This is a genomic window from Acidovorax sp. AC410 (genome assembly GCF_979253235.1).
The window spans coordinates 2,611,748-2,666,327 of the sequence record NZ_CEEDCG010000001.1 but is presented as its reverse complement, the minus strand read 5'-3'; the positions used below and the strand labels follow the sequence as shown (position 1 = coordinate 2,666,327).

Genomic DNA, 54,580 nt, shown 5'->3' with positions numbered 1-54,580 from the left:
GCTCGGGCGCCGGCAGGGCTGCCCAGCTGCCTTCGGCGAGCTTCTCGATATGGTCCAGGAACTCGGCGCCGTGCGCCAACAGCGCAGCCCCGGGGCGGTAGGCGTCGTACAACGCCCATTTGAGCCGGGTGTTGCCGACGTCGATGGCCAGAAAAGTCATGCGGCGGATTATCCCGAGTTTTGGCCAGGTACACCGGGAGCACCCGGCAAAGGCCGCCGCGGCGCCCGTCGCAGCGGAGACAGCCTGCCAATGTGAAAAATCGTGTCGCGCGCCCGTCTTACACCAGGGTGTCGCACTTTCCCGCTACAGTGGCCCTTCCTGTTTCTGCAACCTTAGGAGATACGACATGGGTCTTTTCAGTTTCATCAAGGAAGCCGGCGAAAAGCTGTTCGGTGGCAAGGAAGCACAGGCCGCAACGGCCGCCGCTCCATCGCCGGAAGAACTCAACGCCAAGGCCGCCAAGGCCATCGAGACCTACATCGGTACGCAGAACCTGGGCGCGACCAACGTGCAGGTGGCGTTCGACGGCAGCCAGGGCAAGGTCACCGTCAAGGGCGATGCCCCCACGCAGGCGGCTAAGGAAAAAGTCACCCTGTGCTGCGGCAACGTGGCCAGCGTCACCAGTGTCGAGAACCTGATGAACGTGACCAACCCCGAGCCCGAGGCGCAATACCACGACGTGGTGCGCGGCGACACGCTCTCGGCCATCGCCAAGAAGTTCTACGGCGACGCCAACAAGTACCCCCAGATCTTCGAGGCCAACAAGCCCATGCTCACGCACCCCGACAAGATCTACCCCGGCCAGAAGCTGCGCATTCCGCCACTCTGAGCGCACAGCGCTCCCCAACGAACAGCGGGCCATATGGCCCGCTTTTTTCATGGCGCCTTGTCTTCAGCCCTGGCGCCATGGCAGGCCGCGGTAGCGCCAGCCGCCCTTGCGCCCGCGATGGGCCTGGCCGTCGGCGTCGCCCTCAAAGCCTTCGAGGATGTTGTAAGCCGTGATGCCCAACTCGGTCGCACGCTTCGCGGCCGCCACGGAGCGCACGCCGCTGCGGCACAGCAGCACCACGCGCCCGCCTTCGGGCACGGCCAGGCGGATCTGGGCATCGAAGTCGGCATTCATGGCCATGCCGGGCCACTGCTTCCATGCCACGGGCACGGCGCCGGGCACCTGGCCCACCCATTCGCGCTCGGCATCGCTGCGCACGTCGACCAGCACGGCCTGGCCGTCCTGCACCCACTGCCAGGCCAGCGCTGGTGACACGTCGCCGGCATAGCCCTCGGCGACGCGCGGGGCCTGCAGCGCGGCGCCATCGGCGTCCTGGCGCTGGCCCGAGTGCTGGTTGGCGGGCACGGCCTCGTCCATGCGGCGCGGACGCGGCAGGTTGAGCGAGTCCATCAGCGCGACGAATTCGGCCTCGCTGCGGCCGGCCACGCGCGCATTGCCGGCCTTCTCGACAGCGATGCTGCTGTGGCTGCGGCCCTGGTAGTCATGGCCGGGCCAGACGGTGGTGTCGCCCGGCAATGCGAACAGCACGCCGGTGATGCTGCGGTAGAGCTCGGCCGCGTCGCCCGACTGGAAGTCCGTGCGGCCGCAGCCGTTGATGAGCAGCGCATCACCCGTGAACACATGGTTGCGCCAGCGGTAGGACATGCTGCCCGACGTATGGCCGGGCGTGTGCAGGGCCTCCAGCGTCTCGCCGCCGAAGGCCAGGGTGTCGCCATGCTGGAGCTGCACAACCGCCGTGCCGATGTCGCAGCCTGCCGGCACCGCCGTCTGCGCGCCCGTGTGCTCGGCCAGGCGTGCGGCACTCGTGATGTGGTCGGCGTGGGTGTGCGTCTCCAGCGTCCAGCGCAGCGTGAGGCCCAGGGACTGCAGCGCGGCCAGGTCGCGGTCGAGGTGCTCATCCACCGGGTCGATGATGACGGCCTGGCGCGTGGCGGGGTCGTGCAGCACGTAGGTGTAGGTGCTGGAAGCGGGGTCGAAGAGCTGCAGAGGGATCATGGTGGACGCGCGAGCATTGTTTCCGCCATTTTGCCGCGCCCGGCTTACCCCGGTACTGGGCGCGCTCAATCCCAGAGAGGGGCGGGCTCGTCGCGCAGGTGGTTGCGCAGGGCTGCATAGTCCGGGACGACGGTGGCCACGGTGTCCCAGAAGCGCGGGCTGTGGTCCATCACGCGCAGGTGGGCCAGCTCGTGCGCCACCACATAGTCAATGACGGCAGGACGGTAGTGCAGCAGGCGCCAGTTCAGGCGGATGGAGCCGTCGGCCTTGGCGCTGCCCCAACGGGTCTGCGCGCTCGACAGGCGCAGGCTGGTCCAGCGCACGCCCAGCAGCGGCGCAAAGTGTTCCAGCCGCTCGGTGAAATGGCGCTTGGCATCGCGCATCAGCCAGGCCTGCACGGCATCGCGGATCTGCGCGGGCCCGGCGCTGTGCGGCAGCCCGATGTGCAGGCGCGAGGCCAGCGGTGCATCCGGGCCCTCGGCCGGGGCGATGGCTTTGAGCTGCCCACCACGGCCGCTGAAGCCGTGTGCCGGGTCCAGCACCACGGTGATTGGCCGCCCCAGGTAGGGCAGCACGGCGCCGTCGGCCCAGACGATGCGCCCGCCCTCCATGCGCTGCTGGCGCTCGCGCGCCTCGCCGAGCTTGCGCACGATCCAGTCGGACTTTTCGCGCAGCGCCGCATCGATGGCAGCCAGGGTGACCCAGCTGGGCGCGCGCACGGACAGGCCGTCCGGCCCCACGCTGAAGCCGATGGTGCGCCGGCGCGCGCGCTGCAGCGCATACGCCACCACGGCCTCACCCAGCAGCAACTCGCGTTTGGCCTCGGGGTGGCGGAACTCGGCGGGCGACAGCAGCGAAGGCAGCGGGACCGCAGGCGGACCCACGGGCCGGGGCGGTGCGGCCACGGGAACCTGGGCCGCCGGCGGTGGCTCGACCGCCTTGGGCGCCGGTGCGGGGCTGGCAGGCGGGGTGTCGAAAAAGTCCAACGCCAGTTGCACGAGCCGCTGCATCATGGCCGGTGCTCAGCGGGCTGCAGGGTAGGCCTCGGGGTCAAGGCGGCGCATCTCGGCCTCGATCCAGTCCTCGACCTCGCGCATCAGCTCTTCGGGCTCGCGCCCGACGCTGGGGATGGGCTTGCCGATGGACACGTCCACCACGCCGGGCCGCTTGACGAAGGCCTTGCGGCCCCACACCTTGGCGGACGTCACGGCAATCGGCACCACCGGTGCGCCGGTGTCGATGGCCAGGCGGGTGCCGCCGGTCTTGTAGGTGCCCTTCTGGCCGCGCTCGATGCGCGTGCCTTCGGGGAACATGATGATCCAGATGCCCTTGGCCAGCAGGTCCTTGCCCTGCTGCACCACCTTGTTGAAGGCCTGGGCGCGCTGGCTGCGGTCGATGTGGATCATGTCCAGCCGGCCGATGGCCCAGCCGAAGAAGGGCACGTACAGCAGCTCCTTCTTGAACACGTAGGCCAGCGGGTGCGGCATGATCGTGGGCATCAGGAAGGTCTCGTAGGTCGACTGGTGCTTGACCAGCAGGATCGCCCCCTCGTGCTCGCCCTGCGGCAGGTTCTCCATGCCCGTCACCTCGGCGCGTATCCCCAGCAGCACGCGCGCGCCGCTGATGCACAGCGACAGCCATGCGGCCGCGATGCGGTACAGCGGCAGGCCACGCACGCCAAAGAGCGTGCCCAGCATGATGGCCAGCGCATAGGGCATGACGGTGGTCGCCATCCAGATCAGGTGGATGATGGAACGGATCAGGGCCATGGTGTGAGGGTCTTGCGGTGCCCACCGCAGCGCGGCCGCCCGGTGGACACAAGGGTTGTGCGAAGGATCAGACCGCCATCAGGGGCGCCGCCGGCAGCAGTTGCTCGACGAAGGCCGCCAGGCTCGCATGCACCTGCGTGCCGGGGGGATAGCCGGGCGGCAGCGCCTGGCCCGGCACCACGCCGGCGGAACTGCCCGTGCACACCAGGTGCAGTTGCGCACCGAGCGCCGCCCCTGCCTGCAGGTGCGCCTGGCAACTGCCCACCACCTGCACGTCGTTGCGCTCCACGCCGTAGCGGTCGCTGATCTGTTCGAGCAGACCCGGGCCGGGCTTGCGGCAGGCGCAGTCTTCGTCGGGCGCATGGGGGCAATAGAACACGGCGTCGATGCGCCCACCCACGGCGGACAGCTGCTTGTGCATCTTGGCGTGGATGGCGTTGAGCGCCACCACGTCGAACAGCCCGCGCCCCAGACCCGGCTGGTTGGTGGCCAGCGCCACATGCCAGCCGGCGTGGTTCAGACGTGCAATGGCTTCCAACGCGCCGGGCATGGCCGTCCACTCCTCGGGCGAGGTGATGAAATCCTCACCCAGCGGGTTCAGGGTGCCGTCGCGGTCCAGGATGGCGAGTTTCATGGGAATACCCCTTGTGACAGACGCCAGCCTAGCAGGTCAGGCCGCCAGGCGGGAGAGGTCGGCTACCCGGTTCATCGCGTCGTGCAGGCTCTTGAGCAGGCCCTGGCGGTTCAGACGCAGATCCATCTGCTCGGCGTTGACCATCACGTCGTCGAAGAAGGCGTCCACCGGGGCGCGCAACACGGCCAGGGTCTGCAGCGATGCCGTGTAGTCACCCGCGTCGAACTGCGCGTTGGCTTCGGGCACGAAGCGCTGCAGCGCGGCATACAAATCCTGCTCGGCCTTCTCCTGCAGCAGCTCGGGGTTGACGTGCGCATCCACCTCGCCGGCCTTCTTGAGGATGTTGGCCACGCGCTTGTTGGCGGCGGCCAGGGCCGGGCTTTCGGGCAGCGCCGCAAAGGCACGCACGGCGGCCAGCTGCTTTTCGACCAGTGCCAGGCGCTGCGGGCGCAGGGCCAGCACGGCGTCGACTTCCTGGGCGCTGTAGCCCTGCTCGCGCAGGCTGCCGGCCAGGCGGTCGTAGATGAAGTCGGCCAGCGCGGCCGAGGCATCGGTGATCTTGTCGCCGAAGGCCGGAACGGCGCCGGCCAGCAGGGCGTTCAGGTCCAGCGGCAGATTCTTTTCGACCAGCATGCGGATCACACCCAGCGCGTGGCGGCGCAGCGCGAACGGGTCGCGGTCGCCCGTGGGCAGGTTGCCGATGCCGAACATGCCTACCAGGGTTTCAAGCTTGTCGGCCAGGGCCACCACCACGCCAGCGGTATTGCGCGGCAGCGTGTCGCCGGCAAAGCGCGGCTTGTAGTGGTCTTCGATGGCGTCGGCCACCACCTCGCCCAGACCGTCGTTGAGCGCGTAGTAGCGGCCCATGGTGCCCTGCAACTCAGGGAACTCGCCGACCATGTCGGTCACCAGGTCGGTCTTGGCCAGCATCGCGGCCTGGTCGGCCTGCGCCACCAGCGTGGCATCGCCCAGTTGCCCGGCAATGGCCTTGGCGATGGCGCGCACGCGCTCCACGCGCTCGCCCTGTGTTCCGAGCTTGTTGTGGTAGACCACCTTGGACAGGCCGTCCACACGCGAGGCCAGGGTCTTCTTGCGGTCCTGGTCGAAGAAAAACTTGGCATCGGCCAGGCGCGGGCGCACCACGCGCTCGTTGCCACCGATCACGAAGCTCGCATCCTCGGGGCTGATATTGCTCACCACCAGGAACTGGTGCGTCAGCTTGCCGGCCGCGTCGAGCAGCGGGAAGTACTTCTGGTTGGCCTTCATCGTGAGGATCAGGCACTCCTGCGGCACGTCGAGGAATTCCTGCTCGAACGCGCAGGTCAGCACGTTCGGGCGCTCGACCAGGGCCGTCACCTCGTCGAGCAGGGCGTCGTCTTCGATCGGGCGGGCGCCATTGCCCACCTTGGCGGCGGCAGCAGCGAGCTGGCGCGCGATCTCGGCCTTGCGCTCGGCGAACGAAGCGATCACCGCGCCGTCCTTGTGCAGCGTGGCAGCGTAGCTGTCGGCGTCCTGGAACACCACGGGCGACACGGCCGCCTCGAAGCGGTGGCCCAGGGTGCTGTTGCCGGCTTTCAGGCCCAGCGCCTTCACGGGCACCACGGTGCTGCCATGCAGCGCCACCAGGCCATGCGCGGGGCGCACGAAGTTCACGCTGGTCCAGCCGGGCAGTTCGCAGTCGGACTCGAGCTGGTAGCTCATGACCTTGGGGATGGGCAGCTTGGCAATGGATTCCTGCAGCGCCTTCTGCAACCCCTCTTCCAGCGTGGCACCGGGCACCACGCTGTCATAGAACAGCGCCTCGGCCTTGCCGTCGGGAGCGCGCTTCAAGGCGGCCACGGCCGCTGCCGGGTCGGACAGGTCCGCACCCAGGGCTTGCAGCTTCTTGAGCAGCGCGGGCGTGGCATTGCCGCTGGCATCCAGGCCCACCGTCACGGGCATGAGCTTTTGCTGCACGGCCTTGTCGGCGGCCTTGCCGGCCACGGCCGTCACATGGGCGGCCAGGCGGCGGGGCGAGGCGAAGGCCGTCACGGCGGAGGCCGGCGTGGCCAGGCCCAGGGCCTTGAGCTGCTCGGCCAGCACGCCGGCAAAGGCGTCGCCCAGCTTCTTGAGCACCTTGGGAGGCAGCTCTTCCACAAACAGTTCGACCAGAAGATTTTGCGTTGTCATTTTTCAGGGGCTCCGGCGGTGGCTCAGGCGGCTTTCTTGGGCATTTGTTCCACCCATTCGCGGGGTGCCATGGGAAAGCCCAGGCGCTCGCGGCTCTCGTAGTAGCTTTGCGCCACGGCGCGCGCCAGGTTGCGGATGCGGCCGATGTAGGCCGCGCGTTCGGTCACGCTGATGGCACCACGCGCATCCAGCAGGTTGAAGCTGTGCGCGGCCTTGAGCACCTGCTCATAGGCCGGCAGGGCAAGCTGCTGCTCCATGAGGTGCTTGGCCTGCTTTTCATGCGCGTTGAAGGCGGTGAACAGAAAGTCGGCGTCGCTGTGCTCGAAGTTGTAGGTGGACTGCTCCACCTCGTTTTGCTTGTAGACGTCGCCATAGCTCAATTTCGAGCCGTCCGCTCCCTCGGTCCAGGTCAGGTTGTAGACGTTGTCCACGCCCTGCAGGTACATGGCCAGGCGCTCCAGGCCGTAGGTGATCTCACCGGTGGCAGGCTTGCAGTCGATGCCGCCCACCTGCTGGAAGTAGGTGAACTGCGTCACTTCCATGCCGTTGAGCCAGACTTCCCAGCCCAGTCCCCAGGCGCCCAGGGTGGGGTTCTCCCAGTCGTCTTCGACGAAGCGGATGTCGTTCTTCTTGAGATCGAAGCCCAGCGCTTCGAGCGAGCCCAGGTAGAGCTCCAGGATGTTGGCCGGTGCCGGCTTCAGAACCACCTGGAACTGGTAGTAGTGCTGCAGGCGGTTGGGGTTCTCGCCGTAGCGGCCATCCTTGGGGCGGCGGCTGGGCTGCACGTAGGCGGCTTTCCAGGGCTCGGGGCCAATGGCGCGCAGGAAGGTGGCGGTGTGCGAGGTGCCAGCGCCCACTTCCATGTCGTAGGGCTGCAAAAGGGCGCAACCCTGCGCGTCCCAGTAGGACTGCAGCTTCAGAATGATTTGCTGGAATGTCAACATGGCGTCTGTGGCGCTGGCGGACCAGGGCCGGGCAAAGGGGGGATGAAAAAGCCGAAGGCGCGCAGCAGACAGGCCCGGGGGGCTTTGCAGCGTGCGCGCAAAACCGGTGATTTTACGGCGCTGCAGCGGGCCTTCGCTCGCAAGGCCCTGGCAGGCCGCGCCAGAGCGCGAAAACAAAGCACCAAGTACAAAGGCCGGGGCCCTTTTGGAGCCCCGGCCTTTCCAACCAGTTGCGCGGGCAGTCTGCCGGTGCGCACCGGTGGCCGCCCCTTGGGGCGACCGGTCGGCGCACGCGTGGTGCGCCAAGTCAAAAATCAGTATTCCCAGAAGATGCGCTGGAGTTCTTTGCTGTCATTCGTCTTGGTCAGGGCCACCATGGCCAGGATGCGCGCCTTCTGCGGGCGCAGGTCGTGGGCCACCACCCAGTCGTACTTGTCGTCGGGCTGCTCGGCATTGCGCAGCACGAAGCCGTCGGGCACGCGGGCCGAGCGCACGATCTGCACGCCCTGGGCACGCAGCGCCTGCAACGAGGCCACGGCCTGGGCCGCCACCGAGCCGTTGCCGGTGCCGGCGTGGACCAGCGCCTTGACGCCGGCCTTGCCGTAGGCTTCGATGCCGGTGCTGTTCATGTTGCCGTAGCCATAGACGATGTCCACTGCGGGCAGGGCCTGGATCTCGTCGATGTTGAACTCGGATGCCGTGGTGTGGCGCTTGACCGGGGCGCGGAACCAGTAGTTCTTGCCTTCCACCACCATGCCCAGCGGGCCCCACTGGCTCTTGAAGGCCTCGGTCTTGATGTTGATGGTCTTGCTGACGTCGCGGCCGCTCTGGATCTCGTCGTTCATGGTGACCAGCACGCCCTTGCCGGCAGCGTCCTTGCTGGCGGCCACGCTCACGGCGTCGTACAGGTTCAGCGCACCGTCGGCGGACAGGGCCGTGCCGGGGCGCATGGAGCCGACCACCACGATGGGCTTGGCGGTGCGCACCACCAGGTTCAGGAAATACGCCGTTTCTTCGAGCGTGTCGGTACCGTGCGTGACGACGATGCCGTCCACGTCGGCCTGCTTGGCCAGGGCCGAGACGCGCTTGCCGAGCTGCAGCAGGTGCGCGTTGGTGAAGCTTTCCGATGCGATCTGGAATACCTGCTCACCCGTGACACGGGCCACGCCCGTCAGTTCGGGCAGGCCGGCCAGCAGCTTGTCCACCGGCACCTTGGCCGCAGCATAGGTCGCACTGTTGGCGGCAGAAGCGCCAGCGCCGGCAATGGTACCGCCGGTGGCCAGCACCACGACATGGGGGCGGGCGGCCTGTGCCATGGCCACGGCCGAGGCAGCGGAGAGCAGCAGGCCGGCAAGCCAGCGGTGCAGGGGGTGGGAAATGCGCATGACGGTAATCTCCAGACAGTTGTTTTTGAAGAGGGTTCTCAGCGGTTGGTGCTGCCGACGCCCTCACCCGCTCGTTGGCGGTGCCGGATCGTATGAGAGACTTGCGCACACCGACAGGGAATAATCAGCCATTCCTTGTGAATTTCACTCATACCCATGAACTTGCGCCAACTCGAGGTGTTCCAGGCCGTGCTGCAAACCGGCAACATGAGCGCGGCGGCGCGCCTGCTGTGCATCACCCCCTCGGCCGTGAGCAAAGCCGTGGCGCACACCGAGCTGCAGCTGGGCTACCGTCTGTTCGTACGCACGCCAGCCGGACTCACGCCCACGCCCGAGGCCCAGGTGCTGGCAGCCGAGTCCAGCGGCATCCACCGCCAGCTCGACGCATTGCGGCGCACGGCGCGCAACCTGGGCACCAGCGACACGGGGGATGTGCGCCTGGCGGCCATTCCGTCCATCACGCACGAATTCCTGCCCCTGGTATTGCAGGAGCACGCGCTGCGCTACCCGCAGGTCGGCGTGGAGGTGCGCACCATCCACCAGGACCAGATGACGCAGGCGCTGCTCACGCGCAGCGTGGACTTCTGCCTGGGCTTCTACAAGCACCCGCATCCGCAGGTGCGCAGCGAGCTGCTGGTCAGCGGCCGCATGTACCTGGCGGTGGCACAGTCGGTGTGGACGCGTGCGCCGCGTGCCGTGACGCCCGCCGCCCGGCTGGCCCAGGTGCCGGTGATCCGGCTCGTGGGCGACGATCCCATGCGCCAGTCCATCGACGAGATCGCCCAGCGCCTGGGCACGCCCGCCGGCCCCGGCCTGCAGGTGCAGACCTCGCGCCTGGCGCTGGACCTGGTGCGCCGCGGCATGGGCTGGACGGTGGTGGACTTTCTCACCGCCACCCAGCTCGACCCGCAGGCCATGGTGGCGGTGGAGCTGCACGAGCTGCCGCCCATGTCGCTGTACAGCTACCACGCCCGCGCCCTGCCCCCGGGCCTGCAGGCCACGCGCATGCTGGCCATGCTGCCGGGGCTGTTGCACCAGGCCTTGTCATCCAAGCCCGCCCGATGATCGCGGCCGGCGGGCATGAAAAAACCCGCCCATCCCTTGCAGGATGGCGGGTTGCCGGAGATCGCGCGGATCAGTTATCCCAACGGCGCAAAACGAGGCTGGCATTGGTGCCGCCAAAGCCGAAGCTGTTGGACAGCGCGGTGCGGATCGGCGCATCGCGCGTCTCACGCACCAGGGGCATGCCCTCGGCAGCGGGCTCCAGCGTCTCGATGTTGGCCGAGCCGGCGATAAAGCCCTGGCGCAGCATCAACAGGCAGTAGATGGCCTCCTGCACGCCGGTGGCGCCCAGCGAGTGGCCGGTGAGCGACTTGGTGGACGAGAACGGGGGAATGGCGTCGCCGAACACTTCGCGGATCGCGCGCAGTTCGGGCACGTCGCCCACGGGGGTGGAGGTGCCGTGGGTGTTGATGTAGTCAATGGGGCCGTCCACCGTGGCAATCGCCTGGCGCATGCAGGCGATGGCGCCGTCACCCGAGGGGGCGACCATGTCTGCACCGTCCGAAGTGGCGCCGAACCCGACGATTTCGCCCAGGATGGTGGCGCCGCGCGCCTGCGCGTGCTCCAGGCTCTCGAGCACCACGGCACCGCCGCCGCCCGACAGCACGAAGCCGTCGCGGTGGGCGTCATAGGCGCGCGAGGCTTTTTCGGGCGTGGCGTTGTAGGCGCTGGACATGGCGCCCATGGCGTCGAACAGCAGGCCCATGCCCCAGCTGACTTCTTCGCCGCCACCGGCGAACATCACGTCCTGCATGCCCCAGGCGATCTGCTGGGCGGCCGCGCCGATGCAATGCGCCGAGGTGCTGCAGGCCGAGGTGATGGAGTAGTTGATGCCCTTGATGCCGAAGTTGGTCGACAGGCAGGCGGACACGGTGGAGCTCATGCAGCGCGTGACCTGGTAGGGCCCCACGCGGCGGATGCCCTTGCTGCGCAGGATGTCTGCGGCCTCGATCTGGTTGGCGGGCGAACCGCCGCCCGAGCCCATGATGAGCCCGGTGCGCGGGTGCGACACCTGCTCGGGCGTGAGGCCCGACTCGGCAATGGCATTGGCCAGCGAAATGTGGGCGTAGGCCGCCGCATCCCCCATGAAGCGCAACTGCTTGCGGTCGATCAGCTCTTCGAGGTTGATCTGGGGCACGCCCGCCACCTGGCTGCGCATGCCCAGCTCGGTGAACTGGGGCATGGCTCGGATGCCCGGTCGGCTCTCGCGCAGCGACTCGGTGACGCTGGCACTGTCATTGCCAATGCACGAGACGATGCCCGTGCCCGTGATGACCACGCGTTTCATGCTGCCTCCCCTGGGGCTGCGCCGGCTTCCTCGCGCTTGAACAGGCCCACACGCAGGTCGCTGGCGACGTAGATTTCCTTGCCGTCAGCATACAGGCGCGCATCGCCGATGGCCATGACCAGTTTGCGCTTGATCACACGCTTGATGTCGATTTCATAGGTGACCAGCTTCACGTCCGGGCCCACTTCGCCGGTGAACTTGACTTCGCCGGCGCCCAGGGCGCGGCCCTTGCCGGGCAGGCGCAGCCAGGTCAGGTAAAAGCCGATCAGCTGCCACATGGCGTCCAGGCCCAGGCAACCGGGCATGACCGGGTCGCCCTGGAAGTGGCAGGCAAAGAACCAGAGGTCGGGACGCACGTCCAGCTCGGCGCGAACCTTTCCCAGCCCGTGCTCGCCACCATCGCTGTCGATGTGCGTGATGCGGTCGAACATCAGCATGGGCGGCAGCGGCAGACGCCCGCTGTCAGCGTCGAACAGCCGGCCCTCGCCCGAGGCGATCAGTTGTTCGTAGGAAAAGGAATCTGCCATTTTCAGTCGTGCTCCAGAACAGCGGCCACACCGCTTCAAATCATCGTTGTTTGCAACACAAGCCCCCGCTTGCGGGCTCTATTATCAAGGCACGGCGGGCCTGTGCCGCGCATTGGCCTGCCAAGGCACTGGGGCACCCCTGCCGCCACTGACCTGGGTCAAGCCCACTCCCCTCAGAAATCACCGGTTCTCGATCGAGCGGCGCGGCCACGCCGACCCGCCTCGAGGGCAGCCACCAGCACGATGGCGGTGGCCAGCACCGCCAGGGGCACCAGGCCCCAACGCGACACCCACCAGGCGTAGGGCGTGATGAACCAGCCCTGCTGGGCATCCATGCCCCGCCCCTGCACCGATCCGAGCAGTACGCCGCGGGTGTGGCGCTCCAACTGGTGCGTAACCACGCCCCGGTGGTCGATGATGGCCGTGGCGCCGGTGTTGGTAGCGCGCACCATGGGGCGCTCGAACTCCAGCGCACGCATGCGGCTGATATGCAGGTGCTGGTCGATGGCCACGGTGTTGCCGAACCAGCCGATGTTGCTGAAATTGACGAACACCGTGGGGGCGCCTGCCGGGTCGGCAAAGCGCACCCCCAGTTCCTCGCCAAACAGATCTTCGTAACAGATGTTGGGGGCGATGCGCTGGCCCGCAAAGACAAACGGCGCCTGGCCCAAGCCACCCCGGTTGAAGTCGCCCAGGGGGATGTTCATCATCTGCGTGAACCACTTGAAGAAGGGCGGGATGAACTCGCCGAACGGCACCAGATGGTGCTTGTCGTAACGGTAGGGCGCGGTCAGGCCCGCCCGCGCGCCCAGCACCGAGTTGGTATAGCCCTCGCGCTCATCCCCCAATGGGATGCCCAGCAGCACAGCCTGCGCGCCGCCGACATAGCGTTTTGCAATGCCTTCGAGGTAGCCCGGCATCAGCTGCTGCGGCAGCAGGGGAATGGCGGTCTCGGGCGCCACGACCAGGGACGCGCTGGCACCATCGAGCTGATCGCGGTACCACTGCAGCGCCAGCGGAACGCCCGAGCCGGGCTGGAATTTCTCGTCCTGCGGGATATTGCCCTGCAGCAGCGCCAGTTGCAGCGGCGCCGGTGCGCGCGCCACAGGCGTGTGGCACAGCTCCACCGCGCAGTGGCGGTCCACAGCGGCCAGGCCCAGCAGGGCCAGCCCCCCCACCACCACGGCCCAGGCGCGCAGGTTGCGCAGGTCGCTGGCACGCAGCTGCACGAGCAACATGGCGATCACCGCCGTGACAAAGCACAGGCCGTAGACACCGACATAGCGCGCCAGCGCCGCCAGTGGGCCGTCCACGTGGGCATAGCCGCCTGCCCCCCAGGGAAAACCGGTCCAGAACCAGCCGCGCGCCATCTCGGCCAGCGTCCAGAGCGCGGCGAACAGCAGCGCAGCGCCGGCACGGTGCATCACCGCCAGCCGGCAGAAGACGCCGAGCGCGAGCGCGTAATAGCTGGCCAGAAAGGCGGCCAGCCCGAGGATGGCGGCGACCGTGAGCGGCGCAGCCAGCCCGCCATAGGTGTGCATGGAGATATACAGCCACCAGAAGGTGCCGCACAGCCAGGCGGTGGCGAAGGCAAAACCCAGCAGCGCGCCACGGCGCGCGGTGGGGGCTCCCGCACGCACCTGCCAAGCCAGCACGGCCAGGGATGCGATCTGCAGCCACCATTGGGGCTGCCCATTCCACGGCAAGGCCAGCGAGGCCGCCTGCACGAGCCCGGCCACCACGGCGATCAGCACGGGCAAGGCAAGTCCGGATCCCTGCGTTCGGTACGCCAACCCCATCAAGCGCCAGCCTGGCTCTCTTCGATCCGCGATACCTTGAACCAGCGCACGGCGCCGCCCTTGGTATGCAGCACCACGAAGTGCAGGCCACCGAGCTCCACCTGTTCGCCACGCTTGGGCACATGGCCCATCTCGTGGGCGATGAGGCCGCCAATGGTGTCGAATTGTTCCTCGGCATCGCTGCCCTGCAGCATCACCTCGAAGGACTCGGCCACGCGTTCGATGGGCGTGTCGCCACTCACGCGGTAGGTGCGGTCGGCCAGGGCGAAGATGTCGCCCGCATCCTCGGGGATGTCGAACTCGTCCTCGATCTCGCCCACGATCTGTTCGAGCACGTCTTCGATGGTGACAAGCCCTGCCACACGGCCGAACTCGTCGATCACGATGGCCAGGTGGTTGCGGTTGCCGCGAAACTCGCGCAGCAGGTCGTTGAGGCCCTTGCTCTCGGGCACGAACACTGCCGGGCGCAGCAGCGCGCGGATGTTCAGCTCGGGCGCCCGCTGCAGCTTGAGCAGGTCCTTGGCCATCAGGATCCCGATGATGTTCTCGCGCTCGCCCTGGTACACCGGAAAGCGCGAATGCGCCGTGTTGATGACCAGGTACAGGAGCTCGTCGAACGGAGCGTCGATGTTGACCAGGTCCATTCGCGGCGCGGCCACCATCACGTCGCCCGCCGTCATGTCGGCCATGCGGATCACACGTTCGAGCATCACGCGCGACTCGGCGCCAATGACGTCGTTGTCTTCGGCCTCGGCCAGCGTTTCGATCAGCTCTTCGGTCGAGTCCGGTCCGGGGTGGATGAACTCGGCGACTTTCTGCAGGAAGGTGCGCTTGTCTTCCTTTTCGGGCAATCGCCCGGGGTGCGGGTCAGACACTGTCTTGGAGTGCAGGACGTGCGGTAGTGGAACAGGCCCCTAGGATAGCGGATTGTGGTGACACAGCTGTCGTCCAGGGCGCACATGCCAAGTACGGGCCCGCCTGCCTGCGCCGCCCGGCCTATTCGGCGGACTGGTGGCGTGCATGCTGCACGCCGCTGCGCACTTCCTGCACGTTGGCCAGAAAGTCCCAGAACTGCTTGGCCTGGCGCTTGAGCTGGTAGTCCACCTCGGCGAACTGCTGCTCGACCAGTTCGGCCATGCGGGTATCCAGGCTGGCCGGTGCGATCTGCAGATAGGCCTCGGACTCCGAGCCATCGCGGCGCACCTGAGCGCCGGCATTGCGGGCGATCTTGAGCATGGCGGTGTTTTCGGACAGCGCATGGATGAAGACCATGTTCACCCCTTCGTTGCGGGCGTGCATCACGGCGCGCTCGAACAGGCGCGCACCGAAGCCGCGGCCGCGGGCCTGCTTGAGCACGGAGACACCGAACTCGGCGCAGTGCTTGTATTCGGGGTGCTCGGAAAAGGCCAGGTGCGCCATGGCGATGAGTTCCAGGCGGCGGTTGTAGATGCCGAAGATCTCGTCGCGGTTGAAGTCGAGCTGGTCCGCATAGCGGCGGATCTGCTCGTCGTTGGCGGCGTAACCAAAGCGCAGGTAGCGGTCAGCGGGTTCCAGGCGCAGCAGATGGGCCGTGATGCGCTCGCGGTAGGAGGGGCCGAGCGAACGGATGGGGACCATCAACGGTGCAGACATGGTGTCCTCGCTCTCATGCGGGCGCCCCGTGACCGGGCGCAGCATTCCCCGGCCTGCGTCCCAGGATGCCTTGAGCCAGTCTTTGGTAGCGATCATGCCTCCAAATATAAGGGTTTTCCCTAGGAATTTCCAGTGGTTTTTGCTGCATTGCAGCAAAATAGTGAGGCACGTCCAATTCCTTCAAAAGCAGGGGAAGTCATTCACCAGTGGCCGCTGACAGCTCTCACTTGAATAGCAACGGGAATGAAACACAGGGCGTGGAACCAGGCCACCGAGGCGTCTGCCCACTTGGCAGCGCAACGTTAAGCCCGCGGCGCGCGCGATGCAGAGCAACACCCCTGGCCGCGCGGGGATTGGCTGCCACCGGCAGGGCCGGCCAAGAACCTGTTCAAGATCCTGACAGGTTCTATGGCCCGGAAGAGCCCTCTGCCGGCGATGGACGGGCCGGCAGCAACTTCACCGGCGTGGACGCGGTGGCGGGCCTGCCGCAGGCAGCCGGCATGCCCAAGGCCTCGCCCCGGGCACTGCCGCGCGTTTTTTCGAGCACGCTGGCACGGTCCACGGACAGCGCCACGGAATCCCCCAGTTGCAGCAGCGCCCGCTCCAGGCCCTGGGTCTCCGACAGATCCAGTTGCCCGGCACGGGCATCCACCCGCAGTGACCGCATGCGGGCAGCGTTCACCTCCAGCGCTGCCGTACCCCGGCGCGTGCGTTCCGCGCACTGGGCCACGTCCTCGGCCAATGCGGGCGCGGTTCCGGCCCCGCAGGGCCGGCACTGCGTGGACCACAGGTCCAGGTGCCCGATGGCGCCGCGCACGGCGATGGCCTGCCCGGCCACCTCCAGGCGCTCCACGGGAGTCCGCGCTTCGATCCGCACGCGTGCGAGCGCCAGGTGCCGGAACTGGGTGGGCAGCACGATCTCGTCCATCCACGCCGTGGCTTTGCCGTGCCGCCTCGGTTGCATCCCGGCGGGTGGCGCAAGCTCGGCCCAGCGCAGGACCAGCGTGTCGGCTTCGCGCGTGGCGGTCAGGGCCGGGAATTGCCCCAACGCCGTGTCCGGATCTTCGCCCTCCCCTCGCCGCGACCGCAGGGTGATACGCACATCGGGTCCCTCGTCCAGCACCACGCGCACCGCCAGCCGCGGGGCATTGCCGCCCTCTTCCTGCAGCCTCAGTCCGGTTACGCCGTCCAGCGCCTGGGCCTCGATGGCATAGGCCACGGCGACGGGTTCGGACTTCTTGAAGCGGTCCATCCCGCTCAAGGCCAGCAGGGTCCAGAACAGCAGCACGGTTGCCAGGAAGAGCCAGCGCCCGCGACGGGGCGGCGCATGCCGCCGTGGATTGGCGCTCACAGCAGTTCCTTCTCTTTCAGGTGCAGATAGACCTGCCACCACAGCAATGTGGGTATGCCAATCCAGAGTGCCGCGTTCAGAGCGTGAACGGCTGCGTCCAGCGGCACCGTCCGGCGGGAAGCCCACCAGGCGACCAGCACATCCCCATGGATGCCCCCTACCGACAGCAACAGCGACGTGAGCACGAACAGCGCAAACCCCAGGGCCAGCGTCTTGAGCAATGCGGCGCGTTGGTAGTAGAGCGATCCCGCCACCGCGAATGCCTGCACTGCCCACACCCCGATCAGGAAGGCCAGTTGCTGTCGCGGGGCGATCTCGCGCGCGCTTGCGGCGGGCGCAAACGGCACGAAGAGCGCAAAGTCCCCGGGCTTGAACGTCTGGGGCTCCAGCGCGGTTCCCGCCGCGATGGCGATCTGCTGGGCCGGCCAGGTGATCAGCAGGTACAGCAGGGTGTAGGCAACAGGGTAGGCCACGGCCACGACCACTGCACAGAGCAGCCACTTCTCCCATACGGAAGCGGGTCGCATCAGGGCCAGCAGCGCCGACTCGCGCTGGGCCATGGCACCGAAGTAGCGGCCCGCGAAGACGAAGCCGGTGATGAACAAACCGCCAAGGTACAGCGCCGCCTGCATGCCGGTGCGAAACACGGACCCCGTGACGCCCAGTATGAACAGCAGCAGCACCCCATAAAGCATGCCGCACACCAGCAGGTGGGCCAGGTACTGCGAACGCTGCTCGGCCCACTGGGCGCGCGCAAGGCGCAGCCAGCGCGCCCACGAGAAGGTGGGCGATTCCGGCCCGCGCACGGGGATGAATTCCCTGCTCATGCGTGCTCCGGGGATGGGCTGTGCTGCCGCCATGGCGCGAGCGCCGCCAGCATGCCATCGCGGTTGAGGCTCAGTGCCTTGTACAGAAGCTCCAGCTGCACGCCAGCGGCTGCCGACGGCGTCTGCGCATCGGATCGTGAATGGCGCGCCACATAGGCAATCTGCTGGCCGATGCTTTCCTGGTAGAGCACATCCTGCGCGGCAGGCAGGTCCTGCGCACCACTGGCCACACCGGTGCGCAACACCTCGGCCAGGTCGGCCATGCGCGCCGACAGGGCCAGCTGGCCCTGGTCGATGAACCAGATGTGGCTCAGGATGCTTTCGAGGTCATGGGCCTGGTGGGTACTGATGAGCACGGCGCGCTCGGCGTGCTCGGGCCGCTGCACCAGGCGGCGGAACTTGCTGCGGCCCACGATGTCCAGCCCATTCGTGGGCTCGTCCATCAGCAGCAGCGGCGTGCCCGTGGCCAGCGCGAAGGCGATCGCGGCCTTTTTCTTCTGCCCCAGGCTCATGGCCTCGAAACGGCTGGCGGTGGGCACTTCGAGTTCGACCAGGTAGTCAGCGAACAGGGCCCTCGAGAAGCGCGGGTAGAACACGCCCTGCGTCTCCGCCAGCTGGCCCGTGGTCAGATTGGGCAGGTGGAATTCCTCGGGAACGATGTAGACGCTGGCCAGGAAGTCCGCCGCCCGCTGGCGGGGCACCTGGCCCATCACCTGCACCTGCCCGCCCCAGGGCGTGAGCAGCCCGCACAGGAGCTTGAGCAAGGTGGACTTGCCACTGCCGTTGCGCCCGAAGATGCCGTAGATGCCAGGCTGGCGCACCTCTGCGGAAAACCCCTGGTAAAGCGCGTTGCGGCCGTAGCCGAAGTGCAGGTCGTCGATGGCGATCATGGGTGGCAGTCCGGCCTTTCATGCGCGCAGGCGCAGGGCCACGGCGCGCGCATTGTCACACGGGCACTGCGGTGGTCGCCTTCACGCGGTCCAGCACGAAGCTGGTCTTGCAGTCCTGCACGCTGGGGTGCTTGAGCAGCGTGTCCATGATGAAGCGGCTGTAGTGCGCCATGTCGGCCACCACCACGCGCAGCAGGTAGTCCATCTCGCCGGTGAGCGAGGCGCATTCGACCACCTCGGGCCAGGTCTGCACGCTGGCGCGGAACACATCCATGGGGTTGCGTTTGTGGCTTTCGGTGTGCTTTTCGAGCCGCACATTGAGGTAGGCCGTGAGCCCCAGGCCCACCGCCTCGGGCGGCACCAGGGCCACGTAGCGCGCGATCACGCCCGCATCTTCGAGCCGTTTGACCCGGCGCAGCACGGCGCTGGGCGAGAGCCCCACCTGCTCGCCGATGACGTCGTAGGTCTCGCGGCCATTTTCCTGCAACCGGCGCAGGATGGCCCGATCCAGCTTGTCAAGTGCGTTGAGAGCAGTCATGGCGCAGGATTTTACGAAATTACCGGGCGCCGCGATGGCCCTTCACCAAACTCGGGTATGTCCCGATAGTGACACAGGGGGCTGCCAAAGAACAATGAATACCGCAAAAACGAACGACCGTTCTTTTTTGTGACAACCAAAAAATATCCATCAACGGAGACAAGCACATGACAGGTTTCTTTGGCCGCCTTCTGCGGCGACTGGCGCTCGCCGCTACCGCTTCGACACTGCTCCTGGGGGCCAGTGCCCATGCACAGGCCGGGTACACGCAGACGCGCTATCCCATCGTGCTGGTGCATGGCCTCTTCGGCTTCGACTCGGCGCTGGGCGTGGACTACTTCTACGGCATTCCCGATGCGCTGCGCCAGGGCGGCGCCAAGGTCTACGTGGCGCAGGTCTCGGCGGCCAACAGCACCGAGGTGCGCGGCGAGCAGTTGCTGGCCCAGGTGAAGAACATCCTGGCCATCACCGGCGCAGCCAAGGTGAATCTGGTAGGCCACTCGCATGGCGGCCCCACCGCCCGCTACGTGGCCGGCGTGGCCCCGGGCAAGATTGCTTCGGTGACCTCGGTGGGCGGCGTGAACCGCGGCTCGCGCGTGGCCGACATCCTGCGCGGCGTGGCGCCTGCGGGTTCTGTGTCCGAAACCGTCGCCAGCGGCGCGGCCTCGGCCCTGGTGGCGCTGATCAACCTGACCTCGGGCGGCTCGGGCCTGCCGCAGATGCCCACAGCGGCGCTCGACTCGCTGACCACGGCGGGCTCGGCCGCGTTCAACCGCCGCTTTCCGCAGGGCGTTCCCACGGCCGGCTGCGGCAATGGCGCCGAGCTGGTCAACGGCGTGCGCTACTACTCCTGGACGGGCACCAAGACCCTGACCAACGTGCTCGACGCCAGCGACGCTTTGCTCGGCGTGCTGGGCCTGGTCTTCGGTGAAGCCAACGACGGCCTGGTCTCGGCCTGCTCCTCGCGGCTGGGCACCCACCTGGGTGACTACCGCCAGAACCACCTCGACGAGGTGAACCAGCTCGTGGGCCTGCGCGACTGGTTCTCGACCGACCCCGTCACCCTGTACCGCCAGCAGGCCAACCGCCTCAAGGCTGCCGGCCTGTAATTTGCGATGATCGGCGCCATGGAACGCCTGCCCCGCCCCGCCGTGACCGCCATTGCCCTGGCACTGCTGGTCGCGGCCGTGCTCGGGTGGCGGGCCTGGCGGGCCGAGGCGAGCCAGGACACGGGGCCCGGCTCCGGCACGGCAGCACCTGTGGCAGGCGCTGCTCTGCCCGCTCGCAGCACGGCATCGGCAGCGCCTGCGTCCGCAGCGCTGGCCGCTGCTTCGGCCGCCATGTCGGCGGCCAGTGGCACCGACCCCTTGCTGGTGCCCGGCCTGCGCCACACGCTGGAGGCCCTCATCGCCGAGGCCGGCGAGGCCAAAGATCCCGAGGCGCTCAAGCAACGCCTGGCGCAGCTGGTGGGCCAGCGTTTCCCTGCCGCACTGGCCACCCGCGCCCTGGCGCTGGCCGAGCGCTATGTGGACTACCGCGTGGCGCTGGGCGCCTTGTCGGCCCCCCGCGACCCCAGCGATCCGCGCGCACTGCGCGAGGCCATCGAGGCGCGCCAGAAGGTCCGACAGCAGCATTTCCAGGAAGAAGAGTACGACGCCCTGTTTGCGCAGGAGGCCGAACTGGACCGCTACACCCTGGCGCGCCTGGAGATCGCGCGCAACACCCAGCTCTCGCCGCAGGAGCGTGCCAGTGCGCTGCGCGCCGCCGAGTCGGAACTCGCTCCCGAGCGCCGTGCCGAGCGCGCTGCTGCCACGGCGCACCTGGATGCAGCCGCACAGACCGCGACCTTCAACGCCCAGGGGGTGGGCGATGTCCAGCGCCACATGGCGCGCAGCGCCCAGTTCGGTGAGCAGGCCGCCCATGCCCTGGCCCAGTTGGACCGCGATGAGCAGCACTGGCAGAGCCGGCTCGACGAACTCAGCCAGGCCCGCACCCGGCAGGGCGATGCGGCTGCGCAGGCCCTGCGCCAGCAGCTGTTCTCGGCCGACGAGCTGCAGCGGGTGGACGCCGCACTGGCCCTGCGCGCCCTGCAGGCCACGGGTTCACTCCCCTGACGTGGCACTCCGAGGGGGCTTTGCCCTTTGTCGCGCCTGCACGCGGCCCCCTGCACCGGAGAACACCCATGCGGTAACAAAGGGTAAACCCTGTACAGATGCCTATACTGCGCATTCCCGGAAATCAAGAGGATCCCGATGTCGCTCCGTAGCACCTTGTTCAGTGTGGCCCTGGCCGCGGCGGCCAGCGCCGCCCTGGCGCAGACCCCGTCCGCCCCGATGACCATCGTGGTGCCCTACCCTGCGGGCGGCCCACTGGACACCTCGGCCCGCATCATCGCGGAAGGCGCCGCTGCGCAACTGGGCGCCATCAAGGTGGAAAACAAGCCCGGGGCCGGTGGCGGAACCGGTGCCGACCTGGTGGCCAAGTCGCCCTCCGGCAGCAACCAGTTGCTGATGGGCGCCGTGGCCACCCATGCCGTGAACCCCTGGCTGTACAAGAACTTCCCGTACAACCCGATCAAGGACTTCAAGCCCATCTCGCTCGTCGCCCGCACGCCCAACGTGCTGGTCGTGAATGCCGAGCAGGCCACCAAGCTGGGCATCAAGACCACGCCGGACCTGGTGCAGTACCTCAAGAAGAACCCCGACCAGGCCAAGTACGGCTCGGGCGGCAACGGCAGCATCGGCCACATCTCGGCCGAGATGTTCAAGTCGCTGACCAATACCAAGATGGGCCACACGCCCTTCCAGGGATCGAACCCGGCACTGGCGGCGCTGCAGTCGGGCCAGGTGCTGCTGGTGTTCGACAACCTCGCCTCGGCCCTGCCGCACATCCGCTCGGGCAAGCTGCACGCGCTGGGCGTGACGACCCTGAGCCGCAGCGATGCGCTGCCGCAGGTGCCCAGCATCAACGATGCCGTGCAGGGCTTCAACGTCTCGACCTGGTTCGGGCTGTTCGCACCGGCATCGCTGCCGCAGGCCGATGCGCAACGCTACGCGGCGGCCTTCACGGCCGCCATGCAGTCGGCGGCCGGCAAGGAGAAGTTCAAGCAGATGGGCATCACCCCCGAGGAGCTTACGCTGGATGGGTTTGCGCAATTCGTGCGCTCGGAAAACAGCAAGTACGAGTTCCTGATCCGGGCTGCGAAGATCAAGATCGAATAAGCGGCTGGGCTGGCGCGCCAGGCGAGGTCAGTCCTTGCCGATCTCGGCCAGGCAGGCGGCCATGACCTCGGGGTGCAGCGCCATCTGCACGTGCGCCAGGCCATCGAGGAAGCGGTTGTCCGCGCCCGCCAGGGTCGCCGTGCTGGCCGGAAAGACGATGTTGTCGCAGTTGGAGTACCAGCACACGAAGCGCTGCGCACGCCCCTGCGGCTCCCCGCTCAGCAGCGTCTTCACCCAGTCGCCCGCCAGGCTCATCTGGCGGCCATTGACGGCGCGGCTGAAACGCCCGAGCCAGGTGCCGCCATGCGGCGTGCCCAGGGTCAGGACACGGTGCACGCGCGCATCGGCTGCGTGCGCACGCAGCCAGGCCCGCACCGCCAGGCCGCCCATGCTGTGGCACAGCAGCACCGGCGCCATGCCGGTGGCAGCCGTCACGCGCAGCACGGCGTCCTCGATGATCGCGGCGTAGTCGTCGATGGAGCCCATCACGGGCTCCAGGTTCACCGCTACATGGGCATGGCCCTGTGCGCGCAGCGGCGCAAGCCAGCGCAACCACAGCCCCCGGTTGCACATGAAGCCATGCACCAGCACCACGCCGCGGCGGCCCGTGGCCTGCGGCGGCAGCCAGTCCCCCACGGCCTGGTGGCGAAACGGCTGGCGCCAGCAGAACACCACCAGCGCCACCCAGACCTCGGCCCACCAGGCCCTGACTACCTGTGAGGCACGGGCGCGAGGCGCACCATCGACCCGGTTGAGGTGCTGCATGAGCACGAACTCGATGGCCATCACCAGCCAGAACAGGGCCAGGGGCAGCAGCGCGCCAGCCAGGGCACGCGCCGGTGATTGCGGCCATTGCCAGGCCAGCCAGCCGGCTTCAATCAATGCCAGGATCAGGAGAAGGATTTTTTGCCAGCGCGCAATCATGGTTTGCAGTGGAGTTGTTTCCGGTCAACGGCAGCTGTTCAAGACCATTTTGAACAGGGTCTAATGGCATGCCCGCATTGTGCGGCCACACGAGAGGGACCTATGGACGCGGCCCAGACCATCCGCGACAGCATTGCCGATGTCAACGCCCTGCGCCTGCACCGCACCGGCGATGCGGCCCTGGGGGCCGCCGTGGCGACCGTCAAGACCCTGCAGGCGCGCCGCTTTGCGGGCACCTATGCCGACCTGATGGCTTCGCCCTCGTTTGGCCCCGCGGCGCGCTTCTTTCTGGAAGAACTCTACAGCGACCGTGACTACACGGCCCGCGACCAGCAGTTCGCCCGCATTGCCGGCACGCTGCAGACCATGTTCCCCCGCCCGGTGGTGGACACGGCCGTGGCCCTGGCCGTGTTGCACGCCCAGACCGAGAACCTGGACCAGGACATGGGCCGCGCCTGGGTGCAGACCGGCACAGCCGAACCCGAGGCCATGCGCTATACCACCGCCTGGCGCGCCGTGGGCCAGCGCGCCGGGCGCCAGCAGCAACTGGCGCGCGTGCTGGCCATGGGCCGCGACCTGGCGCGCCTGACCCGCGCGCCCGGTCTGCGCACCATGCTGCGCATGATGCGTGGGCCCGCCACGGCGGCCGGCATGGGCGCACTGCAGCAGTTTCTCGAAGCCGGGTTCGACACCTTTGGCCAACTGGCGCGCCAGCGCGGTGCGGTCGAGCAGTTCCTGGCGACCATCGAGCAGCGCGAGCAGGCCTTGATGCAATTGCTGTTCGAGGGCGATGCTGTCACCTCGGGGACCGAACTGGCCCGCACCCTAGGACAAGCCCGGTAGCTGACTGCACCCCTGCACTTCCACAATCGGTGCCATCTATCTACTGGTGAGCAAGAGGAAGACAACGCATGGAAAAGATCTGGCTCAAGAGCTACCCACCGGGCGTCCCGCACGACGTGAATCCCGACCAATACCGCTCCGTGGCCCATATGCTGGAAGAGTCCTTCCGCAAGAACGCATCGAACCCTTTCTCGGTCTGCATGGACCAGTGGATGTCCTATGGCGAGCTGGCCAAACTGTCCACCGCCCTGGGCGCCTACCTGCAAAGCCTGGGCCTGGCCCCCGGCGCGCGCGTGGCCATCATGCTGCCCAACGTGCCCCAGTTCGGTGTGACCATGGCCGCCGTGCTGCGCGCCGGCTACACCTGCGTGAACGTGAACCCGCTGTACACGGCGCGCGAACTGCAGCACCAGCTCAAGGATTCGGGCGCCACAGCCATCGTCATCCTGGAAAATTTCGCCCACACGCTGGCCGAAGTGATCGACAACACCGCCGTGCAGCATGTGGTCATGGCCTCCATGGGCGACCTGCTGGGCAGCGTGTACGGCCCGTGGATCACCTTCGCCGTGCGCCACCTGGCCAAGATGGTGCCCGCCTACGACCTGCCGCTGACCAACGGCCGCAAGGTCGTCAGCTTCAAGAAGGCGCTGGCACTGGGGGAGCGCCGCTCGCTTTCGCCCAGCCAGGCCACGCTCGACTCCATCGCCTTCCTGCAGTACACGGGCGGCACCACCGGCCTGTCGAAGGGGGCCGTGCTCACCCACCGCTGCATCGTGGCCGCCACGCTGCAGGCAGAGGCCTGGTTCACGCCCGCCATGTCCAGGGTGGGCGATCTCAGCAAGGCCAACAGCATCGCTGCGCTACCGCTGTACCACATCTTCGCGCTCACGCTGTGCCTGCTCGCCATCCGCCAGGGCTCCAGCCTGACGCTGATCCCGAACCCGCGCGATATCCCCAAGTTCGTCGGTGAACTCAAGAAGCGCCCCTTCCACATGCTGCCCGCCGTGAACACCCTGTTCAACGCCCTGCTGCAGAACCCGCAATTCCGCGCCCTCGACTTCTCGCACCTGTGCGTGTCGCAGGCCGGTGGCATGGCCGCATCGGAAGGCACGGCCAAGCAGTGGCAAAAGCTCACGGGCAGCACCATGATCGAAGGCTGGGGCATGAGCGAGACCTGCGCCATCGGCACCAACAACCCGGTGGACAGCACCGAGTTCAGCGGCACCATCGGCCTGCCGCTGCCCAGCATCGACATTGCCATCAAGGACGATGCAGGCAACAGTGTGGCGCAGGGCGAGTCGGGCGAGATCTGCATCCGCGGCCCGAACGTGATGACCGGCTACTACAACCAGCCCGAGGAAAACGCCAAGGCGTTTACTGCCGACGGCTTCATGCGCACGGGCGACGTGGGCATCATGGACGAGCGCGGCTACACGCGCATCATCGACCGCAAGAAGGACATGATCCTGGTCAGCGGCTTCAACGTCTTCCCCAACGAACTCGAGCAGGTCGTCTCGCTGTGCCCCGGCGTGGTGGAGTGCGCGGCCATCGGCATTCCCGACGAGAAGCAGGGCGAGGCGATCAAGATCTTCGTCATCAAGAGCGACCCGGCACTCAGCGAAGAGGATGTGGCCCGCTTCTGCCAGGAGAACCTCACCGGCTACAAGCGCCCCAAGTACATCGAGTTCCGCGACGAACTGCCCAAGAGCAACGTGGGCAAGATCCTGCGCCGGGAGTTGCGCGCGCCCACCGCCTGAGCGAACAGGGCAGGCCTACAGCGCCTGCCTCGGCGCGGACGAAGGCCAGGAGGCTGCGCGGACACCCTGGTCCAGCCCATGCAGGAGCCGGTCCAACCGGCTACGCCCTTGCCCACGCGCTGGCATCTGCAGCAGGACGTCGCGCACAGCCGGGGTCACCTGCCCGATGGCCCGGCGGACCTCGGCCTCGCTGGCCAGGGCATCGCCGGCGTTGTGCAACTCCAGCGCCAGTGCTGCACAGGCCGCAGGGCCCAGGATGTGTTGGGTCTGCCGGACATCCACCAGCGGATGGGTGTAGGCGCTTGCCGCCGCCAGCCCGGCGGCACGGGCGGCGGCTGCGGCGGCCGGGTCTGCCGATTCGCGCGCAGCCGCCAGCGCCGACACGGCGAGAGAACGCAGCCGGGCGGTCCGCCGCCCTCCGGCAGCAAACACCCGGCTGCCCTCTATCGCCTCGCGGGGCCGGGAATCCGAGCCCGCCTGCCCTTCGTAGATGGGCAGCGCCCTGTCGGCACAGTCTGCCGCCCAGCCGGCGACGGCCCGCAGCGACGCGAGGCTGAGGGAAAAATACGTGGCATCACGCGCCATTCTGTCCCCGTTCGTCTTTGCGCATCCACCTGATGGTATGCCGGTTTCTGCCCCATGCACGGCCATCCTGCGACCGCTTTCACTCACCGTGCAAGCCCGCTGAGTCGGGGTAAATACCGATAAGCAATCGTTTGCGCAAACGATTGCGGAAGATATGATCGCCAGGCGACCCAGCACTAGCTTGGCACGCCACCGGGGCTTTCGCGCTATTTCGCGCGGCTTTTCGGTGGCCGTGCCTCGCCCACCATTCCAACAGGAGACACCATGCAGTTCACCCGCCGTTCCGTTCAGACCGCCGCCGCCATTGCCGTGCTCGGCGGCATGCTTGCCAGCCCTGTCTGGGCGCAGGACAAGCCCAAGATCGCCCTGGTCATGAAATCGCTGGCCAACGAGTTCTTCCGCACCATGGAAGACGGCGCCAAGGCGCACCAGAAGGCCCATGCCAGCGAGTACATGCTGGTGGCCAACGGCATCAAGAACGAGACCGACACGGCAGCCCAGATCAAGATGATCGAGCAGGCCATGGCGCAGAAGGTCAGCGCCATCGTGCTCGCCCCGGCCGACTCCAAGGCGCTGGTGCCGGTGGTCAAGGCCGCTGTGGACAAGGGCATCATCGTGGTCAACATCGACAACCGCCTGGACGGTGATGCCTTGAAGGAAAAAAACCTCACCGTACCCTTCGTCGGCCCGGACAACCGCGCCGGTGCCAAGCTGGTGGGCGAGCACCTGGCCAAATCGCTCAAGTCGGGCGACAAGGTGGGCATCATCGAGGGCGTGTCGACCACCTTCAATGCGCAGCAGCGCACCCTGGGCTACAAGGACGCCATGCAGGCGGCCGGCATCACCGTGGTGGGCGTGCAGTCGGGCCAGTGGGAGATCGAGAAGGGCAATACCGTGGCTGCCGGCATGCTGCGCGAGCACCCCGACCTCACGGCCCTGCTGGCCGGCAACGACAGCATGGCGCTGGGCGTGGTGGCGGCTGTCAAGGCCGCGGGCAAGACCGGCAAGGTGCAGGTGGTGGGCTATGACAACATCGGCGCCATCAAGCCCATGCTGGCCGATGGCCGCGTGCTGGCCACCGCCGACCAGTACGCCGCCAAGCAGGCCGTGTTTGGCATCGAGCTGGCACAAAAGGCGATTGCCGCCAAGACGCCCCAGGCCCAGTTGCCCGCCGAGGTGAAGACCGACGTGGTGCTGATTACCAAGGGCAGCAAGTAAAACCCCACCGCTGGACGACATGGACCGACCGCTCCCCCCGCCGCCTGCGGCACCGCTGCTGTGCATCGACGCAGTGGGCAAGGACTACACCGCCACCGTGCTCGACGGCATCACGCTCGCACTGAACGCGGGCGAGGTGCTGGCGCTCACCGGGGAGAACGGTGCGGGCAAGAGCACCCTGTCCAAGATCGTCTGCGGGCTGGAATCGGCCACGCGCGGCGGCATGCGCCTGGGCGGCGAGACCTACGCCCCGGCCTCGCGTCGCGAGGCCGAGCGCCTGGGCGTGCGCATGGTGATGCAGGAACTGGGCCTGGTGCCCACGCTCACCGTGGCCGAGAACCTGCTCATGGGCCGCCTGCCGCACCGCGCGGGCTGGCTGCGGCGCGATGCGCTGCACACCGCTGCGCGCGCGCAGTTGGCCAAGATCGGCCTGGACAGCATCGACCCTGCCACGCCCGTGTCGCAGCTGGGCATAGGCCAGCAGCAGATGGTGGAGATTGCGCGCAACCTGCAGGACGACACGCGCATCCTGGTGCTCGACGAGCCCACGGCCATGCTCACCCCGCGCGAGACCAGCTACCTGTTCGACCAGATCGCGCGCCTCACGGCCCGCGGTGTGGCCATCGTCTACGTATCGCACCGCCTGGAAGAACTGCGCCGCATTGCCGACCGCGTGGCCGTGCTGCGCGACGGCCGCTTGGTGGACGCGCGCCCCATGGCCGGCATGAGCGAGGACGACCTGGTGCAGCGCATGGTGGGCCGCTCCGTCAGCGACCTGGAACACCGCCCGCGCCGCGTGGCCGGGCCGGTGGTGATGAGCGCCCAGGCCATCGGCCGGGGTACCGCCGTGCAGGACGTGAGCCTGGAACTGCGTGCGGGCGAGGTGTTCGGCATTGCGGGCCTGGTGGGCTCGGGCCGCACCGAACTCCTGCGAGTGCTGTTCGGCGCGGACCGCGCCGACCGGGGCAGCGTGGCGCTGCACCCCGATGAATCCACTGCGGGTGACGCCCCGCGCGTGCTGCCGCGCGGCTTTGCCTCGCCGCTGCAGGCCATTGCCGCCGGCGTCGGCCTGGTCACGGAGGACCGCAAGTCCCAGGGCCTGCTGCTGGGCCAATCGATCCGCGTCAATGCCACGCTGTCCGACCTGTCTGCGATCTCGCGCGCGGGCTGGCTGCAGCGCGCCAAGGAAAACCGCCTGGTGCAGGGATTCGTCCAGACGCTGGGCATCCGCTGCCGCAGCCCCGAGCAGCCCGTGGGCACGCTCTCGGGCGGCAACCAGCAGAAGGTGGTTTTCGCGCGCTGGCTGCACCGCGAGGGCCGGGTGCTGCTGCTCGACGAACCCACGCGCGGCGTGGACGTGGGCGCGCGCGCCGAACTCTATGGCGAACTCGACCGCATGGCCGCCAGCGGGCGCGCCCTGCTCATGGTCTCGTCCGACCTGCGCGAGCTGATGGCCATGGCCGACCGCATCGGCGTGATGAGCGCGGGCCGTCTGGTGGCCGTGTTCGAGCGCGGGCAGTGGTCCGAGCAATCGCTGCTGGCCGCCGCATTCTCCGAGCCCGGTGGCCGCGAAGCCCCGGGCCATTCTTCCTCTTCCACCCCCGCCACCGCATGAACGCCCACGCATCCCCTGCTGCTGCTCCAGCGCCCCGCCCCACGCCCGCCTGGCGCAGCCAGCTGGGCACCTACCTCGGGCTGCTGGCCGTGCTGGCGGGCATGGTGGCGCTGTTCTCCAGCCTCTCCGACTATTTCTGGAGCGTGGAGACCTTCGTCACCATCGCCAATGAGATCCCGGCGCTGGCCGTGATGGCCGTGGGCATGACCTTCGTGCTCATCATCGCGGGCATCGACCTCTCGGTGGGCTCGGTGATGGCGCTGGCTGCCGCCACCTCGGCCGCAGCCATCGTGCAGTGGAAGTGGAGCGTGCCCGCCGCCGCGCTGCTGGCGCTGGCCACGGGCCTCATCTGCGGCACCGTCACCGGGGCCGTGTCGGTGGCCTGGCGCCTGCCGTCCTTCATCGTCTCGCTGGGCATGCTCGAAGCCGTGCGTGGCGGCGCCTATGTGGTCACGGATTCGCGCACGCAGTATGTGGGCGATGCAATCTCGTGGCTGTCCGCGCCGATGCTCGGCGGCGTCTCGGTGGCCTTTCTGATTGCGCTGGCACTGGTGGTGGTGGCGCAACTGGTGCTCACGCGCACGGTGTTCGGCCGCTGCGTGGTGGGCATAGGCACCAACGAGGAGGCCATGCGCCTGGCCGGGGTAGACCCACGGCCCATCCGCGTCATCGTGTTCGCGATCACGGGCCTGCTCGCCGGTCTGGCCGGGCTGATGCAGTCGGCACGCCTGGAAGCGGCCGACCCCAATGCCGGCACGGGCATGGAGCTGCAGGTGATCGCGGCCGTGGTGATCGGCGGCACCAGCCTGATGGGTGGGCGCGGCTCGGTGGTGAACACGGCCTTCGGCGTGCTGATCATCGCGGTGCTGGAGGCCGGTCTGGCGCAGGTGGGAGCCAGCGAGCCCAGCAAGCGCATCATCACGGGGGTGGTGATCGTCGCGGCGGTCATCGTCGACACCTTGCGCCAGCGGCGCGCTGCGGCCTAAGCCCTCCCTACGAATTTCCTGTTTCACCATTTTCTCCATGGCTACTATCAAGGACGTTGCGCGGCATGCCGACGTATCGGTCACCACCGTATCCCACGTGGTCAACGGCACACGCCACGTGAGCCCCGAGGGGCGCGAGCGCGTGGAAAAGGCCATCCGCGCCCTGGGCTACGTGCCCAGCGCCATTGCGCGCAGCCTCAAGAGCAACAACACGCGCACGCTGGGCATGCTGATCCCCAACAGCTCCAATCCCTACTTCGCCGAGATCGTGCATGCGGTGGAAGACCGCTGCTTTGGCGCGGGCTACAACCTCATCCTGTGCAACACCAACGATGAGGCGCACCGCCAGGGCAGCTACCTGCAGGTGCTGGCCGAGCGGCGCATCGACGGGCTGATCGTCGTCTCCACCGGGCACGACGCCACCCTGCCCACGCAGCTGGCGGGCCTGTCCATTCCCACCGTGCTGGTGGACCGCGAGATCGAGCTGGCCGAACAGCAGCCCTGCGACCTGGTCGAAACCGCCCACATGCAGGGCGGCCTGCTGGCCACGCGCCACCTGCTGTCGCTGGGCCACCGGCGCATTGCCTGCATCGGCGGGCCCGAGGGCATTGCGCCCAGCGAGCAGCGCATCGCCGGCTGGCGCGCCGCGCTGGCCGATGCCGGCTGCGGCACGGGCGAAGGCCTGCTGTGGCATGGCAACTTCACCAGCCAGGGCGGCTACGAGGCCATGCATGCCGTGCTGCGCGCACAGCAACCGCCCACCGCCGTGTTCGTCTGCAACGACCTGATGGCCATGGGCGCACTGTGCGCAGCGCATGAGCGCGACCTGCGCGTGCCCGAAGCCCTGTCCATCATGGGCTTCGATGACATCGAGCTCACGGCCTTCACCAGCCCGCCGCTGACCACCGTGGCCCAGCCCAAGCAGCGCATCGGCGCGCTGGCGGTGGACATGCTGCTCGAGCGCATCGACGGCAAGCGCCAGGATGCGCGCAAGGTCATGCTGCAACCCGAGCTGCGCGTGCGTGCCTCCACGGCACAAGTCCAGCCATGACGGGCATGGCGGCGCACGACACGCCCACCATCGCCGTGGTGGGCAGCCTCAACATGGACCTGGTGCTGCAGGTGGCCCAGGCCCCCGGCCCGGGCGAGACCGTGCTGGCCCAGGCGCTGCACCTGGTGCCCGGTGGCAAGGGCGGCAACCAGGCCGTGGCCTGCGCACGCCAGGGCGCTCGGGTGCATCTGTTCGGCCGCGTGGGCGGCGATGCCTACGGGCATACGCTGCGCTCCAGCCTGGCACAGGACGGCATCGACCACAGCGGCGTGCAGACCGACCCCACAGAGACCACAGGTGTGGCGGCCATCACCGTGGAAGCCACCGGGCAGAACCGCATCGTCGTGGTACCCGGCGCCAATGGCCGCTTCGAACTCGATACGCAGGCCCTCGGCGCCGTGCTGGCCCAGGCCCACAGCCTGGTGCTGCAGTTCGAGACCCCCTTGCCCCAGGTGCTGGCCGCCGCGCAGCAGGCGTTTGCAGCCGACTGCCGCGTGTTGCTCAACCCCTCGCCCATCCAGCGCCTGCCCGAGGGCCTGTGGCCGCTGGTGCACACGCTGGCGGTCAACGAGGTGGAGGCCGCCGCCCTGGCGGGCACGGCCGTGGAGTCGGTTGCCGATGCCGCCGTGGCGGCCCAGACGCTGCGCGGCCTGGGGCCGGCGCAGGTGGTGGTCACGCTCGGTGCCGCCGGCGCCGTGGCCGCCGACACCCTGGGCAGCACGCACCACCCGGGTATGGCCGTGAAGGCCGTGGACACCACCGCCGCAGGCGACACCTTCCTTGGCGCACTGGCCGTGGCCCTGGCGCGCGGCGAGCCGCTGAACGCCGCCGTGCGGGATGGCATTCGCGCGGCCGCACTGTGCGTGACACAGGCGGGGGCCCAGCCCTCCATCCCCACCCGGACCGCCGTGGCGGCCAGCCCGCAACCACCCGACTGGATCCCGCTGTGAAACGCACGACCTTGCTGCACGCCGAACTCTCCCACGCCATTGCCTGCCTGGGCCATGGCGACATGCTGGTGATCGGCGACGTGGGCCTGCCCATCCCGCCCGGCCCCCGGCGCATCGACCTGGCGCTGACACCGGGAATCCCCGCCGTGGCCGATGTGCTGCAGGCCGTGCTGGCGGAAATGCAGGTGGAGCGCGCCGTGATCGCCAGTGAGGCCGTGGAGCGTGCCGCAGGGGCACTGCCCGGCTGGTGCACCCTGCCTGTGGCGCCCGAAGCGGTGCCACACGAAGAGTTCAAGCGCCTGTGCCGCGAAGCCCGCGTGATGGTGCGCACGGGGGAGTGCACGCCCTATGCGAACGTGATCCTGTGCGCCGGTGTGACGTTCTGATGCAATCTGCCCGGTAACGCACGGGTTTTGGATAAGCCGGCAGACGCTCGCGCTGGGTTAGGCTGGCAGATCGCAGCAGCGGGCCGCCCGCTGCGCCACGCCATCTGCCAGTCCCCTCCTGATGCCCACGCCAGCCTCTGCCGCGCCCTTTCTGCCCCCTGAAATCGCCGTGCTGGAACGCGGCTGGCTCTCGGCCAACAACATCCTGTTTATCGGCCACTACGACACCGCCGTGGTGGACACCGGCTATTGCAGCCATGCCGAGCAGACCGTGGCGCTGGTGCAGGCAGCCCTGGGCGGCAGGCCGCTGGACCGGGTGCTCAACACCCACCTGCACAGCGACCACTGCGGCGGCAACGCTGCGCTGCAAAAGGCCTGGCCGCGCGCACTCACCTCCATACCGCCCGGGCAGGCCCGGCACGTGCGCCAATGGGACGCCTATGCACTGAGCTACACGCCCACCGGTCAGCAGTGCCCGCCGTTCCGTGCCGACACGCTGCTGGACCCCGGCTCCTGCGTGCTGCTGGGCGACCGCACCTGGCAGGTGCATGCCGCGCCGGGGCACGACACCCATTCCATCGTGCTCTTCGAGCCGCGCGATGCGATCCTGATCTCGGCCGATGCGCTGTGGGAGAACGGCTTCGGAGTGGTCTTCCCCGAACTCGAAGGCGAGGATGCCTTCGCCCAGGTGGGCGCCACGCTGGACCTGATCGAGCGCCTGGCGCCGCGCACGGTGATCCCGGGCCACGGCCCGGTGTTTGCCGACGCGCCGCGCGCCATCGAGGGCGCACGCCGCCGCCTGGACGGCTTCGTGCGCAACCCGCACAAGCATGCGCTCTACGCCGCCAAGGTGCTGCTCAAGTACAAGCTGCTCGAGTGGCAGCAGATCAGCCTCGCAGATCTCACGGCCTGGACACAGGCCACGCCCTACTTCGGCATGCTGCACGAACGCCACTTCGCCGACCAGGACGAAGGCGGCTGGCTGCAGGGCCTGATGGACGAACTCGTGCGCTCGGGCGCTGCCGTGCGCCGGGGCGAAGTGCTGCACAACGCCTGAAGGCACCCCAAGGCCGCAGCAGCCCCACCCCAGGCGGCTGCCTGCCGCGGGCATGTTGCCGCACTGCCACATTGCGGCCCTTTTCAGGGCGAATTCTGCCGTACTGCAGCGAGATGTAACCGCTATCAAATGATAGTAGTTATCATTCAACGTTCTTTGCGGGCTGGCGCCGCCAGCCGCGAGACCCCAGCCAGCCAACGGCAGGACCCCGCGCCATGGCGTGCCGTGTTGTCCCTGTAGCCAGCCAAGTTCCGTTCATTCATTCACACGGATCCTTCCATGGCGCACAACACTACATACATCAAGAGCCGCAAACACCCCGTCGCGGGCGCGCGCATCACGCCCGTCGGCATGGCGGCAGCCGCCGCCCTTGTGGCACTGGGCATGCCGGTACAGGCACAGACCGCCTCCAGCGGCACCCTGCCGGAGGTGAAGGTCGAATCGGCGGGCGATGCGGGTTACAAGGCCGGCACAGTCTCCTCGCCCAAGTTCACCCAGCCGCTGCTGGACACCCCCCAGACCATCTCGGTCGTCAAGGAGCAGGTGCTGCGCGAGCAGGCCGCTTCGACCCTGACCGAAGCGCTGCGCAACACCCCCGGCGCCGGCACCTTCTATCTCGGTGAGAACGGCAACACCAGCACGGGCGACGCGATCTACATGCGCGGCTTCGACAGCTCCAGCAGCATCTTCGTGGACGGCGTGCGCGACCTGGGCTCCGTCTCGCGCGACGTGTTCAACATCCAGCAGGTCGAAGTGGTCAAGGGCCCGGCCGGCACCGACACCGGCCGCACCTCCCCCACCGGCGCCATCAACCTGGTGAGCAAGCAGCCGACGCTGGAAAACAGCTTCGCCGCATCGCTGGGCGCGGGCAGCGCCTCGTACAAACGCGGCACGGTGGACTGGAACAAGGCCCTGGAGGCCTACCCGGGCGCCGCCTTCCGCCTGAACGTGATGACCGAGGACTCCGGCGTTGCCGGGCGCGACCTGGTCAAGAACAAGCGCTGGGGCATCGCGCCGTCGCTGGCCCTGGGCCTGAACTCACCCACCCGCGTGTTCCTGAACTACCTGCACGTCACGCAGGACAACATGCCCGATGGCGGCGTGCCCACCATCGGCCTGCCCGGCTACACCTCGCCGGACGCGCTGGCCCTTGCCAACCGCCGCCCCTTCCTGAACAGCGCAGGGCGCGTGGATTCGAGCAACTTCTACGGCACCACCTCGGACTTCGCGAGCGTGGACATGGACATGGTCACGGCGCGCATCGAGCACGACTTCGCCTCGGGCACGAAGCTGCGCAACACCACGCGCTTCGGCCGCACGCACAACGACTACCGCCTGACCGCCTTCATGGGCGGCGGCTTCCCTGCCACGGGTGCGCTCACGGCGGCCTCGGCCCTGCTGGCCACGCCCAACCCGAACGATCCCTCCACCTGGACCGTGACGCGCAACCTGCCGACCAACGTCAACCAGACCAACAAGATCGCCGTCAACCAGACCAGCCTGACCACCACGGTCCATACCGGTTCGGTGCAGCACGACCTGAGTGCAGGCCTGGAACTGTCGCGCGAAGAGCAGACCAACCTGGGCTACTACGGCCAGGGGTTTGCCAGCGTGAACACCACGTACGCACCCGCCGGCTCGCTGCCTGCAGCCAACCTGTACAACCCCAACCCCAATGTGACGGGCTTCAACCGCATCGCCAACGGCGCCTGGTCCAAGGGCGTGACCAACACCGTGGCAGCCTACCTGTTCGACACCGCCAAGCTGTCGCCTGAATGGCAGATCACGGGCGGCGTTCGCGTGGACCGCTTCAAGACCGCCTTCGATGCCGTGACGCAAGGCGCGCTGCCGGCCGGCGTGCTCACGCCGTCCGCGCTGAGCCTGTCCGACACGCTGATCGGTGCCAAGGTCGGTGTGGTCTACAAGCCTGCAACCAACGGCAGCGTGTACGCGCTGTACGCCACGTCGGCACAGCCCCCGGGTGGCACCAACAACCAGCTGAGCGCTGCCGCCAACAATGCGTCCAACCCCAAGTTCGACCCGCAGAAGGCCAAGACCATCGAGGTCGGCACCAAGTGGGACGTGCTGGGCAACCGCCTGGCCCTGGCCGGCGCGCTGTACCGCACTGATGTCACCAATGACATCGAAGTGGATCCCACCAACGCAGCCAACTTCGTGCAGACCGGCAAGAAGCGCGTGCAGGGCCTGGAGCTGACCGCCATCGGCGCCATCACCAACGACTGGTCGCTGAGCGCGGGCTACACCACCATGGACACCAAGGTGCTCAGCGGTGTGCCCAAGACGGCCGACGGAACCACGGCCCTGGCCTACACGCCCAAGAATGCCTTCACGCTGTGGAGCACCTACCGCCTGCCCTTCGGCGTGACGATCGGCGGCGGTGCACGCTACGCCGGCAAGCTGCTGCGCGGCACCGACGGTGCCGTGGGCACGCCCGCCTATACCGAGGCCTACTGGGTCTTCGATGCCATGGCCTCCTACCGCATCAACAAGAACCTGGACGTCCAGCTCAACGTATACAACCTGGCCGACAAGGACTACGTGGCGGCCATCAACAAGAGCGGCTACCGCTACACGCCAGGCATCCCTCGCTCGGCGCGCCTGACGGCCAACTTCACGTTCTGATCGAGCGCAAAGTGACAGCCTAAGAACCTGTCTACCATCCAAGGGCCCCGGCAACCCCGGGGCCTTCCCGTTTCTGAAAGGCCTTTCGAGATGATGCTGCACATCCCCAACGTCCTCACACCCGAGCAGGTGCGCGCCATGCGCGCCGCCATCGATGCGGCCGAATGGGTGGACGGCCGGGCGACCGTGGGAGCGCAAGGCGCACAGGTCAAGAACAACCGGCAGTTGCCCGAAAACGCCCCTGTGGCGCAGGAGCAGGGGCGCATCGTGCAGCAGGCGCTGGCCGTGCATCCCCTGTACTTCGCTGCAGCGTTGCCGCTGCGCACCGTGCCACCGCTGTTCAACCGCTATGCAGGCGGCGAGACCTACGGCCTGCACGTCGATGGGGCCATGCGCCCCCTGCCCCACGGGACGGCATTGCGCACCGACCTGTCATGCACCCTGTTCCTGTGCGAACCCGAGGACTACGAAGGGGGCGAGTTGGTGGTGGTGGACACCTATGGCGCGCACGAGGTCAAGCTGCCCGCGGGCGACCTGGTCCTCTACCCCTCGACCAGCCTGCACCGCGTGGAGCCGGTCACGCGCGGCGAGCGCGTGTGCTCGTTCTTCTGGGTGCAGAGCATGGTGCGCGACGATGCGCGCCGGGCCATGCTGTTCGAGCTCGACCAGACCATCCAGAAGCTGCGCGCGCGCCTGGGAGAGACCGAGGAGACCGTCTCCCTGACGGGCCAGTACCACAACCTGCTGCGGATGTGGTCTGAGGTTTAGGGCAGGTCCTTGTTCACTTCGGGAGTGGCGGCGTCGCGCGGCCCGATGGTGCCCAGGCGGCCCTTGAGCGACTGGGGCTGACCGGTGAGCATGGCCGCATAGTTGGTGGTATTGGCCAGCACCTTCTTCACGTAGTCACGGGTTTCGCCGAATGGCACGTTCTCGGCCCAGATGGCGGCATCCAGCACCGGGCCGTTGCGCCAGCTGCGCGGCCGGCCGGGGCCGGCGTTGTAGGCGGCGGCAGCCATGGGCATGGAGCCCGCGAAGTCATCAAGCGCCAGCTTGAGGTAGGCGGTGCCGATGGCGATGTTGGTGTCGCGGTCGTTGATCTGGTCGGCCGTGAAGTTGTTCATGCCGATCTTCTTGGCCGTCCAGCGCGCAGTGGCGGGCATCACCTGCATCAGGCCCGAGGCGCCTACGTGCGAGCGCGCGTCCATGATGAAACGGCTTTCCTGGCGGATCAGGCCGTACACATAGGCCGGGTCCAGGCCGATGCCATTGGCGCGCTCGACCACGGCCGCGCGAAACGGCGTGGGAAAGCGCTGGCTGGTCTCGATCACGCTGCGCGTGCGCTCGCTGGTGTTGATGCAGCGGTCCCAGACCTCGCGGGCACAGGCGAAATCGGCGGCGGCCAGCAGTTCGCGGTCGGGCATGCCGCCTGGGATGTGCAGGTTGGTGGCGTAGTTCCACTCGCGCACGCCCTCGGTGCGCAGGCCCAGGAAGATCGCGTACAGCCCCCGGTTGAGCCCGGGGTTGGCGCGCGCAGCCGCTTTTTCCTCGGCTGTGAGCGGCGCAGGTGCTGGCGGCATGGTGATGCGCTGGCCCAGTTCTTCGGTGGCCAGTTGCTCGTAGAAGCCGCGCGTGCTGGCAATGCCTTCGAGCAGTTGGCGGGCTTCGGCGCGCTCGGCCTCGCTCGGTTTGCCGGCCAGCAGGGAGCGGGCCTTCCAGTACACCCAGGTGCTGTCCTGGCGGCCTTCCTCGCTCATGGCGTCGATGGCCTTGCGCACCACCTTCCACTGGCCGGCACGCAGGGCCGCGCGCACCTTCCAGCCGAGCAGGTCGTCGTTGAGATCGGCGTCCCGGGTGATCTTGGCGAAGTGGCCATTCGCGTCGGACGACAATTTTTGGGCCAGTTGCTTGCCGATCACGCCCCAGACCCAGTTGCGCTCCTCGGGCGAGAGGTGCACGCTCCATTTGCTGTCGAGCTGGGCGGCGGCATTGTCCGGGTCACCCCCGGCGAGCTTGACGAGGGCCAGCGTCACCAGCTCCTGGCGCACCTGGCCGCGGGCCGTGGCACGGGCCGTGAGGTACTTGGTGGGCGCATCCATCAGCTCCTTGACCTGGGCCACGGCATCGGGCGCGACGATCTCCACGGCATTGCGTACCACGCGCGGCCGGTTGGCATCCACCGCGAAGCGCGCCTTGCGCCAGACATCCAGGGCACTGATCTTTTTGGTCGCGTAGAACTGGCTGGCTGCATGGGTGCAGCCGTCGTCGTTATCGCGCAAGGCGTACCAGTTGCGTTTGATGTCCTCGGCGGCGCCAGGCTGGGGACTGCCTTTGATGTCATCGATCAGCAGGGCGTAGCAGCGCACCTCGCGGTCGTCGGACATGCGGTAGCTGGGGTGCTGCTCGGCGAACTGGGCCCAGTCGCGCCGCTGGCCCAGCAGCAGCAGCCAGTCGTTGCGCATGCGGTCTTCCTGGTAGCTGCCGGCATAGCGCTGCATGAAGGACTGGATCTCCGAGGGCGGTGCCTCGCCCAGGCGCAGCCTGAGCTCCCAGTAGCCGGCCCAGGGCTCCAGCACGTGGCCGCGCGCGGCGGGCAGCAATTGCTCCAATTTCTTGCGGTCGCCACGCTTGAACGCCTGCTGCATCTCCAGCAGGGTATCGTCGGCCTTGGTTTGCGCCTGGACAAGGGGCGCGGTGGTGGCCAGCACGGCGCTGACCAGCAGCGGTGTCAGAATCTGAGTCAATTGCATGGGGGAATTATCTGATGGACAAAGCAGCCCTGCGGCGCGCATTGATAGAAGAACGCCTGAATCTGCCCGATCGCCTACAGCGGGCCGACCTGTTACAACAGGTAATGCGGATCTGGCTCGTGAACCGGCCCGACACGGTCATCGGCGCCTACTGGCCCATCAAGGGCGAATTCGACCCACTTCCCGCCCTGCACCGCTGGAAGGAAGATGGCGAACTGCTGGACGAGCCCCAGTTGCGCCGCATCGGCCTGCCGGTGGTCAACAAGCAGCACAAGACCCTGACTTTCCACGCCTGGTATCCCGGCTGCCCCATGGAGGAGGACGCCTACGGCATCCCCAAGCCCAAGGACACCGAAGTCATCGTGCCCACCCTGCTGTTCGTGCCCTGCGTGGGCTATGCGCCCGGCGGCTATCGGCTGGGCTATGGCGGGGGCTTCTACGACCGCACCCTGGCCACGCTGCAGCCCAAGCCCTTCACCGTGGGGCTGGGCTTCACCAATGGCTACCTGGACGATTTCGAGCCGGAATCCTGGGATGCGCCGCTGGACGCGATCCTGAACGACAACGGCGTCGTCTGGCCGGTATAGGCTCCCCCTGAGTCGCCTACGGCGCCTTCCCCCTGAGGGGGACGCCACCAGTGGCCTGGCAAAGCCAGTTCCACGGTGGCACTGGCATTGGGTAGCGCCTGTTGCGCAACATAGCGCTACTGTGCAGGCGTGATCAGGCCGAACCAGCCTGCAGTTCCGAGGCGAATGCGTAGCAGTCGCCTCCTTCGGGGCGGCGCTTGCAGGTGTACATGGCGCTGTCGGCGGCGCGCAACAGTTCGGCCAGGGTACTGCCATCCGCGGGGTGGCAGGCGATGCCCAGGCTCATGCCCACCACCAGGGAGCGGCCTTCGAAGGCCAGGGGCTCGGCGGCGCTGGCGGCCATGCGCCGGGCCATGGCGGCGATCACCTCGCGCGGCGGGCTGCCGGCGATCAGCACCGCGAATTCGTCACCGCCCAGGCGCGCCACCAGGTCGCCCGAGCGCAGCTGGGTGCGCAGGCGGCGCACCATGGCCACCAGCACGGCGTCGCCCGCGGCGTGGCCGTAGGTGTCGTTGACGCCCTTGAAACCATCGAGGTCCAGCAGCAGCAGGGCAAAGGGCTGGCCGGCGCGCACCGCGGCCTCGCCATGGCTGGTCAGGCCCGCGCGGTTGGCGGCGCCGGTGAGCGCATCGGTGCCCAGGGCCTCGACCAATTCCTGGGTGCGCACGGTCAGCGCTTCCTCGGACCGGCGCAGCAGGCGCACCCGGGAGGCCATGGCCGCCGCGAAAACAATGGATTCGGCCACCAGCACGGTCTGCGTCATGTCCATCTGCTGGGGTGTCCAGGCCACCCAGCCCCAGCTGGCGACGATGATGGCGCAGATGCCCAGGAGCAGGATGGTGACCCCCAGGCTGTACAACACGGCCGGCCAGTAGCGCCGCCGCATGGCCATCACGGCGCCCACCGTGAGCACCACCGTGGAGGCCACCACCGAAGCCTGCACCAGGCGGAACAGCCACAGCGGATGGGCGCCCCAAAGGCCATAGGCCGCCGCCAGCGCCAGCGCGGCCACCATGGCCAGCACCACCTTGTCCACGCGCGGTGCATAGTCCGCCAGGCGCAACAGGCTGCGGCCGAACATCAGCTTGGAAATGGCCCACAGGGGCGGCGCCATGCTGTAGAAGAAGCCCGCGGCCGCGGGCCAGTGGGCGAACGGGTAGCGCAGCGTGTGCCCATTGAAGCCCGCGAGCGCGAGCAGCGCGCCGATGCACGACACCAGGTACCAGGCATAGATGCTCTCGCGGAACACCAGCAGCATCACCGTGCTGAAGACCGCCAGGCCCATCAGCAGGCCATAGCAGACGCCATCGAACATGCGCTTGTCCTGGGTGTCCTGCAGGTAGTCCGCGAGGTCCCAGACACGGGCTGCGTAGAAGCGGGCAAAGGTCGATTCGACCCGGAAGTACACGGTGTACACCTGGTCGTCGGGCAGCCTGAAGCGCCAGGCCATCTGTTCCGAATCCGCCGGGCGCGTGGCCCAGGGGTGGCGCATGCCGGTCACCACGGGCTCGGCCAGCGCACGTCCCTGGGCGTTGTAAGGGCCGTAAAAGCGCAGTTCGTGCGTGGACACGGTAGGCACCAGCAGCAGAAACTCGCGCAGGGCATCGGCCGGGTCGGCCAGTTGCAGGCGCACACGGAACCAGAGCACGCGGTCCGATTCGGCGCCCTTCAGGGGATTGTCCGGGTAGGCGAAGCGGGCCTCGTGCTCCGGGGTGCGCACCTGTTCGATGTCCAGCGTGCGGCCCTTGTCCTCGAACATGCCCATGAACGGCACGATGGGCATGCCGCCAGCCTTCACGGAGAGGGAGGCCGGCACATCGCGCTCCGCCGCCGCCTGGACAGCAGCGGGCAGCACGGCCACCAGCGTCAGCAGGCACAGGGCCCTGAAGAACAAATACAAAAAAGACGACGACCGCATCAACGACACCGACCCAGAGGGGTCGAAAGAGAGCACTGCCCGAAAAACCATCGATTGTGCCGCACCACCCCGTTTTCAAGCGTTGCAAAAAAGGGGAGAAGTTTGGCTTTGATGCATGAATTGCATCAAAAGCCCTTTCATCGGTCATTGATGCAGGCTCCTGGGGAGCGTTAGCATGGAAGTCTTGCCTCCCTTTGCAATCACCATCCGAGTGCCACCATGCCCAAGCTCTACATCGGTAACAAGAATTACTCCTCGTGGTCCATGCGCCCCTGGGTGCTGCTGCGCCAGGCCGGCATCGACTTTGAAGAAATCCGCGTGCGCTTCGACAGTTTCGAAGCCGATTCGGAGTTCAAGCGGGCCATCAGCCCCGTGAGCCCCACAGGCAAGGTGCCAGTGCTGGTGGACGCGGACCTGGTCGTCTGGGACACCCTGGCCATCGCCGAGTACGTGGCCGAAACCCATCCCGACAAGAAGCTCTGGCCTGCGGACGCCAAGGCGCGCGCCCGCGCCCGCAGCGTGTGTGCCGAAATGCACAGCGGCTTCACGGCCCTGCGCGGCAACTGCCCCATGAACGTCGAGGCCGATCTGGCCGAGACCGGCGCGCTGATCTGGCGCGACAAGGCCGGCGTGCGCGCCGACGTGGAGCGCCTGGTGGCCATGTGGAGTGCCCTGCTCGAAGAGCATGGCGGGCCGCTGCTGTTCGGCGAGTTCACCATTGCCGACGCCTACTTTGCCCCCGTGTGCATGCGCCTGCACAGCTATGCCCTGCCCCTGCCACCGCAGATCGCCGCCTACGTGCAGCGCGTGCGCGCCCTGCCCGGCGTGAAGGCCTGGATCGACGATGCCCTGGCCGAGAAGGACTTCCTCGATTTCGAGGAACCCTACCGCATGTGCCACGCCAGCCAGGATTGATGCCATGGCCGTCACCATTTACCTGCGCTACGTGCTCAACACCAGCAAGCTCAAGGAATTCGAGCACTACGGCAAGCTGTGGATCCCGCTGGTCGAGAAATTCGGCGGCCAGCACCACGGCTACTTCATGCCCAGCGAGGGCGCCAACAACATCGCGCTGGCGCTGTTCACCTTCGAGAGCCTGGCCAGCTACGAGGTCTACCGCCAACGGTCCATAGAGGATGCTGAATGCCAGGCCGCCTTCCGCTATGCGCAAGAGACGGGCTGCATCGTCAGCTACGAGCGCAGCTTTTTCAGGCCGATGTTCGGCTGAGGCAACACGGGGCACTACTTGTGCTATGGCAAGCGGCCCCAGATGTCTTCGATGGCAGCCAACGAGTCCACATGAACGGGATCGTTGATGCCCCATAAGCTCTTTGCTGCAATGGCTCGGGCAACTTCGACAATGAGACGCCCCTGCTCTGCAGTAAAGCCTTGGGTCTCAGGGTCCATCCTCAGGTTGACCAGAAGCATGGCCGCTACTTCGCTATCCGGAGTGATCAAGCCTTCGCGCAGCCATGCGGGAAGAAAGGCACGATAGGCTTCAGCCGACAGCAACGGCAAACTGTCTGGGTTGGCCTGCAGAAATTCCGAGGAAATGGCGTCCCAGGTCCTCCCCTGCAAACCGTTGCGAATGAGAAGACACTCTTCGCAATCGTGCGGCACAGGCACGCCGGATACCTGTCTCGGCGAGAACTCGTCCAGAAGTCTTGCTTCTAACGTTGGCAGGGATGTCATCTTTGGGTCACCGGAATTGCTTGCGCAGCAGCGCCCGGTGGCGCGCGATGTGCGCCAGCTGGGCTTCGGCGATGGTGCCGCCCAGGTCTTCGCCGTCGCCATTGAGCACCGCATTGGCGTGGCGCATGGCGCGCGCCACAACCTCCTCCTCGCTCACGCCCTGCTGCGCCGCCAAGTCCAGCGCGACACGCTTCATGGCGCGCTGAGACAGCATCCACATGGCACCGAAGGAATCCCAGGCCGCGGCGGTTTCCTTGAACTTGTCGCGGTCGGCCAGGATTTCGTTGAGCGGCTTGGCCAGGATCTCCTGCAAGGTCTCCAGCTGGGCCCGCATCGCCTCGAACTGCGCTTCGCGCTGCAGGGCCTCGGCTGCGGCATTGGCGGCGGCGTCGGACGGCGTGGGCACGGGAATGCTGCCGTCGGGATTGGGCTGCGCGATGGTGAGGGACGAGGAGATGGACATGGCGCTTACCGGGGGCTGGTGAGGGGCGCACTATACGGCTTTCCCTGCAGCTACCCTACACTGCCGCCATGCAAATCTACATGGTAGGGGGCGCCGTGCGCGACGCGCTGCTCGGGCGCCCCGTGAATGACCACGACTGGGTGGTGGTGGGCGCCACGCCCGAGCAGATGCTCGCCGATGGCTACCTGCCCGTGGGCCGGGACTTCCCGGTCTTCCTGCACCCCACCACGCGGGAAGAGTATGCGCTGGCGCGCACCGAACGCAAGAGCGGGCGCGGCTACCGCGGCTTCGTGGTGGAGACCTCGCCCGATGTGACGCTGGAGGAGGACCTCTCGCGCCGCGACCTGACCATCAATGCCATGGCGCAGAGCCCCGATGCACCGGACACCCTGGTCGACCCCTACCATGGCCGCAAGGACCTGCATGCGCGCCTGCTGCGCCATGTGACCGATGCCTTCCGCGAGGACCCGGTGCGCATCCTGCGGCTGGCGCGTTTTGCCGCGCGCTTCACCGACTTCAGCGTGGCACCCGAAACCATGGAGCTCATGCGCCAGATGGTGGCCGAGGGCGAGGTCGATCACCTGGTGCCCGAGCGTGTGTGGCAGGAGCTGGCGCGCGGGCTGATGGAAGCGAAACCCTCGCGCATGTTCGAGGTGCTGCGCGAATGCGGGGCCCTCGCGGTGCTGCTGCCCGAGGTGGCGCGCCTGTGGGGCGTGCCCCAGCGCGCCGAGCACCACCCCGAGGTGGACACCGGCATCCACCTGATGATGGTGCTGGACATGGCGGCGCGGCTCGATGCACCGCTCACCGTGCGCTTTGCCTGCCTGGCACACGACCTGGGCAAGGGCACGACGCCGGCCGACATGCTGCCGCGCCACATCGACCACGAGCGGCGCAGCGCCGAGCTGCTGCACGACGTGGCCGAACGCCTGCGCGTGCCCGTGGACTGCCGCGAGATCGCCGACGTGGTGGCGCGCGAGCACGGCAACATCCACCGCAGCGGCGAACTGGCTGCCGCCCCGCTGGTGCGCCTGCTGGAGCGCTGCGACGCGCTGCGCAAGCCGGGCCGGCTGCCCGACATTTTGCTGGCCTGCGAGTGCGATGCGCGCGGCCGGCTGGGCATGGAAGACAACGCCTACCCCCAACGCCCGCGCCTGCTGGCGGTGCTGGCCGCAGCGCAATCGGTGGTCACGCGCGACATTGCAGCGAAAGCCGCGGCGAAGGGCCTGGCCGGCCCGCAGGTCGGCGACCTGATCCACCAGGCCCGGGTGCAGGCCGTAGCGCAGTGGCTTGGAGCCAACCCCGCCTGAGGCCTTACCAGCGCAGCAGGCGGGGGCCGAGCACGGCGCCCAGCGCCGTGGGCAGGGCCATACCGGCCAGGTACCACACGGCGAGGAAGGGGCTGGCCATCTCGGGGCAGTGCAATGCATAGACCAGCGCCCCGAGCGCCCCGGACAGCAGGCCGGCGCCCGCACCGGCCCAGGCCAGGCGCGTGGGCGCCGCCCCTTTCAGGGCCCAGAAGCTGGCGATGAAAGCCGGCACCGACAGCAGTGCGATGTTGAACGGGCAACTGCGCCAGGTGCTGCCCAAGATGAGTGCCATGCGCTCGGCCGGCTCGGCCTGCGACAGGGTGCCCGCCGCCATGGCCCACAGCACCAGTGGCGGCACGGCCACCAGCGCCACGGCACGGCCCACGGCCATGCCCGGCCTCGCCATGCGCCGCAGCAGCGCCATGCCGGCAACCGCCAGCGCAGCCGCAAACACCAGCTTGCCCCAGAACATGGGCAGGCCCATGGTCTGCACCAGGTCGTGGCGCACGCCAAACAATGCCACCATGAGCACGCCCGCGCCTGCGATGCCTGCCACCGAAGCCATGGCAAAGCGGCGCTCGATGGCCTGTGCCTGCACCGGGCCGGCGTCGGTGGCCAGCAACTGGATCAATTCTTCGGTTCTCATGCCATTCCCCTGATCTTGGCGGCCAGGGCCTTGAGCCCCCGGTGTACGCCGATTTTGACTGCCGACTCCGACAGCCCCGTGAGTTGTGCCGTCTCCACCACAGACAGCCCTTCGAGCTTCACATGCACGATGGGCAGGCGCTGGCGGTCGGGCAGTGTCTCCAGCAGTTTCCCCAGATCGCGCCGGGCTTCGGCTGCCCCGCTGTCGCTGGTGGAGAAGAGTTCGCCCGCCTCCTCGTCCAGCGTGTCATTCAACGCTCCCTTCACCCGGTGCGAGCGCAGCCAGTCGATGAGCTTGTAGCGTGCGATCGCATGCGCCCAGGCCGTCACCGGCATGTCGGGCCGGTAGGTGTGGCGCTGGTTGTGCACGGCCAGCAAGGTTTCCTGCACCAGGTCTTCCACCTCGTCGGGCCGCTGCGACAGCCGCCTGCGCAGAAAAGCCCGCAGGTGCGCGCTCAGTTCTTTCAAAAACCGCTGGTAGGCGACCGCGTCGGCATCCAGGCCTAGCAGCAGCAACCCACGCAGCCTCTCTTCGATCTCCATGTTTTCTCCCTCACAGGTATTCGCAGTGCCAGCCCTGCGGGTTACAGCGGGTGCAAAAAAACTTCTTTTTCAATTTCTGATGGAGCTGGTGTAACCCGACCGCCAGACAGCGCGAATTACAACGCAGATCGGTAGCCACGGCGCATCCGCACCCGGCGATCCATCCGGTCTGTTCCACAAACCCTTCAGCTTTACGGAGATTCCGACATGACCTCACGCACCCTCAGCCTCGGCGCCCTGGCCCTTGCCGCACTCGCATCCGGCGCAGCCATTGCACAGACCAAGCCCGCAGAAGCTGCCAAGCCCGCCATGGAAAAGTGCTATGGCGTGTCCATGGCCGGCAAGAACGATTGCGCCGCCGGCGCCGGCACCACCTGTGCAGGCACCTCCAAGGTGGACTACCAGGCCAACGCCTGGAAATTCGTGCCCGCCGGCACCTGCGCGTCGATCAAGACGCCCAAGGGCATGGGCACGCTGACGCCCATGAAGAGCTGATCTCCGTTCACCACCAGACCCGCCGCCATGGCAGCCGCATACCTCACCGCCGGCCTCTCGCTCAAGCCCCAGCACTATGCGCAGGCCGTGCAGTGCATGGACCCGGGGCTGTGGTGGGAGGTGCACCCCGAGAACTACCTGGCCGACGGCGGACCGCGCCTGGCATGGCTCGAAGCCATCCGTGCGCGGCACCCGGTGGCGCTGCATGGGGTATCGCTGTCGCTGGCAGCCGATGCGCCGCCCGACGAGGCGCACCTGGCACGGCTGGCCGCCCTGGCGCGGCGCATCGAGCCGGCCATCGTCTCCGAGCACCTGGCCTGGTCCACGTGGCGCGGGCACTACCTGCCAGACCTGCTGCCGTTTCCGCGCACCCATGCGGCGCTGGCACGCATTGCCGCCAACATCGCCCGCACGCAGGAGGTACTGCAGCGCCCCATCGCCATCGAGAACCCCACGCACTACCTGCACATCGATGGCCATGACTGGGCTGAGACCGACTTTCTGGCCGAACTGGTGCAGCGCACCGGCTGCCAGTTGCTGCTGGACGTGAACAACGTCCATATCAGCGCCCACAACCTGGGCACCCGCGCCGAGGACTACCTGGGCGCCTTTCCCCTGCACGCCGTGGCCGAGATCCACCTGGCCGGCCACCATGCCGACCCCGAGTTGGGCCAGGCCCTGTTGATCGACAGCCACGATGCCCCGGTGGCCGATGCCGTCTGGGCCCTGTACCAGCGCGTGATCGCTGCCACCGGCCCGCTGCCCACACTGATCGAGCGCGACGACCAGTTGCCAGCGTTCGAGGTGCTGCTCGCCGAGCGCGGCCGCGCCCACGCGGCGCTCACCGAGGCCCTGCCATGCAGCTGAGCACCTTCCAGGACGGCCTGGCCGCCGCACTGATGCCCCAGGGCGCCCACCCCGCGGACACCGCCCCCTGGCTGTCCGCCCTGCGGTCCCAGCCCGGTTTCGCCGTGTACCGCAATACCGTGCACAAGGCCTGCATCGATGCGCTGCAGGCCAACTACCCCACCGTCTGTGCGCTGGTGGGCGAAGAGTGGTTCCGCGCGGCCGCAGGCCTGTTCGTTCATGCCCGGCCGCCGACGGATGGCCGGCTCATGGCCTATGGCGAAGGTTTTGAACACTTTCTGCAAGGCTTCGAAGCCGCAGCCGGCCTGCCCTACCTGCCTGCCGTGGCGCGGCTGGACCGCTGCTGGACCGAAAGCCACCTGGCGGCGGACGCCCCCTTGCTGGACGTCGCCTGGCTGGCCCGGCAGTCGCCCGAAGCCTTGTCCGGACTGCGCCTTGCGCCCCACCCTGCCGCCCGCTGGGCCTGGAGCGAGGAGCACCCGGCCAGCACCCTGTGGCAACGCCAGCGCGAGGGCGCCCCGATGGACGCGGAGCTGGCATGGAAGGGCGACGGCGCCCTGCTCAGCCGCCCCAATGGCGCCGTGCAGTGGATGCCGCTGGCGCGCGCGGGCATCGCCTTCCTGGACGCCTGCGCTGCGGCACTGCCCCTGGAGCTGGCCGCAGCCCATGCCGAGCAGGCACAACCCGACGCCGACCTGGGCGCGCTGATGGCGCAATTGCTGCAGGCCGGCGCGCTGCGCGCACCACCCCATCTTGACGAGGACACCCCATGAACACCACCCCCTTCCCCCAGGTCACGCCCACCGTAGCCGCCACCGGGCCACGCCACTGGATGGGCCGGCTGGCCGATGCCCTGACCTGGCTCACGCCGCACAGCCTGCTGGCCCTGGTGAACCGGATCGGCATCGCAGCGATCTTCTGGATGTCGGCACGCACCAAGGTGGAGGGCTGGTTCACCATTTCGGACAGCGCCTACCTGCTGTTCCGCGAGGAGTACAAGCTGCCCCTGCTGCCGCCCGAGCTGGCCGCGCAGATGGCCACGGTGGCCGAACATGTGTTCGCTGTGCTGCTGGTGCTGGGGCTGTGCTCGCGGCTGTCGGCCCTGGCACTGCTGGGCATGACGCTGGTGATCCAGGTCTTTGTCTACCCCAATGCCTGGCCCACCCACCTGTCATGGGCAGGGCTGCTGCTGTACATCGCGGGGCGCGGCGCCGGCAACCTCTCGTTGGACCGCGTTCTCGGCATCCGCTGATGCCACCCCCTCGGCGGGGCAGGGTCAGCTGACGCTGCGCACCCAGCGCGCAATGTCGCTGGCGTTCATCGCGCCCGAGATACGAGCGGCCTCGCGCCCTTCCTTGAACACGATCATGGTCGGGATGCTGCGGATGCCGAAGCGGCCCGCAATCGCCTGGTTCGCCTCGGTGTCGAGCTTGGCCAGTTGCACCTGCGGTTCCAGGTCGCGCGCGGCCTGGGCAAAGGCCGGCGCCATCTGCAGGCAGGGCCCGCACCAGGGCGCCCAGAAATCCACCACCACCGGCAGGTGGCTGCGGCCGACGTGCTTGTCGAACGAGGCTGCGTCCAGCGCCACGGGTGCGCCCGCAAACAGGGGCAGGTGGCAACTGCCGCAATCGGGGGCACTGCCAAGGTCTGCGCGCTGGACACGGTTGGTGGTGTGGCAGTGGGGGCAGACGATGTGGGGGGCTTCTTCTTTCACGCAAAAATCTCCATGGGTACGCTCAGCGTGCGCCGGCAACGGGGCGCTTGCTTGTAAGACAAACACCCTTTTCATCTTGTCACAATGGGGTCGGGCGGCGGTCTTTGCAAGCCCTGGCGACAGCCCGCCTCAATGCTGGCGCGGGTTTCCCGCCACTGTCCGGCGCCCGCAGGCGTGGCCATAGGCAATCTGTGTGTGCTGGTATGCCAGCCAGGCGTCTGCTAAGGTGCCGCCACATGCAGCTGCTTCCCTTTTTGACAACGGCCCATGCGCTCTTTCTGGATTTCGACGGCACGCTCACCGAGATGGCGCCCCGGCCCGAGGCCGTGCGCATCTCTGCGGGGCTGGTCCCCACCCTCGCCGCCCTGAGCACCCACCTGGATGGCGCATTGGCCATCGTCACGGGGCGGCGCGAGACCGACATCGACCATTTTCTCGACCCTCTGGTCCTGCCCCTGGCCTCCGAGCACGGCTCGCAGTACCGCCTGGCCGACGGCTCGCGTCCCGCCGTGGTGCCGCCAAACCTGGCGCCCGTACTGCAGGCGGCCACCCAGTTGGCCGTGCAGCACGCCGGCCTGCTGGTGGAGCCCAAGCGCGCCAGTGTGGCATTGCACTACCGACTGGCACCGCACCTGGAGGAGCTGTGCCGCGACACCATGCTCACCGCACTGCGCAAGGTACACGGACTGGAGCTCATGGAGGGCAAGTTCGTGTTCGAAGCAAAGCCCCGCGGGGTGGACAAGGGCCAGGCCATCACCGACTTCATGACCCAGCCGCCGTTCGCCGGCCGCGTGCCCGTCTTCGCAGGCGACGACGTGACCGACGAATCAGGCTTTGCCGCCGTGACCGCTCTGGGCGGCTGGGGCATCAAGGTCGGCGAAGGCCCGACGCAGGCACAACACCGCTGCATGACACCGGCCGCATTGCGTGGCTGGCTGTCGGCGGCACGAACCTCCTGGGAACGCGCACGATGACAACCGAACACCCCAACACCTCCGCAGTGGACCCGCAGCAGGGCTCGCTCAACCTGGGCATGATCGGCAACTGCGCCATCAGCGCCCTCATCGACAACCATGCACGCATGGTCTGGTGCTGCCTGCCGCGCTTTGACGGCGACCCGGTCTTCAACGCCCTGCTGCAGCCGGGCGACGAGGGCAGCCACTTCGCCATCGAGATCGAGGACATGGCCTCGGCGCACCAGTGGTACGAACCGAATACCGCCATCCTGCGCACGCAGCTGTTCGACAAGGCAGGGCATGGGGTAGAGATCACCGACTTCGCGCCGCGTTTTTACAGCCGCTCGCGCTATTTCCGCCCCATGACGCTGGTGCGCCGCGTGCGGCCCATCCAGGGCTCGCCGCGCATCCGCGTGGCCGTGAAGGTGAAGTACGACTGGGGGCAGACCGAGCCGCACATCACGCGCGGCAGCAACCACATCCGCTATGTGGGCGGCAGCATGGCGCTGCGCCTGTCAACCGATGCACCGGTCTCGCACGTACTCTCGGGCCAGCCCTTCGTGCTCACGCGCGAGCACAACTTCATCCTGGGCGCCGACGAGAGCCTGCTGGACGGCATTGCCGACACGGCGCGCCTGTTCGAGCAGGAGACCACCGCCTACTGGCGCGGCTGGAGCCGGGCCCTGGCCGTGCCGCTGGAGTGGCAGGACGCGGTGATCCGCGCGGCCATCACGCTCAAGCTCTCGCTGTACGAGGACACGGGCGCCATTGTGGCGGCCATGACCACCAGCATCCCCGAATCCGCGCACAGCGGGCGCAACTGGGACTACCGCTACTGCTGGCTGCGCGACGCCTTCTTCGTGGTGCGCGCGCTCAACAGCATCTCCGAGGTCGGCACCATGGAGGACTACCTGCGCTGGCTGAGCAACGTGGTGGTGGATGCGGGCAGCGGCCATATCCAGCCGCTGTACGGCATCGGCCTGGAGCGCGAGCTGCCCGAATCGATGATGCCGCAGCTGGCCGGCTACCGCGGCATGGGCCCGGTGCGCGTGGGCAACCAGGCGGCCGAGCATTTCCAGCACGACGTGTACGGCAACATCGTGCTGGGTGCGGCACAGGCCTTCCACGACCACCGGCTGCTGCACCGCGCGGGCCTGGGCGAGTTCACCCGGCTCGAACAGGTGGGCGAGAACGCGGTGCGCGTCTACGGCCAGCCCGATGCCGGCATGTGGGAGCTGCGCACGCGGGCGCGGGTGCACACCTCCTCGGCCCTCATGAGCTGGGCTGCCTGCGACCGCCTGGCCAAGATCGCCACCGCGCTCAGCCTGCCCGACCGGGCCGCCTACTGGCACGGCCATGCCCAGCGCATGCGCGAGGAGATCATCACCAAGTCCTGGAGCGAATCGCGCCAGGCCTTCGCCGAGAGCTTCGGCGGCAACGAGCTCGACGCCAGCGTGCTGCTGATGGCCGAGGTCGGCCTGATCGACCCCAGGGACCCGCGCTTTGTGAGCACCGTGGAGGCCATGGAAAAAAGCCTGTGCGACGGCCCCTACATGCGCCGCTACGAGGCCGCCGACGACTTCGGCAAGCCCGAGACGGCCTTCAACATCTGCACCTTCTGGCGCATCGACGCGCTGGCACGCATCGGCCGCAAGGACGAGGCGCGCGCCATCTTCGAGACCATGCTGGCCGCGCGCAACCCGCTGGGCCTGCTCTCGGAAGACACCCACCCCGAGACCCAGGAAATGTGGGGCAACTTCCCGCAGACCTACTCGATGGTGGGCGTGATCAACGCCGCTGTGCGCCTGTCGGCCCCATGGGACAGCGTGATTTGACGCACCAGTTCGCGGCCCTGTCCGACAGGGCCGGGCGACGATCTGCACGGATCATCGGGTGATGAGCCGTCTTGTTGTCATTTCCAACCGCCTTGCCGATCCCCGCAAACCCGCCGCCGGAGGGCTGGCAGTCGCCTTGGGCGAAGCGCTGAACCAGACCGGAGGGCTCTGGTTCGGCTGGAGCGGCACCGTGGTTGAGGGCGGCACGCCTGGCGAGGGCGAGATGCACACGCGCAGCGCCGGTGCCGTGACCCTGGCCACCGTGGACCTGTGCCGCGAAGACCACGATGCCTACTACCAGGGCTACAGCAACAGCGTGCTATGGCCGGTGTTCCACTACCGGCTGGACCTGGCGGACTTCAACGCCAGCTACATCGCCGGCTACCGCCGAGTGAACCAGATGTTCGCGCGCAAGCTGCTACCGCTCTTGCGCGACGACGACATCATCTGGGTGCATGACTACCACCTGATCCCGCTGGCCGCAGAGCTGCGTGCCATGGGCTGCCGCCAGCGCATTGGTTTCTTCCTGCACATCCCCATGCCGCCGCCGCTGATCATGGCGGCGATACCGCAGCACGAGTGGCTGATGCGTTCGCTGTTCGCCTATGACCTGGTGGGACTGCAGAGCGAGGCCGACGTGTCGCACTTCACGCGCTACGTGCGCAGCGAGGGCAGCGCCGAAGAGGTGGCTGCCCAGCGCCTGCGCGCCTTTGGCGCCACGGTGCAGGTCAAGGCCTTCCCCATCGGCATCGACGTGGACGAGTTCACACGCCTCGCCGAGGCCCCCGACGCCGTGGAAACCTACGAGAACATACGCGACGAATACTCGCGTCGGCGCCTGCTGCTGGGCATCGACCGGCTCGACTACTCCAAGGGCATACCGCACCGCGTACGCGCCTACCGCGAACTGCTGGACCGCTACCCCGAGAACCGCAACAGTGCCACGATGATCATGATCGCCTCGCCCTCACGCGATGATGTGCATGCCTACTCGGACCTGCGCCAGGAGCTCGAAGGACTGTGCGGCTCGGTCAACGGCGACTACGGCGAACTCGACTGGATGCCGGTGCGCTACATCCACCGTACCGTGGCGCGCAAGCGCGTGCCCGGCCTGTGCCGCGCCGCCGCCGTGGGCCTGGTGACGCCGCTGCGCGACGGCATGAACCTGGTGGCCAAGGAGTACGTGGTGGCGCAGGACCCCGAGAACCCCGGCGTGCTGGTGCTCTCGCGCTTTGCCGGCGCGGCCGAACAGCTCAAGGAAGCCCTGCTGGTGAACCCCTACGACACCCAGGGCACGGCCGACAGCATCCAGCATGCCCTACAGATGCCGCTGCCCGAGCGGCAGGCGCGGCACCAGAAGCTCATGGCCCGCATCCGCGAGCACGACGTGCATTGGTGGCGCAAGGCCTTCCTGCAAGCCCTGCAGGAGGCAGGGGAGTGACTGCGCTCAAACGAATTTGGCAATCATGCTGGCAACAAAGCTCAGCAGCAGGGTGGATGCAAGGGGTATGTCCCACTCACGCCCCCGCCACCTGAAGCGCAGGTCGCCCGGCAGCTTGCCGAACCCGATGCGCCGCAGCATGGGCGATAGCCAGCTGATGAAGATCAGCGCAAGAAAGACGACGAGGAACCAGCGGAGCATGCCCCGAGTGTAGGGTGGCTGGCGCTAACTTCAGCGCTGTACACCCCAGCGGCGCACGGTCAGGCGTTCGAGCGTATGAAAGCCCAGGCTCTCCACCGCCAGGCCGATCAGGATCACCAGCACCAGGCCCGCAAACACCTTGTCGGTATAGAGCTCGTTGCGGTTCTGGAAGATATACCAGCCCAGCCCTCCCTTGCCCGACGACGCGCCGAACACCAGCTCGGCCGCGATCAGCGTGCGCCAGGCAAAGGCCCAGCCGATCTTCAGGCCCGACAGGATGGACGGCAGCGCAGCCGGCACCAGGATCTGCAGCACGTAACGGATGCCGGTGAGGCCATAGTTGCGCCCGGCCATGCGCAGCGTTTCGGGCACGGACTGGAAGCCCGCGTAGGTGTTGAGCGCCAGCGGCCACAGCACCGAGTGGATCAGCACGAACACCAGGCTGCCCTGCCCCAGGCCGAACCACAGCAGCGCCAGCGGCAGCAATGCGATGGCCGGCAGCGGGTTGAACATGGAGGTCAGCGTGGACAGCAGGTCGCGCCCGAACTGCGTGGACACGGCCAGCGTGGTGAGCACGAAGGCCCCGAAGATGCCTGCGAGGTAGCCCTTGAGCAGCACCGACAGCGAGATCGCCGTCTTGGCGATCAGCTCGCCCGAGGCCAGCCCCTCCACCAGCGCCTTGGCGGTCTGCAAAAAGGTGGGGAGCAGCAGGTCGTTGTCCTGCCAGCGCGCCACCACCTCCCACAGCACGGCCAGCACCGCCAGGATCACCAGCTTGCGCAGCCAGGCTTGCTGCCAGATGCGCGCGGCCAGGGGCAGGGGTTGCACGGGCGCGATGCAGCCCAGCGGCTCCAGGCTGCGCTCGAACTCGGGGCGCACGGGAGGTGTCAGCAGGGAGGCGCTCATACGGAAATCTGGAAAGGCAGCGAACCCGCAGGCCGCGGTGGGGGGATGAGCGGCACGCCATCGCGGCGGCCTGGCGCCAGGGCTTCGGCGTCGGCCTGCACCGAGCCCGGCACGGCACCGGCGGCGGGTTCGTCGAACAGCAGGCGGTGGATGCGCTGCGCCGTGGCCTGGAACTCCGCTCCGCCCAGGCTGTGCAGCCCGAA

Annotated in this window: 56 protein-coding genes and 1 pseudogene (2 of these 57 cut by a window edge); 27 read left to right on the top strand and 30 right to left on the bottom strand. The window is 67.8% G+C overall.

The window, feature by feature from the left end:
• Positions 1-160, bottom strand: the start of a protein-coding gene (locus AC0IZS_RS12505) for a type III pantothenate kinase (RefSeq protein ID WP_471635905.1). Its footprint begins 611 nt before the window's first position; 160 of the gene's 771 nt are visible here — the first part of the coding sequence; its start codon is at positions 158-160; its stop codon lies off the left edge, out of view.
• Between the two features lie 187 nt (positions 161-347).
• Between AC0IZS_RS12505 and lysM the strand changes: the two genes are divergently transcribed.
• A complete protein-coding gene (gene lysM, locus AC0IZS_RS12500) occupies positions 348-830 on the top strand; it encodes a peptidoglycan-binding protein LysM (RefSeq protein ID WP_322594595.1) in 483 nt (160 codons plus the stop codon).
• A gap of 63 nt (positions 831-893) precedes the next feature.
• Here lysM and AC0IZS_RS12495 read toward each other — a convergent pair whose 3' ends face one another.
• The 8 genes and pseudogenes from AC0IZS_RS12495 to AC0IZS_RS12460 all read right to left on the bottom strand — a co-directional run bounded on the left by AC0IZS_RS12495 (position 894) and on the right by AC0IZS_RS12460 (position 8,907).
• Complete coding sequence (locus AC0IZS_RS12495; RefSeq protein WP_471639512.1) at positions 894-1,385, bottom strand: rhodanese-like domain-containing protein; 492 nt, start codon at positions 1,383-1,385, stop codon at positions 894-896.
• Between the two features lie 120 nt (positions 1,386-1,505).
• Positions 1,506-2,006: pseudogene (locus AC0IZS_RS12490) on the bottom strand (MBL fold metallo-hydrolase); the annotation flags it as partial.
• 65 nt (positions 2,007-2,071) lie between these two features.
• Complete coding sequence (locus tag AC0IZS_RS12485; protein ID WP_471639511.1) at positions 2,072-3,016, bottom strand: M48 family metallopeptidase; 945 nt, start codon at positions 3,014-3,016, stop codon at positions 2,072-2,074.
• A gap of 12 nt (positions 3,017-3,028) precedes the next feature.
• The gene (locus AC0IZS_RS12480) at positions 3,029-3,775 is read right to left on the bottom strand and encodes a lysophospholipid acyltransferase family protein (RefSeq protein ID WP_471635904.1); all 747 of its coding nucleotides are present in this window, start codon (positions 3,773-3,775) and stop codon (positions 3,029-3,031) included.
• A gap of 67 nt (positions 3,776-3,842) precedes the next feature.
• Positions 3,843-4,409 carry a D-glycero-beta-D-manno-heptose 1,7-bisphosphate 7-phosphatase gene (gene gmhB / locus AC0IZS_RS12475; RefSeq protein ID WP_471635903.1) on the bottom strand — a complete coding sequence of 189 codons (567 nt, stop codon included), beginning with the start codon at positions 4,407-4,409 and terminating at the stop codon, positions 3,843-3,845.
• A 36-nt stretch (positions 4,410-4,445) separates the two neighbouring features.
• Positions 4,446-6,578, bottom strand: coding sequence for a glycine--tRNA ligase subunit beta (gene glyS / locus AC0IZS_RS12470; RefSeq protein ID WP_471635902.1), 2,133 nt, complete (start codon positions 6,576-6,578; stop codon positions 4,446-4,448).
• Positions 6,579-6,601: 23 nt separating this feature from the next.
• Positions 6,602-7,522, bottom strand: a complete 921-nt coding sequence (glyQ, locus tag AC0IZS_RS12465) for a glycine--tRNA ligase subunit alpha (protein ID WP_057200239.1) — start codon at positions 7,520-7,522, stop codon at positions 6,602-6,604.
• Positions 7,523-7,836: 314 nt separating this feature from the next.
• The gene (locus tag AC0IZS_RS12460; RefSeq protein ID WP_471635901.1) at positions 7,837-8,907 is read right to left on the bottom strand and encodes an asparaginase; all 1,071 of its coding nucleotides are present in this window, start codon (positions 8,905-8,907) and stop codon (positions 7,837-7,839) included.
• Between the two features lie 156 nt (positions 8,908-9,063).
• Here AC0IZS_RS12460 and AC0IZS_RS12455 point away from each other — a divergent pair, with 156 nt between their 5' ends.
• Positions 9,064-9,972 carry a LysR family transcriptional regulator gene (locus AC0IZS_RS12455; RefSeq protein ID WP_471635900.1) on the top strand — a complete coding sequence of 303 codons (909 nt, stop codon included), beginning with the start codon at positions 9,064-9,066 and terminating at the stop codon, positions 9,970-9,972.
• Between the two features lie 70 nt (positions 9,973-10,042).
• Here AC0IZS_RS12455 and fabB read toward each other — a convergent pair whose 3' ends face one another.
• The 9 genes from fabB to AC0IZS_RS12410 form a co-directional block, all read right to left on the bottom strand.
• Positions 10,043-11,257 (bottom strand): beta-ketoacyl-ACP synthase I, encoded by a 1,215-nt coding sequence (fabB, locus tag AC0IZS_RS12450; RefSeq protein ID WP_471635899.1) that lies wholly within the window; start codon positions 11,255-11,257, stop codon positions 10,043-10,045.
• A complete protein-coding gene (gene fabA, locus AC0IZS_RS12445; protein ID WP_057200013.1) occupies positions 11,254-11,784 on the bottom strand; it encodes a 3-hydroxyacyl-[acyl-carrier-protein] dehydratase FabA in 531 nt (176 codons plus the stop codon). Before fabA ends, fabB begins: the two co-directional genes overlap by 4 nt.
• 173 nt (positions 11,785-11,957) lie before the next feature.
• A complete protein-coding gene (gene lnt / locus AC0IZS_RS12440) occupies positions 11,958-13,583 on the bottom strand; it encodes an apolipoprotein N-acyltransferase (RefSeq protein WP_471635898.1) in 1,626 nt (541 codons plus the stop codon).
• A complete protein-coding gene (locus AC0IZS_RS12435) occupies positions 13,583-14,458 on the bottom strand; it encodes an HlyC/CorC family transporter (RefSeq protein ID WP_471635897.1) in 876 nt (291 codons plus the stop codon). The genes lnt and AC0IZS_RS12435 overlap by 1 nt, the downstream gene beginning before the upstream one ends.
• A 121-nt stretch (positions 14,459-14,579) precedes the next feature.
• The gene (locus AC0IZS_RS12430) at positions 14,580-15,311 is read right to left on the bottom strand and encodes a GNAT family N-acetyltransferase (protein WP_322593909.1); all 732 of its coding nucleotides are present in this window, start codon (positions 15,309-15,311) and stop codon (positions 14,580-14,582) included.
• Between the two features lie 310 nt (positions 15,312-15,621).
• Positions 15,622-16,566: a hypothetical protein gene (locus AC0IZS_RS12425; protein WP_471635896.1), complete on the bottom strand. Its 945-nt coding sequence runs from the start codon at positions 16,564-16,566 to the stop codon at positions 15,622-15,624.
• A complete protein-coding gene (locus AC0IZS_RS12420; RefSeq protein ID WP_471635895.1) occupies positions 16,563-17,393 on the bottom strand; it encodes a hypothetical protein in 831 nt (276 codons plus the stop codon). Before AC0IZS_RS12420 ends, AC0IZS_RS12425 begins: the two co-directional genes overlap by 4 nt.
• Positions 17,390-18,283, bottom strand: coding sequence for an ATP-binding cassette domain-containing protein (locus AC0IZS_RS12415; RefSeq protein WP_471635894.1), 894 nt, complete (start codon positions 18,281-18,283; stop codon positions 17,390-17,392). Before AC0IZS_RS12415 ends, AC0IZS_RS12420 begins: the two co-directional genes overlap by 4 nt.
• A gap of 55 nt (positions 18,284-18,338) precedes the next feature.
• Positions 18,339-18,821: an Lrp/AsnC family transcriptional regulator gene (locus tag AC0IZS_RS12410; RefSeq protein ID WP_471635893.1), complete on the bottom strand. Its 483-nt coding sequence runs from the start codon at positions 18,819-18,821 to the stop codon at positions 18,339-18,341.
• Between the two features lie 167 nt (positions 18,822-18,988).
• On the opposite strand from AC0IZS_RS12410, the gene AC0IZS_RS12405 reads away from it, so the two are divergent.
• The 3 genes from AC0IZS_RS12405 (at position 18,989) to AC0IZS_RS12395 (ending at position 22,042) form a co-directional block, all read left to right on the top strand.
• Complete coding sequence (locus tag AC0IZS_RS12405; protein ID WP_157412315.1) at positions 18,989-19,930, top strand: esterase/lipase family protein; 942 nt, start codon at positions 18,989-18,991, stop codon at positions 19,928-19,930.
• Positions 19,931-19,948: 18 nt separating this feature from the next.
• Positions 19,949-20,935: a lipase secretion chaperone gene (locus AC0IZS_RS12400; RefSeq protein WP_471635892.1), complete on the top strand. Its 987-nt coding sequence runs from the start codon at positions 19,949-19,951 to the stop codon at positions 20,933-20,935.
• Between the two features lie 138 nt (positions 20,936-21,073).
• Positions 21,074-22,042 carry a Bug family tripartite tricarboxylate transporter substrate binding protein gene (locus tag AC0IZS_RS12395; RefSeq protein ID WP_471635891.1) on the top strand — a complete coding sequence of 323 codons (969 nt, stop codon included), beginning with the start codon at positions 21,074-21,076 and terminating at the stop codon, positions 22,040-22,042.
• Positions 22,043-22,069: 27 nt separating this feature from the next.
• On the opposite strand, the gene AC0IZS_RS12390 is transcribed toward AC0IZS_RS12395, so the two are convergent.
• Positions 22,070-22,966 (bottom strand): esterase/lipase family protein, encoded by an 897-nt coding sequence (locus AC0IZS_RS12390; protein WP_471635890.1) that lies wholly within the window; start codon positions 22,964-22,966, stop codon positions 22,070-22,072.
• 102 nt (positions 22,967-23,068) lie between these two features.
• On the opposite strand from AC0IZS_RS12390, the gene AC0IZS_RS12385 reads away from it, so the two are divergent.
• Both AC0IZS_RS12385 and AC0IZS_RS12380 read left to right on the top strand, forming a co-directional pair.
• Complete coding sequence (locus AC0IZS_RS12385) at positions 23,069-23,809, top strand: FFLEELY motif protein (protein ID WP_471635889.1); 741 nt, start codon at positions 23,069-23,071, stop codon at positions 23,807-23,809.
• Between the two features lie 68 nt (positions 23,810-23,877).
• Entirely contained in the window at positions 23,878-25,566 is a 1,689-nt protein-coding gene (locus AC0IZS_RS12380) for an AMP-binding protein (RefSeq protein ID WP_471635888.1), read from the top strand.
• 15 nt (positions 25,567-25,581) lie between these two features.
• Here AC0IZS_RS12380 and AC0IZS_RS12375 read toward each other — a convergent pair whose 3' ends face one another.
• The gene (locus AC0IZS_RS12375; RefSeq protein ID WP_471635887.1) at positions 25,582-26,151 is read right to left on the bottom strand and encodes a putative immunity protein; all 570 of its coding nucleotides are present in this window, start codon (positions 26,149-26,151) and stop codon (positions 25,582-25,584) included.
• A gap of 264 nt (positions 26,152-26,415) precedes the next feature.
• Here AC0IZS_RS12375 and AC0IZS_RS12370 point away from each other — a divergent pair, with 264 nt between their 5' ends.
• From AC0IZS_RS12370 to AC0IZS_RS12330, 9 genes are all read left to right on the top strand, one after another.
• A complete protein-coding gene (locus tag AC0IZS_RS12370; RefSeq protein WP_471635886.1) occupies positions 26,416-27,369 on the top strand; it encodes a substrate-binding domain-containing protein in 954 nt (317 codons plus the stop codon).
• Between the two features lie 19 nt (positions 27,370-27,388).
• The gene (locus AC0IZS_RS12365) at positions 27,389-28,984 is read left to right on the top strand and encodes a sugar ABC transporter ATP-binding protein (RefSeq protein WP_471635885.1); all 1,596 of its coding nucleotides are present in this window, start codon (positions 27,389-27,391) and stop codon (positions 28,982-28,984) included.
• Entirely contained in the window at positions 28,981-29,970 is a 990-nt protein-coding gene (locus AC0IZS_RS12360) for an ABC transporter permease (protein WP_471635884.1), read from the top strand. Before AC0IZS_RS12365 ends, AC0IZS_RS12360 begins: the two co-directional genes overlap by 4 nt.
• 37 nt (positions 29,971-30,007) lie before the next feature.
• Complete coding sequence (locus AC0IZS_RS12355; RefSeq protein WP_471635883.1) at positions 30,008-31,021, top strand: LacI family DNA-binding transcriptional regulator; 1,014 nt, start codon at positions 30,008-30,010, stop codon at positions 31,019-31,021.
• The gene (rbsK, locus tag AC0IZS_RS12350; RefSeq protein WP_471635882.1) at positions 31,018-31,971 is read left to right on the top strand and encodes a ribokinase; all 954 of its coding nucleotides are present in this window, start codon (positions 31,018-31,020) and stop codon (positions 31,969-31,971) included. Before AC0IZS_RS12355 ends, rbsK begins: the two co-directional genes overlap by 4 nt.
• Positions 31,968-32,357: a D-ribose pyranase gene (gene rbsD / locus AC0IZS_RS12345; RefSeq protein ID WP_471635881.1), complete on the top strand. Its 390-nt coding sequence runs from the start codon at positions 31,968-31,970 to the stop codon at positions 32,355-32,357. Before rbsK ends, rbsD begins: the two co-directional genes overlap by 4 nt.
• 121 nt (positions 32,358-32,478) lie before the next feature.
• Positions 32,479-33,414 carry an MBL fold metallo-hydrolase gene (locus tag AC0IZS_RS12340; RefSeq protein WP_471635880.1) on the top strand — a complete coding sequence of 312 codons (936 nt, stop codon included), beginning with the start codon at positions 32,479-32,481 and terminating at the stop codon, positions 33,412-33,414.
• Between the two features lie 279 nt (positions 33,415-33,693).
• On the top strand, positions 33,694-36,057 hold the full coding sequence (locus tag AC0IZS_RS12335) for a catecholate siderophore receptor Fiu (protein WP_471635879.1): 2,364 nt from the start codon (positions 33,694-33,696) through the stop codon (positions 36,055-36,057).
• A 90-nt stretch (positions 36,058-36,147) separates the two neighbouring features.
• A complete protein-coding gene (locus AC0IZS_RS12330) occupies positions 36,148-36,825 on the top strand; it encodes a Fe2+-dependent dioxygenase (protein WP_471635878.1) in 678 nt (225 codons plus the stop codon).
• On the opposite strand, the gene AC0IZS_RS12325 is transcribed toward AC0IZS_RS12330, so the two are convergent.
• Positions 36,822-38,804, bottom strand: coding sequence for a lytic transglycosylase domain-containing protein (locus tag AC0IZS_RS12325; protein WP_471635877.1), 1,983 nt, complete (start codon positions 38,802-38,804; stop codon positions 36,822-36,824). The genes AC0IZS_RS12330 and AC0IZS_RS12325 overlap by 4 nt on opposite strands.
• Before the next feature lie 14 nt (positions 38,805-38,818).
• Here AC0IZS_RS12325 and AC0IZS_RS12320 point away from each other — a divergent pair, with 14 nt between their 5' ends.
• Complete coding sequence (locus AC0IZS_RS12320) at positions 38,819-39,391, top strand: 5-formyltetrahydrofolate cyclo-ligase (RefSeq protein WP_471635876.1); 573 nt, start codon at positions 38,819-38,821, stop codon at positions 39,389-39,391.
• 133 nt (positions 39,392-39,524) lie between these two features.
• Here AC0IZS_RS12320 and AC0IZS_RS12315 read toward each other — a convergent pair whose 3' ends face one another.
• Positions 39,525-41,309, bottom strand: a complete 1,785-nt coding sequence (locus tag AC0IZS_RS12315) for a sensor domain-containing diguanylate cyclase (protein WP_471635875.1) — start codon at positions 41,307-41,309, stop codon at positions 39,525-39,527.
• Between the two features lie 219 nt (positions 41,310-41,528).
• Here AC0IZS_RS12315 and AC0IZS_RS12310 point away from each other — a divergent pair, with 219 nt between their 5' ends.
• On the top strand, positions 41,529-42,224 hold the full coding sequence (locus AC0IZS_RS12310; RefSeq protein ID WP_471635874.1) for a glutathione S-transferase family protein: 696 nt from the start codon (positions 41,529-41,531) through the stop codon (positions 42,222-42,224).
• A gap of 4 nt (positions 42,225-42,228) precedes the next feature.
• The gene (locus AC0IZS_RS12305; RefSeq protein WP_471635873.1) at positions 42,229-42,537 is read left to right on the top strand and encodes an NIPSNAP family protein; all 309 of its coding nucleotides are present in this window, start codon (positions 42,229-42,231) and stop codon (positions 42,535-42,537) included.
• A 23-nt stretch (positions 42,538-42,560) separates the two neighbouring features.
• On the opposite strand, the gene AC0IZS_RS12300 is transcribed toward AC0IZS_RS12305, so the two are convergent.
• Positions 42,561-43,001, bottom strand: coding sequence for a hypothetical protein (locus tag AC0IZS_RS12300; protein WP_471635872.1), 441 nt, complete (start codon positions 42,999-43,001; stop codon positions 42,561-42,563).
• Between the two features lie 7 nt (positions 43,002-43,008).
• Positions 43,009-43,464 carry a hypothetical protein gene (locus tag AC0IZS_RS12295; protein ID WP_471635871.1) on the bottom strand — a complete coding sequence of 152 codons (456 nt, stop codon included), beginning with the start codon at positions 43,462-43,464 and terminating at the stop codon, positions 43,009-43,011.
• Positions 43,465-43,532: 68 nt separating this feature from the next.
• On the opposite strand from AC0IZS_RS12295, the gene AC0IZS_RS12290 reads away from it, so the two are divergent.
• Positions 43,533-44,774: a multifunctional CCA addition/repair protein gene (locus AC0IZS_RS12290; protein WP_471635870.1), complete on the top strand. Its 1,242-nt coding sequence runs from the start codon at positions 43,533-43,535 to the stop codon at positions 44,772-44,774.
• A gap of 4 nt (positions 44,775-44,778) precedes the next feature.
• On the opposite strand, the gene AC0IZS_RS12285 is transcribed toward AC0IZS_RS12290, so the two are convergent.
• Both AC0IZS_RS12285 and AC0IZS_RS12280 read right to left on the bottom strand, forming a co-directional pair.
• Positions 44,779-45,420 (bottom strand): DUF1109 domain-containing protein, encoded by a 642-nt coding sequence (locus AC0IZS_RS12285; RefSeq protein ID WP_471635869.1) that lies wholly within the window; start codon positions 45,418-45,420, stop codon positions 44,779-44,781.
• On the bottom strand, positions 45,417-45,962 hold the full coding sequence (locus AC0IZS_RS12280) for a sigma-70 family RNA polymerase sigma factor (RefSeq protein ID WP_471635868.1): 546 nt from the start codon (positions 45,960-45,962) through the stop codon (positions 45,417-45,419). Before AC0IZS_RS12280 ends, AC0IZS_RS12285 begins: the two co-directional genes overlap by 4 nt.
• Positions 45,963-46,169: 207 nt before the next feature.
• Between AC0IZS_RS12280 and AC0IZS_RS12275 the strand changes: the two genes are divergently transcribed.
• From AC0IZS_RS12275 to AC0IZS_RS12260, 4 genes are read left to right on the top strand one after another with little or no spacing between them, the layout of a single operon-like run.
• Positions 46,170-46,457, top strand: a complete 288-nt coding sequence (locus tag AC0IZS_RS12275) for a BufA1 family periplasmic bufferin-type metallophore (protein WP_057199983.1) — start codon at positions 46,170-46,172, stop codon at positions 46,455-46,457.
• Positions 46,458-46,484: 27 nt separating this feature from the next.
• Entirely contained in the window at positions 46,485-47,324 is an 840-nt protein-coding gene (bufB, locus tag AC0IZS_RS12270; RefSeq protein ID WP_471635867.1) for an MNIO family bufferin maturase, read from the top strand.
• Positions 47,315-48,097, top strand: a complete 783-nt coding sequence (locus tag AC0IZS_RS12265; RefSeq protein ID WP_471635866.1) for an HvfC/BufC N-terminal domain-containing protein — start codon at positions 47,315-47,317, stop codon at positions 48,095-48,097. The genes bufB and AC0IZS_RS12265 overlap by 10 nt, the downstream gene beginning before the upstream one ends.
• On the top strand, positions 48,094-48,576 hold the full coding sequence (locus AC0IZS_RS12260) for a DoxX family protein (protein WP_471635865.1): 483 nt from the start codon (positions 48,094-48,096) through the stop codon (positions 48,574-48,576). Before AC0IZS_RS12265 ends, AC0IZS_RS12260 begins: the two co-directional genes overlap by 4 nt.
• Positions 48,577-48,600: 24 nt before the next feature.
• On the opposite strand, the gene trxC is transcribed toward AC0IZS_RS12260, so the two are convergent.
• Entirely contained in the window at positions 48,601-49,038 is a 438-nt protein-coding gene (gene trxC, locus AC0IZS_RS12255; protein ID WP_471635864.1) for a thioredoxin TrxC, read from the bottom strand.
• A 236-nt stretch (positions 49,039-49,274) separates the two neighbouring features.
• Between trxC and otsB the strand changes: the two genes are divergently transcribed.
• From otsB to otsA, 3 genes are all read left to right on the top strand, one after another.
• Positions 49,275-50,012: a trehalose-phosphatase gene (otsB, locus tag AC0IZS_RS12250; protein WP_471635863.1), complete on the top strand. Its 738-nt coding sequence runs from the start codon at positions 49,275-49,277 to the stop codon at positions 50,010-50,012.
• The gene (locus AC0IZS_RS12245) at positions 50,009-51,829 is read left to right on the top strand and encodes a glycoside hydrolase family 15 protein (protein WP_471635862.1); all 1,821 of its coding nucleotides are present in this window, start codon (positions 50,009-50,011) and stop codon (positions 51,827-51,829) included. Before otsB ends, AC0IZS_RS12245 begins: the two co-directional genes overlap by 4 nt.
• A 61-nt stretch (positions 51,830-51,890) precedes the next feature.
• Positions 51,891-53,270 carry an alpha,alpha-trehalose-phosphate synthase (UDP-forming) gene (otsA, locus tag AC0IZS_RS12240; RefSeq protein WP_471635861.1) on the top strand — a complete coding sequence of 460 codons (1,380 nt, stop codon included), beginning with the start codon at positions 51,891-51,893 and terminating at the stop codon, positions 53,268-53,270.
• 6 nt (positions 53,271-53,276) lie between these two features.
• Here the strand turns inward: otsA and AC0IZS_RS12235 are convergent, their stop codons facing one another.
• The 3 genes in view from AC0IZS_RS12235 to AC0IZS_RS12225 are tightly spaced (at most 30 nt apart) and all read right to left on the bottom strand, a layout consistent with a single transcriptional unit that may run on beyond the window.
• A complete protein-coding gene (locus tag AC0IZS_RS12235; protein ID WP_471635860.1) occupies positions 53,277-53,471 on the bottom strand; it encodes a DUF2905 domain-containing protein in 195 nt (64 codons plus the stop codon).
• 30 nt (positions 53,472-53,501) lie between these two features.
• Positions 53,502-54,377 carry an ABC transporter permease gene (locus AC0IZS_RS12230; RefSeq protein WP_471635859.1) on the bottom strand — a complete coding sequence of 292 codons (876 nt, stop codon included), beginning with the start codon at positions 54,375-54,377 and terminating at the stop codon, positions 53,502-53,504.
• Positions 54,374-54,580, bottom strand: the 3' portion of a protein-coding gene (locus AC0IZS_RS12225; protein WP_471635858.1) for an ABC transporter ATP-binding protein. The gene runs 816 nt beyond the window's last position; only the last 207 of its 1,023 coding nucleotides appear in the window; its start codon lies off the right edge, out of view; its stop codon occupies positions 54,374-54,376. Before AC0IZS_RS12225 ends, AC0IZS_RS12230 begins: the two co-directional genes overlap by 4 nt.

Excerpts from the sequence above, each read along its gene's own strand:
- AC0IZS_RS12365 (WP_471635885.1), top strand. The coding sequence starts at position 27,389 with ATGGACCGACCGCTCCCCCCGCCGCCTGCGGCACCGCTGCTGTGCATC.
- AC0IZS_RS12420 (WP_471635895.1), bottom strand. The coding sequence starts at position 17,393 with ATGAGCAGGGAATTCATCCCCGTGCGCGGGCCGGAATCGCCCACCTTC.
- lnt (WP_471635898.1), bottom strand. The coding sequence starts at position 13,583 with ATGGGGTTGGCGTACCGAACGCAGGGATCCGGACTTGCCTTGCCCGTG.
- AC0IZS_RS12330 (WP_471635878.1), top strand. The coding sequence starts at position 36,148 with ATGATGCTGCACATCCCCAACGTCCTCACACCCGAGCAGGTGCGCGCC.
- AC0IZS_RS12235 (WP_471635860.1), bottom strand. The coding sequence starts at position 53,471 with ATGCTCCGCTGGTTCCTCGTCGTCTTTCTTGCGCTGATCTTCATCAGC.
- AC0IZS_RS12260 (WP_471635865.1), top strand. The coding sequence starts at position 48,094 with ATGAACACCACCCCCTTCCCCCAGGTCACGCCCACCGTAGCCGCCACC.
- AC0IZS_RS12375 (WP_471635887.1), bottom strand. The coding sequence starts at position 26,151 with ATGGCGCGTGATGCCACGTATTTTTCCCTCAGCCTCGCGTCGCTGCGG.
- bufB (WP_471635867.1), top strand. The coding sequence starts at position 46,485 with ATGGCAGCCGCATACCTCACCGCCGGCCTCTCGCTCAAGCCCCAGCAC.
- AC0IZS_RS12325 (WP_471635877.1), bottom strand. The coding sequence starts at position 38,804 with ATGCAATTGACTCAGATTCTGACACCGCTGCTGGTCAGCGCCGTGCTG.
- AC0IZS_RS12395 (WP_471635891.1), top strand. The coding sequence starts at position 21,074 with ATGTCGCTCCGTAGCACCTTGTTCAGTGTGGCCCTGGCCGCGGCGGCC.
- AC0IZS_RS12480 (WP_471635904.1), bottom strand. The coding sequence starts at position 3,775 with ATGGCCCTGATCCGTTCCATCATCCACCTGATCTGGATGGCGACCACC.
- AC0IZS_RS12390 (WP_471635890.1), bottom strand. The coding sequence starts at position 22,966 with ATGATTGCGCGCTGGCAAAAAATCCTTCTCCTGATCCTGGCATTGATT.
- otsA (WP_471635861.1), top strand. The coding sequence starts at position 51,891 with ATGAGCCGTCTTGTTGTCATTTCCAACCGCCTTGCCGATCCCCGCAAA.
- AC0IZS_RS12355 (WP_471635883.1), top strand. The coding sequence starts at position 30,008 with ATGGCTACTATCAAGGACGTTGCGCGGCATGCCGACGTATCGGTCACC.
- AC0IZS_RS12415 (WP_471635894.1), bottom strand. The coding sequence starts at position 18,283 with ATGATCGCCATCGACGACCTGCACTTCGGCTACGGCCGCAACGCGCTT.
- AC0IZS_RS12280 (WP_471635868.1), bottom strand. The coding sequence starts at position 45,962 with ATGGAGATCGAAGAGAGGCTGCGTGGGTTGCTGCTGCTAGGCCTGGAT.
- AC0IZS_RS12410 (WP_471635893.1), bottom strand. The coding sequence starts at position 18,821 with ATGACTGCTCTCAACGCACTTGACAAGCTGGATCGGGCCATCCTGCGC.
- AC0IZS_RS12335 (WP_471635879.1), top strand. The coding sequence starts at position 33,694 with ATGGCGCACAACACTACATACATCAAGAGCCGCAAACACCCCGTCGCG.
- AC0IZS_RS12405 (WP_157412315.1), top strand. The coding sequence starts at position 18,989 with ATGACAGGTTTCTTTGGCCGCCTTCTGCGGCGACTGGCGCTCGCCGCT.
- AC0IZS_RS12340 (WP_471635880.1), top strand. The coding sequence starts at position 32,479 with ATGCCCACGCCAGCCTCTGCCGCGCCCTTTCTGCCCCCTGAAATCGCC.
- fabA (WP_057200013.1), bottom strand. The coding sequence starts at position 11,784 with ATGGCAGATTCCTTTTCCTACGAACAACTGATCGCCTCGGGCGAGGGC.
- AC0IZS_RS12300 (WP_471635872.1), bottom strand. The coding sequence starts at position 43,001 with ATGACATCCCTGCCAACGTTAGAAGCAAGACTTCTGGACGAGTTCTCG.
- AC0IZS_RS12315 (WP_471635875.1), bottom strand. The coding sequence starts at position 41,309 with ATGCGGTCGTCGTCTTTTTTGTATTTGTTCTTCAGGGCCCTGTGCCTG.
- AC0IZS_RS12385 (WP_471635889.1), top strand. The coding sequence starts at position 23,069 with ATGGACGCGGCCCAGACCATCCGCGACAGCATTGCCGATGTCAACGCC.
- fabB (WP_471635899.1), bottom strand. The coding sequence starts at position 11,257 with ATGAAACGCGTGGTCATCACGGGCACGGGCATCGTCTCGTGCATTGGC.
- AC0IZS_RS12455 (WP_471635900.1), top strand. The coding sequence starts at position 9,064 with ATGAACTTGCGCCAACTCGAGGTGTTCCAGGCCGTGCTGCAAACCGGC.
- AC0IZS_RS12305 (WP_471635873.1), top strand. The coding sequence starts at position 42,229 with ATGGCCGTCACCATTTACCTGCGCTACGTGCTCAACACCAGCAAGCTC.
- AC0IZS_RS12430 (WP_322593909.1), bottom strand. The coding sequence starts at position 15,311 with ATGATCGCTACCAAAGACTGGCTCAAGGCATCCTGGGACGCAGGCCGG.
- AC0IZS_RS12380 (WP_471635888.1), top strand. The coding sequence starts at position 23,878 with ATGGAAAAGATCTGGCTCAAGAGCTACCCACCGGGCGTCCCGCACGAC.
- AC0IZS_RS12400 (WP_471635892.1), top strand. The coding sequence starts at position 19,949 with ATGGAACGCCTGCCCCGCCCCGCCGTGACCGCCATTGCCCTGGCACTG.
- AC0IZS_RS12290 (WP_471635870.1), top strand. The coding sequence starts at position 43,533 with ATGCAAATCTACATGGTAGGGGGCGCCGTGCGCGACGCGCTGCTCGGG.
- AC0IZS_RS12310 (WP_471635874.1), top strand. The coding sequence starts at position 41,529 with ATGCCCAAGCTCTACATCGGTAACAAGAATTACTCCTCGTGGTCCATG.
- AC0IZS_RS12295 (WP_471635871.1), bottom strand. The coding sequence starts at position 43,464 with ATGTCCATCTCCTCGTCCCTCACCATCGCGCAGCCCAATCCCGACGGC.
- otsB (WP_471635863.1), top strand. The coding sequence starts at position 49,275 with ATGCAGCTGCTTCCCTTTTTGACAACGGCCCATGCGCTCTTTCTGGAT.
- rbsK (WP_471635882.1), top strand. The coding sequence starts at position 31,018 with ATGACGGGCATGGCGGCGCACGACACGCCCACCATCGCCGTGGTGGGC.
- AC0IZS_RS12320 (WP_471635876.1), top strand. The coding sequence starts at position 38,819 with ATGGACAAAGCAGCCCTGCGGCGCGCATTGATAGAAGAACGCCTGAAT.
- lysM (WP_322594595.1), top strand. The coding sequence starts at position 348 with ATGGGTCTTTTCAGTTTCATCAAGGAAGCCGGCGAAAAGCTGTTCGGT.
- AC0IZS_RS12485 (WP_471639511.1), bottom strand. The coding sequence starts at position 3,016 with ATGCAGCGGCTCGTGCAACTGGCGTTGGACTTTTTCGACACCCCGCCT.
- AC0IZS_RS12245 (WP_471635862.1), top strand. The coding sequence starts at position 50,009 with ATGACAACCGAACACCCCAACACCTCCGCAGTGGACCCGCAGCAGGGC.
- AC0IZS_RS12265 (WP_471635866.1), top strand. The coding sequence starts at position 47,315 with ATGCAGCTGAGCACCTTCCAGGACGGCCTGGCCGCCGCACTGATGCCC.
- AC0IZS_RS12370 (WP_471635886.1), top strand. The coding sequence starts at position 26,416 with ATGCAGTTCACCCGCCGTTCCGTTCAGACCGCCGCCGCCATTGCCGTG.
- gmhB (WP_471635903.1), bottom strand. The coding sequence starts at position 4,409 with ATGAAACTCGCCATCCTGGACCGCGACGGCACCCTGAACCCGCTGGGT.
- AC0IZS_RS12460 (WP_471635901.1), bottom strand. The coding sequence starts at position 8,907 with ATGCGCATTTCCCACCCCCTGCACCGCTGGCTTGCCGGCCTGCTGCTC.
- AC0IZS_RS12275 (WP_057199983.1), top strand. The coding sequence starts at position 46,170 with ATGACCTCACGCACCCTCAGCCTCGGCGCCCTGGCCCTTGCCGCACTC.
- AC0IZS_RS12230 (WP_471635859.1), bottom strand. The coding sequence starts at position 54,377 with ATGAGCGCCTCCCTGCTGACACCTCCCGTGCGCCCCGAGTTCGAGCGC.
- glyQ (WP_057200239.1), bottom strand. The coding sequence starts at position 7,522 with ATGTTGACATTCCAGCAAATCATTCTGAAGCTGCAGTCCTACTGGGAC.
- glyS (WP_471635902.1), bottom strand. The coding sequence starts at position 6,578 with ATGACAACGCAAAATCTTCTGGTCGAACTGTTTGTGGAAGAGCTGCCT.
- AC0IZS_RS12285 (WP_471635869.1), bottom strand. The coding sequence starts at position 45,420 with ATGAGAACCGAAGAATTGATCCAGTTGCTGGCCACCGACGCCGGCCCG.
- AC0IZS_RS12360 (WP_471635884.1), top strand. The coding sequence starts at position 28,981 with ATGAACGCCCACGCATCCCCTGCTGCTGCTCCAGCGCCCCGCCCCACG.